The organism is Campylobacter coli LMG 9860 (assembly GCF_000254135.1).
GTDB lineage: Bacteria > Campylobacterota > Campylobacteria > Campylobacterales > Campylobacteraceae > Campylobacter_D > Campylobacter_D coli.
Genome location: NZ_AINS01000039.1, coordinates 56,536 through 114,206, shown reverse-complemented (window position 1 = coordinate 114,206; position 57,671 = coordinate 56,536). Strand labels below are relative to the sequence as shown.

At 31.2% G+C, this 57,671-nt stretch carries 60 protein-coding genes (2 of these 60 only partly in view); 27 read left to right on the top strand and 33 right to left on the bottom strand.

What is annotated here, in order from left to right; translation table 11 throughout:
• The 7 genes from CCO88_RS06075 to lgt form a co-directional block, all read right to left on the bottom strand.
• Positions 1 to 448, bottom strand: the 5' portion of a protein-coding gene (locus CCO88_RS06075) for a tetratricopeptide repeat protein (protein WP_002783114.1). 257 nt of this gene lie to the left of the window's left edge; the window shows 448 of its 705 coding nt (coding positions 1-448); the start codon lies at positions 446 to 448; the stop codon falls past the left edge of the window.
• Positions 445 to 2,277, bottom strand: a complete 1,833-nt coding sequence (locus tag CCO88_RS06070) for a dynamin family protein (protein ID WP_002783117.1) — start codon at positions 2,275 to 2,277, stop codon at positions 445 to 447. The genes CCO88_RS06075 and CCO88_RS06070 overlap by 4 nt, the downstream gene beginning before the upstream one ends.
• Positions 2,267 to 4,453, bottom strand: coding sequence for a dynamin family protein (locus CCO88_RS06065; protein ID WP_002812296.1), 2,187 nt, complete (start codon positions 4,451 to 4,453; stop codon positions 2,267 to 2,269). Before CCO88_RS06065 ends, CCO88_RS06070 begins: the two co-directional genes overlap by 11 nt.
• Before the next feature lie 27 nt (positions 4,454 to 4,480).
• On the bottom strand, positions 4,481 to 5,206 hold the full coding sequence (locus CCO88_RS06060; RefSeq protein WP_002778387.1) for a fumarate reductase iron-sulfur subunit: 726 nt from the start codon (positions 5,204 to 5,206) through the stop codon (positions 4,481 to 4,483).
• Complete coding sequence (locus tag CCO88_RS06055) at positions 5,199 to 7,190, bottom strand: fumarate reductase flavoprotein subunit (RefSeq protein WP_002783123.1); 1,992 nt, start codon at positions 7,188 to 7,190, stop codon at positions 5,199 to 5,201. Before CCO88_RS06055 ends, CCO88_RS06060 begins: the two co-directional genes overlap by 8 nt.
• On the bottom strand, positions 7,174 to 7,959 hold the full coding sequence (locus tag CCO88_RS06050) for a fumarate reductase cytochrome b subunit (protein ID WP_002778384.1): 786 nt from the start codon (positions 7,957 to 7,959) through the stop codon (positions 7,174 to 7,176). The genes CCO88_RS06055 and CCO88_RS06050 overlap by 17 nt, the downstream gene beginning before the upstream one ends.
• Before the next feature lie 67 nt (positions 7,960 to 8,026).
• Positions 8,027 to 8,842, bottom strand: a complete 816-nt coding sequence (gene lgt / locus CCO88_RS06045) for a prolipoprotein diacylglyceryl transferase (protein ID WP_002778382.1) — start codon at positions 8,840 to 8,842, stop codon at positions 8,027 to 8,029.
• A 90-nt stretch (positions 8,843 to 8,932) separates the two neighbouring features.
• Between lgt and CCO88_RS06040 the strand changes: the two genes are divergently transcribed.
• On the top strand, positions 8,933 to 9,838 hold the full coding sequence (locus CCO88_RS06040) for a YajG family lipoprotein (RefSeq protein ID WP_002778381.1): 906 nt from the start codon (positions 8,933 to 8,935) through the stop codon (positions 9,836 to 9,838).
• Positions 9,839 to 9,910: 72 nt separating this feature from the next.
• Here the strand turns inward: CCO88_RS06040 and CCO88_RS06035 are convergent, their stop codons facing one another.
• From CCO88_RS06035 to gatC, 8 genes are all read right to left on the bottom strand, one after another.
• Positions 9,911 to 10,702, bottom strand: a complete 792-nt coding sequence (locus CCO88_RS06035) for a shikimate dehydrogenase (protein ID WP_002839719.1) — start codon at positions 10,700 to 10,702, stop codon at positions 9,911 to 9,913.
• Positions 10,699 to 11,526 (bottom strand): SPOR domain-containing protein, encoded by an 828-nt coding sequence (locus tag CCO88_RS06030; protein WP_002783129.1) that lies wholly within the window; start codon positions 11,524 to 11,526, stop codon positions 10,699 to 10,701. The genes CCO88_RS06035 and CCO88_RS06030 overlap by 4 nt, the downstream gene beginning before the upstream one ends.
• Positions 11,527 to 11,538: 12 nt before the next feature.
• Positions 11,539 to 12,084, bottom strand: a complete 546-nt coding sequence (locus CCO88_RS06025; RefSeq protein WP_002778362.1) for a DUF1882 domain-containing protein — start codon at positions 12,082 to 12,084, stop codon at positions 11,539 to 11,541.
• A complete protein-coding gene (locus CCO88_RS06020; protein WP_002778360.1) occupies positions 12,081 to 13,325 on the bottom strand; it encodes a serine hydroxymethyltransferase in 1,245 nt (414 codons plus the stop codon). The genes CCO88_RS06025 and CCO88_RS06020 overlap by 4 nt, the downstream gene beginning before the upstream one ends.
• Positions 13,322 to 14,830, bottom strand: a complete 1,509-nt coding sequence (gene lysS, locus CCO88_RS06015; RefSeq protein WP_002778358.1) for a lysine--tRNA ligase — start codon at positions 14,828 to 14,830, stop codon at positions 13,322 to 13,324. The genes CCO88_RS06020 and lysS overlap by 4 nt, the downstream gene beginning before the upstream one ends.
• Positions 14,830 to 15,300, bottom strand: coding sequence for a Fur family transcriptional regulator (locus CCO88_RS06010; protein ID WP_002839716.1), 471 nt, complete (start codon positions 15,298 to 15,300; stop codon positions 14,830 to 14,832). Before CCO88_RS06010 ends, lysS begins: the two co-directional genes overlap by 1 nt.
• A 3-nt stretch (positions 15,301 to 15,303) precedes the next feature.
• Entirely contained in the window at positions 15,304 to 15,864 is a 561-nt protein-coding gene (locus tag CCO88_RS06005) for a CvpA family protein (RefSeq protein ID WP_002778351.1), read from the bottom strand.
• 80 nt (positions 15,865 to 15,944) lie between these two features.
• Positions 15,945 to 16,232 (bottom strand): Asp-tRNA(Asn)/Glu-tRNA(Gln) amidotransferase subunit GatC, encoded by a 288-nt coding sequence (gatC, locus tag CCO88_RS06000; protein ID WP_002778349.1) that lies wholly within the window; start codon positions 16,230 to 16,232, stop codon positions 15,945 to 15,947.
• A 131-nt stretch (positions 16,233 to 16,363) separates the two neighbouring features.
• On the opposite strand from gatC, the gene CCO88_RS05995 reads away from it, so the two are divergent.
• The 7 genes from CCO88_RS05995 to CCO88_RS05965 all read left to right on the top strand — a co-directional run bounded on the left by CCO88_RS05995 (position 16,364) and on the right by CCO88_RS05965 (position 22,522).
• On the top strand, positions 16,364 to 16,942 hold the full coding sequence (locus tag CCO88_RS05995; protein WP_002789656.1) for a hypothetical protein: 579 nt from the start codon (positions 16,364 to 16,366) through the stop codon (positions 16,940 to 16,942).
• Entirely contained in the window at positions 16,939 to 17,937 is a 999-nt protein-coding gene (locus CCO88_RS05990) for a hypothetical protein (protein ID WP_002839713.1), read from the top strand. The genes CCO88_RS05995 and CCO88_RS05990 overlap by 4 nt, the downstream gene beginning before the upstream one ends.
• Complete coding sequence (locus tag CCO88_RS05985; RefSeq protein WP_002778340.1) at positions 17,934 to 18,221, top strand: hypothetical protein; 288 nt, start codon at positions 17,934 to 17,936, stop codon at positions 18,219 to 18,221. Before CCO88_RS05990 ends, CCO88_RS05985 begins: the two co-directional genes overlap by 4 nt.
• Positions 18,208 to 18,837 carry a type III pantothenate kinase gene (locus tag CCO88_RS05980; protein ID WP_002778333.1) on the top strand — a complete coding sequence of 210 codons (630 nt, stop codon included), beginning with the start codon at positions 18,208 to 18,210 and terminating at the stop codon, positions 18,835 to 18,837. Before CCO88_RS05985 ends, CCO88_RS05980 begins: the two co-directional genes overlap by 14 nt.
• Before the next feature lie 126 nt (positions 18,838 to 18,963).
• The gene (locus CCO88_RS05975) at positions 18,964 to 20,310 is read left to right on the top strand and encodes an FAD-dependent oxidoreductase (protein ID WP_002783135.1); all 1,347 of its coding nucleotides are present in this window, start codon (positions 18,964 to 18,966) and stop codon (positions 20,308 to 20,310) included.
• A 51-nt stretch (positions 20,311 to 20,361) separates the two neighbouring features.
• Positions 20,362 to 21,804 (top strand): pyruvate kinase, encoded by a 1,443-nt coding sequence (gene pyk, locus CCO88_RS05970; protein WP_002780713.1) that lies wholly within the window; start codon positions 20,362 to 20,364, stop codon positions 21,802 to 21,804.
• Between the two features lie 91 nt (positions 21,805 to 21,895).
• Positions 21,896 to 22,522, top strand: coding sequence for a hypothetical protein (locus CCO88_RS05965; RefSeq protein ID WP_002780711.1), 627 nt, complete (start codon positions 21,896 to 21,898; stop codon positions 22,520 to 22,522).
• A 28-nt stretch (positions 22,523 to 22,550) separates the two neighbouring features.
• Here CCO88_RS05965 and pflB read toward each other — a convergent pair whose 3' ends face one another.
• From pflB to der, 5 genes are read right to left on the bottom strand one after another with little or no spacing between them, the layout of a single operon-like run.
• Complete coding sequence (gene pflB, locus CCO88_RS05960; protein WP_002778326.1) at positions 22,551 to 25,013, bottom strand: motility protein PflB; 2,463 nt, start codon at positions 25,011 to 25,013, stop codon at positions 22,551 to 22,553.
• A gap of 9 nt (positions 25,014 to 25,022) precedes the next feature.
• Complete coding sequence (gene serS, locus CCO88_RS05955; RefSeq protein WP_002778325.1) at positions 25,023 to 26,258, bottom strand: serine--tRNA ligase; 1,236 nt, start codon at positions 26,256 to 26,258, stop codon at positions 25,023 to 25,025.
• Positions 26,259 to 26,267: 9 nt separating this feature from the next.
• Positions 26,268 to 27,227 (bottom strand): tryptophan--tRNA ligase, encoded by a 960-nt coding sequence (gene trpS, locus CCO88_RS05950; RefSeq protein WP_002799627.1) that lies wholly within the window; start codon positions 27,225 to 27,227, stop codon positions 26,268 to 26,270.
• Positions 27,224 to 27,718, bottom strand: coding sequence for a shikimate kinase (locus tag CCO88_RS05945; protein WP_002778323.1), 495 nt, complete (start codon positions 27,716 to 27,718; stop codon positions 27,224 to 27,226). The genes trpS and CCO88_RS05945 overlap by 4 nt, the downstream gene beginning before the upstream one ends.
• On the bottom strand, positions 27,708 to 29,090 hold the full coding sequence (gene der / locus CCO88_RS05940; RefSeq protein ID WP_002778322.1) for a ribosome biogenesis GTPase Der: 1,383 nt from the start codon (positions 29,088 to 29,090) through the stop codon (positions 27,708 to 27,710). Before der ends, CCO88_RS05945 begins: the two co-directional genes overlap by 11 nt.
• Positions 29,091 to 29,205: 115 nt before the next feature.
• Here der and CCO88_RS05935 point away from each other — a divergent pair, with 115 nt between their 5' ends.
• The 8 genes from CCO88_RS05935 (at position 29,206) to CCO88_RS05900 (ending at position 34,926) form a co-directional block, all read left to right on the top strand.
• Entirely contained in the window at positions 29,206 to 30,138 is a 933-nt protein-coding gene (locus CCO88_RS05935) for a DMT family transporter (RefSeq protein WP_002778321.1), read from the top strand.
• Complete coding sequence (kdsA, locus tag CCO88_RS05930; protein ID WP_002778320.1) at positions 30,135 to 30,947, top strand: 3-deoxy-8-phosphooctulonate synthase; 813 nt, start codon at positions 30,135 to 30,137, stop codon at positions 30,945 to 30,947. The genes CCO88_RS05935 and kdsA overlap by 4 nt, the downstream gene beginning before the upstream one ends.
• Position 30,948: 1 nt before the next feature.
• Entirely contained in the window at positions 30,949 to 31,413 is a 465-nt protein-coding gene (gene ribH, locus CCO88_RS05925) for a 6,7-dimethyl-8-ribityllumazine synthase (protein ID WP_002778318.1), read from the top strand.
• Positions 31,413 to 31,811: a transcription antitermination factor NusB gene (nusB, locus tag CCO88_RS05920; RefSeq protein WP_002783142.1), complete on the top strand. Its 399-nt coding sequence runs from the start codon at positions 31,413 to 31,415 to the stop codon at positions 31,809 to 31,811. Before ribH ends, nusB begins: the two co-directional genes overlap by 1 nt.
• Positions 31,808 to 32,647 (top strand): orotidine-5'-phosphate decarboxylase, encoded by an 840-nt coding sequence (pyrF, locus tag CCO88_RS05915; protein ID WP_002783145.1) that lies wholly within the window; start codon positions 31,808 to 31,810, stop codon positions 32,645 to 32,647. The genes nusB and pyrF overlap by 4 nt, the downstream gene beginning before the upstream one ends.
• Positions 32,644 to 33,423, top strand: coding sequence for a hypothetical protein (locus CCO88_RS05910; RefSeq protein ID WP_002826819.1), 780 nt, complete (start codon positions 32,644 to 32,646; stop codon positions 33,421 to 33,423). Before pyrF ends, CCO88_RS05910 begins: the two co-directional genes overlap by 4 nt.
• 61 nt (positions 33,424 to 33,484) lie before the next feature.
• The gene (gene msrP / locus CCO88_RS05905) at positions 33,485 to 34,378 is read left to right on the top strand and encodes a protein-methionine-sulfoxide reductase catalytic subunit MsrP (protein ID WP_002778311.1); all 894 of its coding nucleotides are present in this window, start codon (positions 33,485 to 33,487) and stop codon (positions 34,376 to 34,378) included.
• The gene (locus tag CCO88_RS05900; RefSeq protein ID WP_002778309.1) at positions 34,378 to 34,926 is read left to right on the top strand and encodes a ferric reductase-like transmembrane domain-containing protein; all 549 of its coding nucleotides are present in this window, start codon (positions 34,378 to 34,380) and stop codon (positions 34,924 to 34,926) included. Before msrP ends, CCO88_RS05900 begins: the two co-directional genes overlap by 1 nt.
• Here CCO88_RS05900 and CCO88_RS05895 read toward each other — a convergent pair.
• The 8 genes from CCO88_RS05895 to rpsU all read right to left on the bottom strand — a co-directional run bounded on the left by CCO88_RS05895 (position 34,923) and on the right by rpsU (position 41,566).
• Positions 34,923 to 36,635: an ATP-binding protein gene (locus CCO88_RS05895; RefSeq protein WP_002805118.1), complete on the bottom strand. Its 1,713-nt coding sequence runs from the start codon at positions 36,633 to 36,635 to the stop codon at positions 34,923 to 34,925. The genes CCO88_RS05900 and CCO88_RS05895 overlap by 4 nt on opposite strands.
• 1 nt (position 36,636) lies before the next feature.
• A complete protein-coding gene (locus CCO88_RS05890; RefSeq protein WP_002787529.1) occupies positions 36,637 to 37,458 on the bottom strand; it encodes a hypothetical protein in 822 nt (273 codons plus the stop codon).
• A complete protein-coding gene (locus tag CCO88_RS05885; protein ID WP_002780699.1) occupies positions 37,455 to 37,937 on the bottom strand; it encodes a hypothetical protein in 483 nt (160 codons plus the stop codon). Before CCO88_RS05885 ends, CCO88_RS05890 begins: the two co-directional genes overlap by 4 nt.
• Before the next feature lie 10 nt (positions 37,938 to 37,947).
• Complete coding sequence (locus tag CCO88_RS05880) at positions 37,948 to 38,439, bottom strand: YajQ family cyclic di-GMP-binding protein (protein WP_002778301.1); 492 nt, start codon at positions 38,437 to 38,439, stop codon at positions 37,948 to 37,950.
• On the bottom strand, positions 38,429 to 39,364 hold the full coding sequence (locus CCO88_RS05875; RefSeq protein ID WP_002780698.1) for a D-2-hydroxyacid dehydrogenase: 936 nt from the start codon (positions 39,362 to 39,364) through the stop codon (positions 38,429 to 38,431). Before CCO88_RS05875 ends, CCO88_RS05880 begins: the two co-directional genes overlap by 11 nt.
• Positions 39,365 to 39,366: 2 nt before the next feature.
• Positions 39,367 to 40,536 carry a glutathionylspermidine synthase family protein gene (locus tag CCO88_RS05870; RefSeq protein WP_002778292.1) on the bottom strand — a complete coding sequence of 390 codons (1,170 nt, stop codon included), beginning with the start codon at positions 40,534 to 40,536 and terminating at the stop codon, positions 39,367 to 39,369.
• Positions 40,537 to 40,545: 9 nt separating this feature from the next.
• Positions 40,546 to 41,151, bottom strand: coding sequence for a UPF0323 family lipoprotein (locus CCO88_RS05865; RefSeq protein ID WP_002778291.1), 606 nt, complete (start codon positions 41,149 to 41,151; stop codon positions 40,546 to 40,548).
• 202 nt (positions 41,152 to 41,353) lie between these two features.
• Positions 41,354 to 41,566, bottom strand: coding sequence for a 30S ribosomal protein S21 (rpsU, locus tag CCO88_RS05860; protein ID WP_002780697.1), 213 nt, complete (start codon positions 41,564 to 41,566; stop codon positions 41,354 to 41,356).
• A 145-nt stretch (positions 41,567 to 41,711) separates the two neighbouring features.
• Between rpsU and ccoG the strand changes: the two genes are divergently transcribed.
• The 5 genes from ccoG (at position 41,712) to cmeC (ending at position 49,522) form a co-directional block, all read left to right on the top strand.
• Positions 41,712 to 43,088: a cytochrome c oxidase accessory protein CcoG gene (gene ccoG, locus CCO88_RS05855; RefSeq protein ID WP_002812311.1), complete on the top strand. Its 1,377-nt coding sequence runs from the start codon at positions 41,712 to 41,714 to the stop codon at positions 43,086 to 43,088.
• Entirely contained in the window at positions 43,075 to 43,710 is a 636-nt protein-coding gene (gene cmeR / locus CCO88_RS05850) for a multidrug efflux system transcriptional regulator CmeR (protein ID WP_002778289.1), read from the top strand. The genes ccoG and cmeR overlap by 14 nt, the downstream gene beginning before the upstream one ends.
• Positions 43,711 to 43,825: 115 nt before the next feature.
• Positions 43,826 to 44,929, top strand: a complete 1,104-nt coding sequence (locus tag CCO88_RS05845; RefSeq protein ID WP_002799624.1) for an efflux RND transporter periplasmic adaptor subunit — start codon at positions 43,826 to 43,828, stop codon at positions 44,927 to 44,929.
• On the top strand, positions 44,929 to 48,051 hold the full coding sequence (gene cmeB, locus CCO88_RS05840; protein WP_002839704.1) for a multidrug efflux RND transporter permease subunit CmeB: 3,123 nt from the start codon (positions 44,929 to 44,931) through the stop codon (positions 48,049 to 48,051). The genes CCO88_RS05845 and cmeB overlap by 1 nt, the downstream gene beginning before the upstream one ends.
• Positions 48,044 to 49,522, top strand: a complete 1,479-nt coding sequence (gene cmeC / locus CCO88_RS05835; RefSeq protein WP_002836641.1) for a multidrug efflux transporter outer membrane subunit CmeC — start codon at positions 48,044 to 48,046, stop codon at positions 49,520 to 49,522. The genes cmeB and cmeC overlap by 8 nt, the downstream gene beginning before the upstream one ends.
• Positions 49,523 to 49,550: 28 nt before the next feature.
• On the opposite strand, the gene cmeU is transcribed toward cmeC, so the two are convergent.
• The gene (gene cmeU / locus CCO88_RS05830) at positions 49,551 to 49,802 is read right to left on the bottom strand and encodes a CmeU family protein (protein WP_002778275.1); all 252 of its coding nucleotides are present in this window, start codon (positions 49,800 to 49,802) and stop codon (positions 49,551 to 49,553) included.
• Positions 49,803 to 49,926: 124 nt separating this feature from the next.
• Between cmeU and CCO88_RS05825 the strand changes: the two genes are divergently transcribed.
• Positions 49,927 to 51,237, top strand: coding sequence for a coproporphyrinogen III oxidase family protein (locus CCO88_RS05825; protein ID WP_002783173.1), 1,311 nt, complete (start codon positions 49,927 to 49,929; stop codon positions 51,235 to 51,237).
• Between the two features lie 33 nt (positions 51,238 to 51,270).
• Here the strand turns inward: CCO88_RS05825 and hemJ are convergent, their stop codons facing one another.
• The 4 genes from hemJ to CCO88_RS05805 form a co-directional block, all read right to left on the bottom strand.
• A complete protein-coding gene (gene hemJ, locus CCO88_RS05820) occupies positions 51,271 to 51,723 on the bottom strand; it encodes a protoporphyrinogen oxidase HemJ (protein ID WP_002780683.1) in 453 nt (150 codons plus the stop codon).
• Positions 51,707 to 52,177 (bottom strand): signal peptidase II, encoded by a 471-nt coding sequence (gene lspA / locus CCO88_RS05815; protein WP_002778269.1) that lies wholly within the window; start codon positions 52,175 to 52,177, stop codon positions 51,707 to 51,709. The genes hemJ and lspA overlap by 17 nt, the downstream gene beginning before the upstream one ends.
• Positions 52,170 to 53,507: a phosphoglucosamine mutase gene (gene glmM / locus CCO88_RS05810; RefSeq protein ID WP_002780681.1), complete on the bottom strand. Its 1,338-nt coding sequence runs from the start codon at positions 53,505 to 53,507 to the stop codon at positions 52,170 to 52,172. The genes lspA and glmM overlap by 8 nt, the downstream gene beginning before the upstream one ends.
• Before the next feature lie 95 nt (positions 53,508 to 53,602).
• Positions 53,603 to 54,628, bottom strand: coding sequence for a cytochrome-c peroxidase (locus CCO88_RS05805; RefSeq protein ID WP_002778252.1), 1,026 nt, complete (start codon positions 54,626 to 54,628; stop codon positions 53,603 to 53,605).
• A 178-nt stretch (positions 54,629 to 54,806) separates the two neighbouring features.
• Here CCO88_RS05805 and plsY point away from each other — a divergent pair, with 178 nt between their 5' ends.
• The 5 genes from plsY to CCO88_RS05780 all read left to right on the top strand — a co-directional run.
• Positions 54,807 to 55,418, top strand: coding sequence for a glycerol-3-phosphate 1-O-acyltransferase PlsY (plsY, locus tag CCO88_RS05800; RefSeq protein ID WP_002778250.1), 612 nt, complete (start codon positions 54,807 to 54,809; stop codon positions 55,416 to 55,418).
• Positions 55,403 to 55,720: a dihydroneopterin aldolase gene (locus CCO88_RS05795; protein WP_002789773.1), complete on the top strand. Its 318-nt coding sequence runs from the start codon at positions 55,403 to 55,405 to the stop codon at positions 55,718 to 55,720. Before plsY ends, CCO88_RS05795 begins: the two co-directional genes overlap by 16 nt.
• Before the next feature lie 78 nt (positions 55,721 to 55,798).
• Complete coding sequence (gene hsrA / locus CCO88_RS05790; RefSeq protein WP_002839703.1) at positions 55,799 to 56,470, top strand: homeostatic response regulator transcription factor HsrA; 672 nt, start codon at positions 55,799 to 55,801, stop codon at positions 56,468 to 56,470.
• A 114-nt stretch (positions 56,471 to 56,584) separates the two neighbouring features.
• Positions 56,585 to 56,830, top strand: coding sequence for a YfhL family 4Fe-4S dicluster ferredoxin (locus tag CCO88_RS05785; RefSeq protein WP_002778244.1), 246 nt, complete (start codon positions 56,585 to 56,587; stop codon positions 56,828 to 56,830).
• Positions 56,830 to 57,671, top strand: partial view of a Ppx/GppA phosphatase family protein gene (locus tag CCO88_RS05780; RefSeq protein WP_002839702.1) — the 5' portion only. Its footprint extends 619 nt past the window's final position; the window shows 842 of its 1,461 coding nt (coding positions 1-842); the start codon lies at positions 56,830 to 56,832; the stop codon falls past the right edge of the window. The genes CCO88_RS05785 and CCO88_RS05780 overlap by 1 nt, the downstream gene beginning before the upstream one ends.

Here is a 57,671-nt window from a genome sequence, read left to right as displayed (position 1 = left end):
CTCTAGCGTCTTTTAAATCGCAAGATCTTTTATAAAAATGCGTAGTCATTTGACCATCTTTTTCATCTTCATAAACCAAACCTATATGATTACAACTTGAAGATTCACCTAAATTACAAGCCTTGTTAAATGCCAAAAGGGATTCATTAACATAACCTAGATCTTGTAAGGTTAAGGCCATATTAGAACAAGCCTTAGCCAAACCGAGTTTGCAGGATTTATCATAAAATTTATACGCTTTATCAAAATCTCTTGCAACTCCTTGAGCATTTTCATTCATATAGGCTAAAGAAAAGCAAGCTCTAGCATTGTCTTTTTCGCAAAGTCTTTCAAAAATTTCATATGCTTTTACAAATTTATTTCCCTCATAAAGCCTTAAAGCATTATCTAAATCATCCACAGCAAAAAGAGTGTGAAAAAATAAAGATAAAATGAAAAATATCCTCATAAATTTTCCTTCAATACACTTCTGACTTCTAAAATTTGCTCTTTGCGTTTTTGTAATTCTACTTTTTTTAAGTCTAAAATTTTATTTTTTTCTTGAATTATATTTGTATTTTGTTCTAAAAAATGATTAGATATTTTTACTAAAATCGGTTTATTGATAAGCAAAGCTTCAAATTCATAAGCATTAAGCTCAGTTAAAACCCTTTCATAAATTTCACTCTTTTTAGGATAAAAAAGCGTAAATTCGGAACTATCTAGCTCATAAAGAACTCGACTTTCATTGATTTTTCTACTGAAAAATGCCAAGCTTAATTTTGTAGCGTTTGCATAATTTGCAAAAGCTTTGAGATTTAACTTTTCAAAAAATAAATCCAACTCTAGCAAACTTTTAAATAAAAGCTCTTTAAAGTCTTTTAAAAAGTACTCATCGCTTGCATTGCAAAAAGCCCTAAGTTCGCTAAAATTTTTATCGCTTTGCAAGATATTATCTTTTTGTATATTTGAAAATTCAGCTTTAAAAAGCAAAATGTCTTTTTCTAAATTGTCTATAAAATCTTTCAATTTTTGTTTTATTTTTTCAAATGATTCGTAAATTTCATTTTTGATTTTTTTAAATTCTTTATTCATTATATCGCTGTTGTAAAACATTGCCAAAAAAGCATCATCGCTCGAAATAAAAGGAGCTTTATAATCGTATTTTACATACAAATCTTTTTTCAAAAATCCCTTGGCTTCTTTATAAAAATGAGCCTCTTTTTCTTTAATGCAATTAAAAATTTCACTCGCAATTCTTTCGCCAATGCTTTTAAGCTTATTTAAAATTTGATGATTTAAAATTTGAACTTCTTTTATAAAATCATCAAAAGAAGAATTTAATTTCTCTTGATAAATTTGAAATTGATTTGCAAGCTTATCAAAAATATCCACAAAAAGCCTATTTTCATCCTCTAAAACTTGACATAAATGAAGCATTTTTCTCTTTGTAAATTTTTGTTTTAAGGCTTTCTCATCTAAGTTATCTAAAAAATCTAACAAAAGATTAAAATTAGATTCTTCATATTTTGTTTCATCTTTTGCTTCCTTGCAAGAAATGGCAATTAATTCTTTAAAATATTTAGAAAAAACTGTTTTGGCATAATTTAACACATTTTCTAATTCTTGAGCGCTAAGCTTATCTTTTTGATTTAACACACAAATGCTATTTTCACCCAAAAGCTCCAAATTTGCCTTTATAGCATCTTCTTCGCTCTTTTTTCCTGCATTATCGATCAAACTTAACCAAATTGCCGCGTGGATATTTTGGAGCTCCTTTAGGGTGGTTAAAGTATCATCTTCATTAGCATTAAGCCCTGGAGTGTCCACTAGGGTGATTTTTTTAAGCAAAGGTATGGGTGCAAAAATATGCAAACTTTTTGTTTCTTTTACATTATTTCTTTGATCTGTGTATTTTGCCAACTCCTCTATATGAGTGATTTCATCACTTCCATCTTGAAATTCAACTCTTAAAAAATACTCATCCGCATAACGCAAAAAAGTGGGTTTAAAAGTAACAGGCACTACTCCAGTAGGCAAGCATTCTTTTTTTAGGATTAAATTCAAAAGGGTTGATTTTCCACTTGAAAATTGTCCTATGATAGCAATATTAATATTTTTATCTAAAGAAAAACTCAATTCTTCAAGCTCTTGAATAAGATTATAGCTTGGGTGCATGAAAGGCTCATTTAGTTTTTTACACAACATTTTAATTTGCCCTTCAAAACTTTTATCAAAATCTATATTATAGGCATCTTCATAAGCCTTTATAAAATGATTTAAAATATTAATTTGCATTCATAAGCTCCACTTCAAGCTGTTGTAATTTTGCAATTTTTTCCAAATTTCCCTCATAAGAAAATAAAATGTCAGCATTTTGATTTTTAAGATTATTGATTAAATGTTCAATACTCGCTAACTTTTCTTTTTGCAATACTTCATAATTTTTCATTCTTTCATTCAAGAAAGCAAAAAAGGCACCATTGATATCCAAATCCTTTAATATAGCACCTATATTAAAACTTTCAAAAGTGCTAAAAATCACTTCTGTTAATTTTGTTTCAAGCTCAAATAAATCGACTTTGGTAGAGATAATTTGCTCGATTTGCAGTCTTAACAATGCAAATTTTTCATCACTAAAAATATTTTCTATCTTTTTAGAAATTTTATCTTTAAAGCCTTCAAATCCATTGTCAAAATCATCTTTTAAGAAATCATATTTTAAAGCCAAACTTGTTTTTAATTCCTCTATTTTTTTAATATTTTCAAATTTAACTTCTCTTAAAATATCATTAATACCATCTTTAACCGTGATATCTATCATATTTAAAATACGATTAATGTTAATTTTTTGGGCTTTATCTTTTAGATATTTAATCTCATCAATCAAACGCTCTTTGAGCTTTTTAGCCAATAATAAAACAAGATTATCCACCCCATTTTCAAAATTTTCAAGATTTAAAATCGAATTTGAAATCTCTTCTTTTGCCTCCTTAAGCGCTTCTTCTTTAGCCTTAAATTCCAATAAAAGTTTATCATTTTCTTCGCTTAAGCCTTGCCCGTCTTCTTTTATAAGCTTGTTTTGCATTTCATATTCATTTAAAATATTTCTAAGCTCTAAAAGCAATTCTTTTTTATAGGCTTGTAAAATAATTTTACTTTTTTCTCCAGAATAAAGCTCATTAAAAAGATATTCCTCAAATTCTTTCATGCCACTTTTCTTAAAGCTTTCTTCAGAAGATAAACCCTTGTAAAAATCACTTGCCATTTTTGCGCTTACACATAAAAAATCTATCTTTTCTATCAAATGCGTGTCAAAATTTTCAAGTCTAGCCTTAAGACTTTCTTTGGTGTAATTTATCACTTCATCTAAATCTTTTTGGCTTAACAAATCCGCCTTGGTAAGGACAATTAAAAATTTGCCAAGCCGAGAATTCAATAAACAATGGATTAAAAATTCAGCATCTTTTTGTGTTAAAGCTTGAGAAGCATTCATAAGATGGATTAAAAAATCGCTTTCTTTAAGATACTCATTAGTTAGAATTTCTCTTTGCACGACTATATCATCAAGTCCTGGAGTATCCACTATAGAGATATTGTTTTTTAAAAATTCCAAATTGCTTTTGATTTCTATCTTCTTAATAAGAGCAGAAATTTGGTTTTTAGCAGAACTAAACTCTTTAAGCTCCTTTAGATTGATTTTTTGTGTTAAAGCCTTATCTTGAACATATTCTTTAATATCGATTTTTAAAGCAAGCTCATCGATGAATTCTTTAAGCTCCTTGCTAAATTTGGAACTTTTTAATATATTATCCCATTCTTGAGTATCCCAAAAATAAATCACGGCCTCTTGAGTATTGCCATAGCTTAATAAAGTCAAATTCGCGGTTTCAGGGATATTAGAAACCCCCAAAAAATCCTCTTTTAAAAGCGCATTAAGCAAGCTTGATTTTCCTGAATTCATAACACCTGTTATAGCTATATTAAATTCTAATTTTTGAAATTTCTCTAAAGTCTTTTGAAGTCTTATTTTGCTATTTTCATCAAAACTCAATTGACTAAGTTCCATATTGATATGATTAAGCTCATTAAAACCACTTTGAAACAAAGCTTTTTTATCGATACTTTGAACTTGAATATTTTGTATATATTCTAAAATTTCAGCATTGTTTGAAATTTTTTGCAAAATTCGCAAGGCTTTTAATAAATCTTGTTTAGGTATAAAACCCTCCCTAAACATATTTAAAACACAAATTTGAGCTTTTTGAATGCTAAAAATATCTACTCTTAAATCAATTTTTTTACAAATATTGCTAAATTCTTTTAAGAGAAAATATCTTTCATAATTATCCTTATTAACACTCAATATAATAGCAAGTTCGGAAACATCAAGAATATTTTTATCTTTAAAGCTTGCATTAAAATCTAAAAGCTGGAGTTCATTTTGCCAGAGTTTTTGGAGTAATTCTTTCATAATTTTCCCCTTTTTAAGGGGAAAATATTATTTATTTCTTTGAGCAACAAGTTGTCTTCTCATATAAGCAATTTTGCTTTGTAAAGGTAAATTTTTAGGACAATTATCTTCGCAAGCTAATAAAGACATACATCCAAAAACACCATCATCATCACCCACTAATTCATAGAAATCTTCAACTGTTCTATGATCGTGCGGATCTTGTAAATATCTAGCTGTTCTTAAAAGCCCTGTTGCTGCGATAAAATTCGGGCGCATAAGCTTAGTTGCACACGAAGCCACACAAATTCCGCACTCAATACAACGATCAAGCTCAAAAGTTTCCTCTGCTACTTCAGGTTCTATGCGTTCTTCAATTTTTGAAATATCGGTTTCTTTTTCATTATGTACCCAACTTTCAACGCGCTTACACATATCCTCAAACCACTCGCCTGTATTGACACTCAAATCCTTAATATGTCTAAATGCAGGCATAGGCATAAGCTCGATAACTCCATCAGAATAATCTTTTGTTAAAGTCTTACAAGCAAGCTTTGGCACACCATTAATCATCATTGCACAAGATCCACAAATCCCTGCACGACAAACAAAGTCAAAACTCAAATCCGCATCCATTTTTTCGCGGATTAAAGTCAAGCACACAAAAACTGTCATAAAAGGAGTTTCTTCAAGCTCGTAAGTTACAAAATGAGGTTTTGAAATTTTGCTTAAAGGATTATATTTAAACGCCTTTATCGTTAATTTTCTACTCATAATCCACTCCTATTCTTTGATTTAGCGCTTTATATTTTGGTTGTAATTCATAAGGCATTAAAGCGTGCTGAATTTCGTGACGATTTTTACCTTCAGCTTCCATTTTTTCGCGGATTGCATCAACTTCAGCTTGACGCTTTTCACTTAAAGGATTTTCTATGATATTACCTTTAGCACCATACCCACGGAATGCAGGTGGCATTTCCATTTTCATAATATCAAGTTCATCGTATTCAACACGAGGCAAGCTTTCGCCCTCTACCCAGTAAGTTAAAGTTCTCTTCATCCAGTTCAAATCATCTCTTTTTGGATAATCCTCTCTATAGTGCGCCCCACGACTTTCAGTTCTTAATAACGCTCCATAAGCTACGCAAAGTGCAACTTTAAGCATTCTTGGAACTCTATAAGCTTCTTCTAGCTCAGGGTTTGCACAATCAAGCTCTTTACAATGTACTTTTACATTTTGAGATTCTTTATAAAGTTTTTCAAGCTCATCAACAGCTTCTTTTAAGCCTTCACCTGTTCTAAAGATTGCTACTTTATCCCACATGATTTCTTTCATTCTATTTTTGATTTCAAAAACAGAATATTTACCTTCTTTATCTACTAAAGATTTTAAATATTGGTATTCTTTTGTTAAAAAGTCTTTTACTATATTTGTATCGATAACTTCACCATTATTTTTACAATAATCTGCAAAATAATCCCCTATAATCATACCTGCAACAACGGTTTCAGCACAGCTATTTCCTCCCAAGCGGTTAAATCCGTGCATATCCCAACACGCTGCCTCGCCACAAGCAAAAAGACCATCTAACCATTGACTCTCGCCTGTAGGTTTTGTTCTAATGCCACCCATAGAATAATGCTGCATAGGTAAAACTGGAGCCCAACCTTTTGGACCTTCATCAGCAGGATCAATACCATTGAAAGTTTTGCAAATATCTTGCACATCACGAAGATTTTTTTCTACATGTGCACGGCCAAGTATGGAAATATCAAGCCACAAATGATCGCCATAAGGACTTTTTACACCCTTACCTTTTCTAATATGCTCCATCATTCTACGACTTACCACATCACGGCTTGCAAGTTCTTTTTTCTCTGGTTCATAATCAGGCATGAAACGATATCCATCCACATCACGTAAAATTCCACCATCTCCACGACACCCTTCAGTAAGTAAAATTCCACTTGGGACAATAGGCGTTGGGTGAAATTGCACAGCTTCCATATTTGAAAGTCTACAAAGTCCTGTTTCAAGAGCTATAGCTGCACCTGTTCCTTCGCAGATAACCGCATTTGTGGTTTGCTTATAAATTCTACCATAACCACCCGTTGCTATCATTGTTCCTCTTGCAATATAAGCAATCAGTTGCCCATTAGTTAAATCTCTTGCAATTACACCTAAGCATTTTTTGCCATCATGGATAACTCTAACCGCTTCCATTCTATCGATAATTTTTACCTGATGTTTGATAGCTTCATTAGCTACGCCATAAAGCATACAGTGGCCTGTAGCATCAGCTATATAACAAGTTCTCCATTTTTTAGTTCCACCAAAGTCACGAGCATTGATGAGTCCATGAGCCTCTTCTCTTTCTTCGATTACAGTTTTTTGTGCGTTAATAACAACTGTTCTTGGTCCTTTAGTTACCCTAGTCCAAGGAACCCCCCAAGAAGCAAGTTCGCGAACGGCTTTTGGAGCAGTTTGTGCAAACATTCTTGCTACTTCTTGATCACAACCCCAGTCGCTTCCTTTTACTGTATCTGCAAAGTGTAAATCTTCGTTATCACCTTCACCTTTAGCACCATTTCCTAAAGAAGCTTGCATACCTCCTTGCACCGCAGCAGAGTGCGAACGCTTTACCGGACAAATACTTAAAAGTGTTACACTTTGACCACTTTTTGCCACCTCTATTGCAGCTCTAAGGCCTGCCAAACCTCCGCCTATTACTAAAGCATCACTATATTGAATATTCATAATTTGCTCCATTATAAGTTTTTACCATTGCAGTTGTTTGACTTTGATAGTTTTCAAATCCAATTTTCGCAAATGCTGCAAGACTTAAAACTCCTAAAACCAAGAAGAAAATGCTGATTATCCATTTTGCCATCTTGAGTTTTTTACGACTTTTGCGAATATCTTTAACATCTTTTGCTTCAAACCAGCCCCATTTTACACAAAGTCTATAAAGCCCTATACTACCATGCAATTCCACACAGATTAAAAGTGCGATATAAAAAAGCCACATAAAATGATTGATCACCCTATCACCTGACATATCAGCAGAAATTTTATCTCCATTTGTGATAACAAAAATCAAGTGCGCAGAGCCTAAGAAAAACATTACAAAACCTGTAAATGCTTGAACAAGCCATAATGAAGTATCACCATGATTCATTTTTTTAGCATGAGTTCTAAGAATTTGGTATTGGCGAAAATTAATAGGAAATTTTCTCATAGCCAATAAAGCATGCACAAAAAACACCACCAAAACACAGGCAGCTAAAAACGAGGTAATATAACTCATCATTGGATCGTTATAAATGAATTTTAATTCCAAAAAATGGACAACGGAATTAAAAAAATCCTTACTCACCAAGATAGTAGATACAAAAACCATATGTACCCACATGAAAAGACCTAGAAAAAGCCCAGAAGCACTTTGGATAAAATCTAACTTTGCAGGCATTTTACTTTTTTTGCCATCAATGCTCTTACCCAAATACCCTTCGATAAGCTCACTCATCTTCACTCCTTTATAGAAAGAAATTTAAAAAATCTCTTCATTATAGTACAATAGCCTTTAATACACATTAAATATTTACTTTTTTAAACTTTATGCAAATATAAAATAACAAGGCTGCTACAAACATAAGCAAACTCAAAATTTGTCCCATGCTCATACCCCAAAAAATAAAGCCTAAACCAAAATCTGGTTCACGATAAAATTCACATACAAAACGCGCCAAAGAATAAACACAAGCATAAACAAGAATAAGTTCACCTTGAAATTTTTGTTTCATTTTTACCAGATAAATAACAATAAAAACCACAACTCCCTCTAAAAAGGCTTCATAAAGTTGTGATGGATGTCTTAAAACTCCCTCCACATAAATACCCCAAGATACATCGGTAATGCGTCCAAAAAGCTCTTGGTTTAAAAAATTTCCTATACGACCAAAAACATAAGCTAAAGGTACACTCAAAGCCACCAAATCAAGAAATTTCCAAGGATTTTCTTTGTATTTTTTACAAAATAAAAAAGTAGCTATCAAAAATCCTATAATCGCACCATGATAACTCATACCACGAATGCCTACAAATTCACCATTTGCATAAGGATTGAAAATTTGCCAAGGATGAGTAATATAATACATAGTGTGTGCATCATAAATTAAAATATATCCAAGTCTTGCTCCTAAAATCACGCCAATTTCCACCCAAATAAAATAACTATCTAAGCGTTTTTCATCGATATCTAGCTTAAATTTTCTTACAAAAAATTTCGCTAAAAGTAAGGCTAAAAGTAAGGCTAAAACATACATAATTCCATACCAATGTACTTTAAACCCTAAAACACTAAAAGCCACAACATCAAAATTTGAATAAATATTTTGCCAAAATTCCATACTTTTTCCATTATTTATTTTGTAAAAATATAGCAAAAAAACTTTAACTTGCTATAATTAAACATAATTTCTTATCTTAAAGGTTAAAAAATGAAAAAATATTTCTTATTTATTATTGCTTTATTTTTAGCTGCTTGCAGTGGTGCTAGCAATAATTTTGTGCATGTTTCAATGCCTAATTTCAAACCTCAAACTCCTACAAAAGTAGAGCCTATAGATTCTGGGGTTTCAATCATGCTAGAACCTATAAATATAGAACAAAATAATAATTATTCAGATTATTTTGAAAACTCTGTACTTAAAATTCGCATTGACAAGGAAGTGGCTCTTTTAAAAGAAAATTTAGAAGAACAATTTAAAACCATAGCACAGCTTAAGGGCTATAAAATAGTAACTTCAAATCCTGATTACACTCTTAAAAGTTTGATAAATGTTCTTATAGAAGAAAAAAATATACAAAAATCAAATAATTTTATGAGTGGAGAGTCTGTTAAATCTAATTTAGGAATTAAATTTCAAGGAAAAATTGATTTTATTGATCAGCACAACCCTCAAAATTCGACCAATCTAACAAGCCATACCAAACTTGACTCCTTGGTGGATTTAAATTACCCTATTAAAACCAAAGATGGAATAAATATGTTTAAAACTACTATTTCAACAGTACCCACACAACTCAATAAAGGTCTAGAAAAACCAGCTTTTGAAATAGATAAAAGTTTTTTACATTTTTATAAAAATACTTTAAATACACTCTATAATAATCTTCCAAAAGCCACAGATATAGGAAAAACTGTACCAAATAGCAATACTGATTCTAGCGGCTTTAATCATTTTGATACCAACACAATATTTGAAGAAAATTTACCTCAAGAACAAAATTTGGATAATAGCTCGCAAGATATTTCTTTTCAAGAGCAAACATCTTCAAATTCAAATATACAATATGAAAATAACACAAACAAAAATCAAGATGGGGTTATCATTTTTGAATGATTAGCCTAAATAGTAAATAATACTTTGATTTCTCTTATTATATTTGATATTTTCTAAGAGAAATCAAAAAAATCAAAACTCTAACTTCAGAGCTTCTTGCATGGCATTTTTAATCTTTTCTCTTTTATCTTTGACATCAAAAAAAAGCTCAAAGGCAAAAACAGCTTGCCATAAAAGCATATCAAACCCATCTTTTACTTTTAAGTTATGCTCTTTGCATAATTTTAAAAAAGAGGTTTCTTTGCCATAAATGACATCAAAGGCAAATTTTGCTCTGTTTAAAATTTTATCTAAAAGTATTTTATCGCAAGGTAGATCATCATCTTTTAAGCCTGCCGAAGTTGAATTAACCACCAAATCAAAATCAAAATCATCCAAGGCATTATAAAGACTGGTTTTATATAAAGTAAAATCCTTAAATCTTTTTTCGCTACGATTTGCCACACAAACCTCTACTCCTTTTTGCTTTAAAGCAAATGCTAGAGCAAGCGCAGTCCCTCCAGCTCCTAAAATCAAAGCTTTATTAATACTTTCAAATTCTTTAATAGCTTCTAAAAAACCTAAGGCATCAGTATTGTAAGCATAAATTTTTCCATCTTTTAAACATAAGGTATTTGCAGAGCCAATATTACTAGCAAGCTCATCTTTAACATCAGCCATTTCCAAAGCTGCTTCTTTAAATGGCAAAGTGATATTTGCTCCTTGAAGTTTTAATTTAAAAAAATCCTGTCTTAATTGATGATAATCTTGTAGATGATAGCGTGTATAAATACCATCAAGCTTGAGAACTTGAATGGCATTGTTATGAATTCTAGGCGACTTAGAATGCGAAATGGGATCGCCGATCACAGCTAAAAATTTCATTTTAAAGTGAAAGAAAATGCGTCTTTAGCTACTTCTTTTCTAATTTTAGCTAATTCTGCTGCAACATTTGCTTTCTCAAAAGGTCCTATTAAAACCTTAGTGATTTCTTTTCCACCTACTGTAGTTTTATAAAGCTTATATTCATAGCCTTTTTGTTTTACAGCTGCTAGCTCTCTTGATTTTTGATCTAAATTGCTCACTGAAAATATCTGAACATAAATCCCAGAAGCTAGACCATTTGGATGAACAGGTTTAGCATCTATATTTTTAAACAAATCATTAGCATTGGCTTTTGACTCTTGTTTAGGTGTTTGTTTTGCAGGTTCTTTTTTTACGACAGTCTGTTTTGCTTCTTCTTTTGGCTTACTTTCTTGTTTTACTTCCTGCTTAGGAGGTGTAGTATTTAAAGGTGCCACTTTTTCAGAATTTGTCGCATTTGGCTCAGCAGGCACTTCTTGATCAGGCATAGTTAAATTGATATTATCATTTGCATTAGGAGCTGGTGCTAAAGAATTATCATTTTGCTCCCCTTGAATCTGTCTTCTTAAAGCTTCAAATTGATCTTCAGCTGAAGTATTTTCAGTAATTGGCATACTCTCAAAAGAATCAGTATTATTATCTTGCGTTATATTTAAGGGTTCACTTGGTAAAATACTTTGATTTTCAGTATTTTCTTCACCACTATTAATGAGTTTCATAACTATCATAATCACTAGAAATAAAATTATCAAAGCAATGACGCGTAAGAGAATTTTTTTCATTTTTTCACTTTTATTACTTTTTTCCAAAATAATATCATCAAATTCATTTTTATTATTTTCCATAATATTCCTTTCTTACATATGTTTAGACCAAGAACTGCCTCGTTCTTTTTGATAAACTTCATAGGGTAGTATTAATATATTAAACTCTCTAGGAATATCCATACTTGGAAACACCTTCCATTCAACTGGCATTTTACTTGCAAACATCATTGAAAGTTTAGACGCTAAAGAATAACCTTCGTTTAACGCAGTGTGACCTTTGTGAATATAAAGATGTAAATGACCTGGAGTCTTTGTTTTGTAAGCTGTAAAATTTATAAAACCTTCTTCACGCAAAATAAGCTGTGCACGATGATAAAATCTTTCAGCATTAAAACCATTATAATCAAAAACAATATTTTCTACTTTATTGTCTTTGGTGATCAAATCATGAGCAACAACGATTTTCTTCGCTGCATGTTCTCTCATGATATTTAAATTTAAAGGAGCATCAATCCTTTCAAATTTATCAAAAAATAAACGACCTCGATGTGTTATTTTTTTCATAATCTTATCGCGTCGTATATAATAATGGTCGCTAATTATTTTAATCAGCGACAGATCCATAGGTGAAATCAAAACATTGCCTTTTCATAGATTATAAAATTACTTGCAAGGGTTTTGAGTTTTTCCTTAATTTCTTTTTGCAAATGAGTATTTTGAATATCATCTAAAATATCAGCTATATAGTTAGCAACTATTTGAATTTCATTTTCTTTAAAACCTCTAGCCGTAAGGGCAGGCGTTCCTAATCTTAATCCACTTGTTACAAATGGGCTTCTAGTTTCGCCAGGCACGGTATTTTTATTTGCTGTAATTCCTGCATTACCCAAAGCCAAATCCGCATCTTTTCCGCTAAATTCACGCTCTAAAAAGCTCATCAATACAAGATGATTATCTGTTCCATCACTTACAAGCTTATACTTTCTATCCATTAAAACTTTAGCTAAAGCTTGCGCATTGCTTCTTACTTGCTTAGCATAAATTTTCCATTCTTCACTAAGATTAAATTTAAATCCCACGGCTTTAGCTGCAATAACATGCATCAATGGTCCACCTTGGATACCTGGAAAAATAGCTGAATTAATTTTTTTAGCAAGCTCTTCATCATTAGTCATGATGATACCGCCTCTTGGACCACGTAAGGTTTTGTGGGTTGTAGAGCTTACTACATGAGCATGAGGAAATGGACTTGGATGCTCACCTGCTACAACAAGTCCAGCAATGTGTGCAATGTCTGCAAAAAGATAAGCTCCAACTTCATCCGCAATCTCTCTAAATTTTGAAAAGTCAATAATACGAGCATAAGCACTCGCACCGCACACGATAAGCTTTGGTTTTACAATATGAGCAATTTCCCTAACTTTTTCATAGTTTATCCTTCCATCAAGCTCTACACCATAAAAAAAGCTCTCATACATTTTTCCCGATGAGCTTACTTTTGCACCATGTGTTAAATGTCCACCATGACTTAAATCCATTCCTAAAATTTTATCACCTGGATTTAAAAGTGCAGCATAAACGCCTTGATTAGCTTGAGAACCTGAATTAGGTTGCACATTTGCAAAACTACAATTAAAAAGTTTTTTACATCTTTCTATAGCTAAATTTTCGATTTCATCTACAAATTCACAGCCTCCATAATATCTCTTACCTGGATAACCTTCTGCATATTTGTTAGTTAAAACACTTCCCATTACTTCCATTACTTCAGGCAAAGTGAAATTCTCACTTGCTATCATTTCAAGACCTTCGCACTGGCGCACTAACTCTTGGTTAGTTAAATCAAAAATTTCCTTATCAAACTGCTCTAAACTCATTCTTTATCCTCCTTTAATTCTGATTTCAATGGCCTCATAGCTGGAAACAATATCACATCTCGAATAGATTTTTTATTTGTTAAAAGCATCACCAATCTATCTATTCCTATACCTTGTCCTGCTGTTGGTGGCATACCATATCCTAGAGCATTTACAAAATCTTCATCCATTTCACACGCTTCTTCATCACCTGCATTTTTAGCCTCAATTTGTTTTAAAAATCTTTCATATTGATCTAAAGGATCATTTAATTCGTTAAAACCATTGGCTAATTCTCTACCACACACAAAAAGCTCAAAGCGCTCTGCTATCTCAGAATTTTTGTCACTACGACGAGAAAGTGGGCTAATAGATATTGGAAAATCTGTGATAAAAGTAGGATCAATAAGTTTACTTTCTACATAATTATCGAAAAGCTCGGCTTGCAAATGCCCTAAGTCAAGCTTATCATTTGCTTCAAAGCCATCTTTTTTTAATTTCTCTAAAATCTTATCTTTATTTTCAATAATTTCATCGCTTAAAGCACCATACTTTTTAAGCGCATCTTTATAAGTAATTCTCTCAAAAGGTTTGGAAAAATCGATTTTTTGTCCATCAAATTCTATGATTTTTCCTAATTGCAATTTTTCTAAAAGCAAGGCAAAAAGTTCTTCAGTAAGATCCATTAAATCTTTATAATTATGATAAGCCCAATAAAACTCAATTGTAGTAAATTCAGGGTTATGAGTAAGATCCATTCCTTCATTTCTAAAACAACGATTGATTTCAAAAACTGCCTCAAAACCACCCACTACAAGTCTTTTTAAATAAAGCTCAGGTGCAATTCTTAAAAATCTCTCAACCCCTAAAGAATTATGAAAAGTTACAAAAGGTTTAGCATTTGCACCACCTGCAATGGGGTGCATCATAGGAGTTTCAACCTCTAAAAAGCCTTTTTCTTCAAAAAAATGACGAATCAAACTTACAACTTTAGAACGAGTCAGAAAATCTTTTCTAACCTCTGCATTCATAATCATATCTACATAACGCTTACGATATCTTTGTTCTATATCTGTAAGTCCATGGTATTTTTCAGGCAAAGGTACTATTGATTTAGTTGCTAAAGTGATCTCACTTGCGTGCAAGCTAAACTCTCCCGTTTTAGTAACAAAAGGGAAGCCTTTTGCAAGGATGATATCACCCACTTCAAGATTTTTTTTGAATAAATTAAATTTTTCCTCACCTAAAGAATCTTTACTAAAATAAATTTGCAAATTCTCATTCTCATCTTCTATATTAGCAAATATAGATTTACCAGCAATTCTAAGAAGCTTTAAGCGTCCAGAAATGACAGAAGAGATACTTTCATCGCGTTTATTTTCAGTATCAAAAATATAGCTAAATTTCTTTTTAAAATCTGCTAGAGAAAGTTCTTTAACTAAAAAATGTGGATAAGGATTTACTCCTGCGTTTTTAAGCTCATTAGCCTTTTGAATTCTTTGTTGTTCTAAAATATTGTCAAACATTAAATTTTTACCTTAGCTTTTTGATTACAATTATTACACACACCATAAAGTTGCATTAAATGTCCCGTAAGTTTAAATCCATGCTCTTTAGCAATCAAGGCTTGCTGTCTTTCAATGATAGGATTTTCAAATTCTATAATTTTTCCACAATTTTTACAAATCATATGATCATGGTGTGGTTTATTGGCAAGCTCGTATTTTTTTCCAGCCGAACCAAATGATATAGAAGTAACCATTTCTGCTTCTTCAAGCAAATTTAAAGTCCTATAAACCGTAGCAATACCTACATTCAAATCCGGTTCTACTTGTTTAATCTCCATATATAAACTTTCAGGAGTATAATGTGTATCACTATGATATAAGGTTTTGAGTAAGATTTCTCTTTGTTTGGTATATTTAAGACCACCTTGTCGTAAAATTTTCTTAAATCTTTCTAGTAATACATCGTATTCTACATTCTCAATCAACATATTTTATTCTCCTTGAGTAGTACTTAAATCATCTCTAATATCTTGCAAATTTTGATCAATTTGACCCAAACTACTTGTTGTTAGAGACTGATTCATTATAAATGATCCTATATTTTTAAGAGGAGTTAAAGTAAAACTATTTTGGGCAAATTGATTTAATTTATCATTTAAAAAATCAATACGCGCCACACAAAAAACTAAAATTGCAAAAATTAAAAATACTTTTGCACCTCCAAAAATAAACCCTCCCAAACGATCTAAAAATCCCAAACCGCTTAATTTAACCAATTTAGAAATAAAATTGCCAAGCACGAGACAAATTATCCAAAAAATAATTAAAATTGCTAAAAATCCTGCAAAATTAGCCAAACTTTGATTTTCTATCTTATAGAAAGTATTTTGAATAAATTCTGCAGCTTGCGAAGCGTATTTTGAAGCAATAAAAACACCACCGATAATCCCGAGCAAACCAAATACTTCTTTAATCAAACCACTTACAATACCCTTAAGACCTAAAAGTAGAGTAAAACCTAAAATAAAAGCATCAAACCAGTAAAATTCCATATTTTAATTCACCTTACCAAAGCATTTAAAAATCACTTAAAATTATAAATTATACAAACAAGAACCAAACACTAGATTAATCACTCAATGATTTTAGGAACAATGAAAAAATGATCATTGCTTTTTGGGGCATGATTTAAAACCGTTTCTACTACATTGCTACTATTAACACTATCACTTCTAAAAGGTGCTCCACCTTTAATGGTGCTGATTGTAACTTCTGAAGAACTTAAATCTAATTCATTTAACTTCTCAACAAAATTCACAATCTCACTAAGTTCGCAAATCACTTCACTTCTTTTTTCTTCTTCAATTTGTAAAGCACTTAGTTTTTCAAGCTTGCTAAGCAATTTTTCATCTATTTGCATCTTAAACCTTACTAAAATAAAGTCAATTTTTAAAATTATATCATAAAAAGCTTTAAATTGTTTAGGATATTTTGTAATTTATATGATACAATACTGCAGTTTTTTAAAATTAAAAATTACAAGGATAAATTTTGGGATTAAAAGATAATTTAAAAGCCGTAAAAGCAGAAATCAATACCGAAGAACAATTCATTGAAAATTTTATCAAAGGTGAGAGATTTATAAAAAAATATAAATTATATATATTTGCACTTATAGCAATTTTGATTATTTGGTTTGCTATAAGCTTTATCAGTGGTAAAATCGAACAATACAATATCGAAGAAAGCAATAAAATTTACACAAGTTTATTAAACAACCCAAACGATCAAGCACTTCTTGAACAACTTAAAAATAAAAATGCTAATCTTTATGCAATTTTTCTAATGAAAGAATTAGCAAAAGATATCAACAATACCGAGATTAAAAGTCAGTTGCAAAGCTTAAGTAGCAATTCTGATGCAAATCATTTGCTTAAAAATATTATTTCTCTTCCTCTAGGAGAAAAATCGATATTTTTAAAAAATTACGATAAAATTTTACAAGCTTATAGACTTTTAGGAGAGGGAAAAATCGAACAAGCTAATATTTTACTTTCTCAAATTAAAGATGACTCAGCCCTAAGCCAGATTGCTAAAAATCTAAAACACTATCAAGGCATTTCCCGATGAGACAGTTTTTTTTAATCTCATTTTGTCTTATTTTTCTTTGCGCTTGTGGAACTAAAAGACAATACTTTGAACCTTCACAAACCGATGGAAAGCTAAGTTCTAACGATAGCTTAAAATCTAGTATTGTGGATTGGAATACAATTTCGGCAAAACTCAAAAACAATCAAGTAATTTTAAAAAATGATGCAACAATTGAAGATTTTAAACTAGATAAGGGCTATATACTTTTAGCATATCAAGAGGGTGAATTTATCGAAGCAGATGATAATGGAAATTTAAAAATTTACAATAGTTCTCATGATGAAGTTTATTCTTACAAATTTGATGCTGCAGTTCTTGGAGTAGCTTTACATGGAGATGATTTAGCACTTGTTTTAGCAAACAATAGCATTGTTTTAGCCAATCGCTCCCTAGGTATAAAATTCAGCCAAAACCTAACACCTGCACCCGCACAAGATAGTCGCGTTGCAAATCCTATCTTTTTAGACAATATCATTATTTATCCAACTTTAGATGGGAAAATTACAATCGTATCAAAAAATACTTTTGAAGTTGTCAAAGATGTTGTGATTTCAGCAGAAAGTTTTTTTAACAATGTCATTCACCTTGATATAAATGATGATAAAATGATAGCTGCAACAGCTAAAAAAGTTATAGTAGTAAGCCCTGCTAGAACTCTTTACTTGGATGCTGATATTAAAGATATTGCACTAGATAGCAATGCGCTATTTATATTAGAAAAAAATGGCAACATCATAAAAACAGACTATAATCTAAGAAAAATCACAGAGAAAAAATTTGATTTTGCTATCTTTACAAAAGTTAGCATACACAATGACCATCTTTACGCTTTTGAGAAAACAGGCTATTTAATCAAATGTGATCTCAATCTTGAAAATATTCAAATCTTTGAACTTCCAAACGCAGTTGAAAAAATATCTTTTATGGGCAATGGAAAGTTTTATTATGGAGATAAAATTTTAGATTTATTATGAATATTTTAAATGAAGCAATGAAGGTTTTAAAGCTGAATTTAAAACCTTTTGATTTAACAAATTTAACAAAAAAGAAAACTTATCTTTGTGCTTTGAATGATGAAAATTTACTTTTAATATACACAGGAAAAGCAAGATTTATCAACAAAGATGCTATATTTATAAACAACTTAGCCAATGATTTTGATCTAAAATACAAATATTTTTTTACTAAAAGCCCTCTGTGCTCAAAGGCAAAACATTACCTTGAAGAAAAAGGATTTCATATTCATGCTATTTTGTGATATTGGCAATTCCAATGCTAGTTTTTTAGATGATAATAAATTTTTTACCCTTAATATAGAACAATTTTTAGAATTTAAAAGTGAACAAAAAATTTTTTATATCAATGTTAATGAGCACATTAAAGAACATTTAAAAGCACGCAAAAACTTTATAAATCTTGAGCCTTATTTTGTATTTGATACCATTTATCAAGGCTTGGGTGTAGATCGAATCGCAGCTTGTTACACTATAGAAGATGGAGTTGTGGTAGATGCTGGCAGTGCAATTACGGTAGATATAGTATCAAATTCCATACATTTAGGAGGTTTCATCTTACCGGGTATTGCTAATTATAGAAAAATTTATGCTCATATTTCTCCTAGATTAAAACATGAGTTTAATACCCAAATCAGTCTTGATGCCTTCCCGCAAAAAACAAGCGATGCTCTAAGTTATGGAGTGTTTAAAAGTATTTATTTGCTTATAAAAGATGCTGCGCAAAATAAAAAACTTTATTTTACAGGTGGAGATGGGCAGTTTTTAGCAAATTATTTTGATTATGCTATTTACGATAAACTTCTCATCTTTAGAGGAATGAAGAAGATTATACAAGAAAATCCGAATCTACTTTTTTAATTTGTAATGTTACAAAAATTCTCATTCTGTATATTCTTCAATCAAATTTAACTTTTTATAAAATAAATTGGATTACACTTTTATTTAGAAAAATTAACTTTACTAGAAGCAAAAAAAGGAAAAAAAATGACTCAACAAGAATTCGATGTAATTGTCATCGGAGCAGGAATTTCTGGAGCAGCTCTATTTTACGAGCTTGCAAGATATACTGATATTAAAAATATTGCTTTAATAGAAAAATATCATGCTCCTGCAACATTAAATTCTAAAGGAACAAGCAATTCTCAAACTATTCATTGTGGAGATATCGAAACAAACTATACTCTAGAAAAAGCTAAAAAAGTTAAAAGAACTGCTGATATGATAGTAAAATACGGGCTTTTGCAAAATGCTCAAAATCAATTTATGTTTTCTCATCAAAAAATGGCCTTGGCTGTTGGTGATTCAGAATGCGAATACATGAAAAAACGCCATGAAGAATTTGGCGAACTTTATCCTTATATGAAATTTTTTAATAAAGATAAAATTAAACAAATTGAGCCTAAAGTAGCTCTTGGAGAAAATGGCAGAGATGATAGACCTGAAAATATCTGTGCTATGGGAGTCGAAGCTGGAGAAGTTTTTACTACAGTAGATTTTGGAAAAATGAGTGCAAGTTTGGTTGAACAAGGACAAAAACAAGGCAAAAATACCTTTGTAGCTTTCAATCAAGAAATTGTTCATATAGAGAAAAAAGATGATATTTTTATCTTGAAAACAAACACTTATCAAGAATACTGTTCTAAGGCTGTAGTTGTAAATGCTGGTGCACATTCTTTGTATCTAGCACATAAAATGAATTTGGGTATGGATAAATCTTGTTGGCCTGTAGCGGGAAGCTTTTATTTAACCAAACAAAAACTACTCAATGGTAAAGTCTATATGGTGCAAAATCCAAAACTACCTTTTGCAGCTCTTCATGGAGATCCTGACTTGCTTGCAGATATGAATACTCGTTTTGGCCCTACTGCCCTAGTTATTCCAAAACTTGAACGCTACCATGGTTTAAAATCTGTCCCTGAATTCTTTGAAGCCTTAAAACTTGACAAAACCGTCTTAAAGGTTACTTTTAGTATGTTTAAAGATCCAACGATTAGAAATTATATACTTTATAACTATCTTTTTGAATTACCTTTTATTGATAAAGGTTTATTTGTAAAAGATGCCAAAAAAATAGTCCCTAGCTTAAAAACAAGTGATATTTATTATGCAAAAGGCTTTGGGGGAGTGCGTCCTCAAGTCATTGATAAAACTAGAGGAGAATTAATGCTAGGTGAAGCAAGCATTACCGAAACTCCCGGAATTATTTTTAATATGACTCCAAGTCCTGGAGCAACAAGCTGTTTAGGCAATGCTGAAAGAGATGCTAAGCTTATGTGCGAGTATTTAGGAGCTAAATTTGATGAGGATAAATTTGCTTCAGAATTATTGTAGTCTTTTTGTTTCCAAAGTTTGATTATAATTAAACAAAAAAAGGAGAACAGCGTGCTAAAAAAAACTAAAATTGTAGCTACAGTTGGGCCAGCAAGCGAAAAGGAAGATGTTTTACGCCAGATGATAATCAATGGCGTAAATGTTTTTCGTTTAAATTTCTCTCATGGAACACATGAATACCACAAAAACAATCTTGAAACCATACGCAAAGTTTCAAGAGAACTTAACACTCGCGTAGGAATTTTACAAGATATAAGCGGGCCAAAAATTCGCACAGGAGAGCTGAAAACTCCTTTTGAGCTTAAAAAAGGTGATAGACTTGATTTTTATTATGAAAAAATCATAGGCGAACAAATTGCTCCAAATCATTATAAACTTAGCATCAATCAAAGCGAAATTTTAAATATGCTAAAATTAGACGAATATGTCTATTTATATGATGGTTCAATCAGGGCAAAAGTGACTGCTAAAGATAGTGAAAAAATTGAAACTCTCATAGAAAATGATGGTTTTTTAAATTCAAACAAGGGTATTAATTTTCCAAATACTAAAATCAATATTGATGTTATCACACAAAAAGATAAAAAAGACTTACTTTGGGGTATAGAAAATGAAGTAGATTTCCTAGCTATTTCTTTTGTTCAAAATGCTCATGATATTGATGAAGTTCGTGAAATTTTAGCTCAAAATAATGCTAAAATTTCTATATTTGCAAAAATAGAAAAATTTGACGCAGTTGAAAATATAGATGAAATTATAGCATCTAGTGATGGTATAATGGTCGCGCGTGGAGATCTTGGTATAGAAGTTCCTTACTATAAAGTACCTAATATACAAAAAGCAATTATTCACAAAGCCAATAATGCTTCAAAACCTGTTATAACAGCTACACAAATGCTTTTTTCTCTTGCAAAAAGCAAAACTGCTACAAGAGCCGAAATTTCAGATGTTGCTAATGCTGTTTTAGATGGGACAGATGCTGTAATGCTTAGCGAAGAAAGTGCAGTAGGTATAGATCCAGCCAATGCAGTTGATGTCATGTGTCAAACCATCATAGAAACTGAAAAGCGCTATCCTTATAACAAATTTAATGAATTTGAAAATCTTGACAATACAGATAAAATCATGCGCTCTTCAGCCCATCTTGCAACAGATCTTAATGCTGATGCTATTTTTTCCTTGACTAGTAGTGGAAAATCCGCTATTAAAATTTCAAGATATCGTCCAGATATGGAGATTATAGCAGTGGCTCATTCTGAAAAAACATTGAATTCTTTAAGTATAGTTTGGGGTGTCAATCCTGCCATTTTGGTTAACAAAAGCGAGGATTTAACGGATTTACTTAGAGATTCTGTAAAATCTAGCGTTGAAAAAGGTTTTATGAATAAAGAGAAGTGTTATTTGCTCACTGCAGGCTTTCCAACTGGAGTAGAAGGCACAAGCAATCTTATACGCATACTTGCAAAAGAGCAAATTGCTTACTATCTTAAATAGACTTAAATTTTTAAGTCTATTTAAATCCACTTCTAAAATTTAATTAAAAATAGTCGATATACAATTAGCCTCATTATAAAAAGGAGCAGAAATGCAAATCAATACTTTTTCAAATGTCGCTAGTATGGCACAAGCTCAAGTTAGCAATAAGAAGGCAGATGGTAACGCTACAGAGAATACAAAAGACACAAATGTTCAAAGTGCCAATTCAAATCAAGATATCCTAGACAAACTCAATGCACTTGGCGGTAAGGGTATTAGTCAAATTTATCTTGTGCAATTTCAGCAACAAACCATGAGTACTGTTTTAAACACAAGCAATGCTCAAGCTGGAATTAATGATCTTTTGGGAGGCAATGATTTAAATTCTGTAAAGTCTATGCTTTCAGATATTGACTTTGCGTCTTTAGGTTATAATGGAAAAAATCCACTTACAATGAATACTGATGAACTCAATCAGCTCATCAGTGAAGAGGGATTTTTTGGTATTGACAATACAGCAAATCGCATTGCTGATTTTGTCATCAAAGGTGCTGGAAACGATGTTGAAAAGCTTAAAAAGGGACTAGAAGGTATAAAACAAGGGTTTGAGCAAGCAGAAAAAATTTGGGGCGGAGAGCTTCCTCAAATCAGCCAAGATACAATCGAAGCTACAATAAAAAAAGTTAGCGATCGTATCGATGAACTTGGTGGAAAAACTTTAGACCTTAAAGCATGACAAAGGTGTTTGGACTATACCAAGCACCTTATTGATTTTTAATATCAAAAGTAAAAAATTCACTCTTAAAATCATTAGGCAAAGTTCTATACTGCGTCATTGCCGCTTCGTAATTACCTACTTCTTGATAAAGCAAACCTAAAGCTACCTTACTTTCTTTATTATTCTTATCTGTGAGTTTTGAAAGTTGCAAAAGAGCAATGGCTGAGTTTGGATTATTCGCACCCACAGCAGCTACAGAAGCTAAAAACAAAGTCCTAGAATCCTTTGCTCCATATTCATCGATTAGAGTATTATACAAAGCATAAGATTCCTCATACTGCTGCGCAAAAATATCCAAATAAGCTAAAGTTTGTATCATACCCTCATCTTTAACCTTAGAGGTATTAATCAAGGTTTTAAATTTTTGTCTTTCTAAATTTAACAATCCTGCAATATGCATTAAATTAACATACAATTCCCTAGCAATATTTGAACCTCCAAAAACACTGCGGTAATCAACTTGCAAATTCTTAAAATGAATTTGGGCATTTTGAGCATATTCTTTAATATTCAAATTCGAATTTAAAGAATTAAAATACAAAATATTTGCCACAATATCTTGCGGAAGTTCTGATCTTAATTTGGCAATTCTTACATCTACTTGATTGTTAAGATTATTATTTTTTGCAATAATAGTTTCAAAAATAAGATTTAAGGGTGTTTTTTGTCCATTCTCATCCAAATAAGGCAACATAGAAATATAATCACCATTAGCTAAAAATAGCATATTTTTTTGCATATTGGCTTTAAAATTTGAATCTGCTGCAATATTATCAAGAATTTCATGATAAAGTTTGGTTGTATCATTATCACTTAATTTTCCGCAAAACATCGCAAAAGCACCGGCTAAATAATTTTTAGGATTTAAATGATAAGAGCTAGAAAAATGCTTATAAGCAAGTTCATAATTTTGCATTTGTGCATAAGTTAAAGCAAGATTGTATTGTAAAATACTATGTTCAGGATAATCTTCCAATAAAGCTTGGAATTCTTTATTTGCAAGTCTTAATTTTTGATTTAATGCATCATTGATAATGTTAGAAATTTTTACATTAGTTGAAGATAAGGCTTGACTCCTAGCCAAATAGCTTTGACCATCTGAACTATCATCTACAAAATTTGTAATATTGGCTTTTTTTATATAAAGTGATGCTTGTTTTGAGTCAAAAACTTGATAAGGCGCAAAATAAAAAAGTAAATCAAACTGATCTTTTTGTTTTTTTAGGATGTCATTGGAAAAATTTCTCTGCGCTATGGCTATATTGAAGAGTTCTTTATTTAAACGAACTTTGATCTTATATCTATCTAAAATTTTATACTTATCTTCATCATTTCTATATGTATCCTGCAAACGCAATAACATATCTTGAAAATCTCCTGTTTTAATATCAACTAAAGTTAAAGCTGAAAGACTTTGATTGAAATCTCTTTCGATCTTCATTGCAGTATTTAAGGCTATTTTAGCCTTATCGTATTCTCCCATTCTTGCATATAAAAGTCCCAAAGAAAGGCTAGGTTCAAAACTTCCTTGAGTATTTAATTGTTGAACAGATTTTGCATCAAAATCCATCTTTGCATAAATTTTAGCGGATAAATATTTAGCTACATCTGTGTAAGGTTCCGAATTTACGCGTTGAAGCATTTGCAAAGCTTCGGGATAATAACCCTTATAATAATTAATTAAAGCCAAATAATAATCATACAATTTAGATTTTCCTTCTTTAGGAAGATAAACTTGCGCTAAATCTATATAATATTTAAATTTTTCCTTATCATTAAGCTTTAAAGCGCAAACAGCAGCATTAATAGCTGCCACACTTTGATTTTCTCCATTAGCTATTGCCTTTTTAAAACTATCAAAGGCTTCATCAAATTTACCCTCATTCATTTGAGAAACCCCTAGGTTATAATTAGACAAAGATTCATTATAAACGGCAATTTGCTCATAAACCTTCAAAGCTTGCTCCACTTCACCCTTTAAATAAAGCGCATTTGCCTTTTGTATCATCCCATCAACTCTTGTCATATCATTATAATTATAGGATTCATCAGGCATAACCACAGGCTGTTCAATAGGCTTTGATGCGATAATATCGGGCTTAACCTTCCCTTCATTAAAAGTTAAATAAAATAAAGTAAATACCAAAATACAAATGATTCCCAAAGACAAGCCCACAAGAGACATAAATTTACGATCTTTATACCACGGAGTAGGCTCATCTTCTTTCACCTCTTCAAAAGTCGATGATTCCTCCGGTGCGCTTTCTCTTGTAAATTTAAAACCGCCATCACTATTTTCCCTAGGCAATTCCTCTGGTAAAGATGCAAATTCTTCATCCTCAGGAGCCTGACCTTCCTGCCCTTTAAATTCACCCAAACTTTCATCAAGTCTTGGTTCATTTAAAGTATCTTCGGGTTTTTCAAGAACTATATCTTCTTTATCTGCCATTTATACTCTTTAAAAATATTTTTTCAATACATCAGGAATTTGAATTCTACCCTCTTTATCTTGATAATTTTCCATAATAGCAACCAAAGTTCTACCTACTGCTAAAGAAGAGCCATTTAAAGTATGAACTAATTCATTTTTCCCTTTTTCATTTTTATAGCGAATTTTTGCACGCCTTGCTTGAAAATCACGACAATTAGAAACAGAACTGATTTCGCGATATTTATTTTGCGATGGTATCCATACCTCAAGATCTATAGTCTTTGCCGCGCTAAAACCTAGATCTCCGGTACAAAGCATCAAATGTCTATGAGCTAAACCTAAAGAGCTGAGTAAATCACTTGCACATTCTACCATTTCATTAAAAATACTGTCACTTTGTTCAGGTTTGGTAATGCTCACAAGCTCTACTTTTTCAAATTGATGCTGACGGATAATGCCTCTTGTGTCACGCCCTGCACTTCCTGCTTCTTTTCTAAAACAAGCACTATAGCAAGTCATTTTAATAGGCAAACTTTCACTCGTTAAAATTTCTCCACTATAAAGATTTGTCACAGGAATTTCAGAAGTTGAGATTAAATACAAATCCTCATCCTCTATCTTATACATATCATCTTTAAATTTAGGAAGCTGTCCTGTGCCAAACATCGTAGGACTATTTACCAAAAAAGGCACATTTACAAATTCAAACCCACGACTTCGGTTAAAATCTATCATATAATTTACCAAAGCACGGCTTAGCAAAGCTCCTTCATTTTTAAGCACACAAAAACGGCTTTGTGAAATTTTTACCCCTCGCACAAAATCAAGCCAGTTTAAACTCTCTCCTAAATCATGGTGTTCTTTTGGAGTAAAATCAAATTGAGGGGGTGTTAAAACTTTTTTTATTTCAACATTTTCTTCCTCATCTTCACCCACAGGAACGCATTCATCAGGGATATTTGGAATAGCATGAGCAATGGTTTCTAACTCATTTTCCAAAGCATTTACTTTTGCATTTTGCTCATTGATTTTAATTTTATTTTCACTGAGTTTTGCCTTCAAACTTTCCTTATCTTCTACAGTGGCTAGTTCTTTACTGAATTTATTCTGAAAAGCTTGAAATTCTTCCAAACTCGCTTTTTCTTTTTTCAAATTTGTAAAAAGCTCGGCAAGATTTTTTAATATATTTTCATCTACTTTTTTATTTTGTAGCTTTTTAGCCACCTCATCGAAATTATTTTGTAAATTTTTCAAATCAAGCATTTTTACTCCTTAAAGTCCTATTTTTTCATAAATTTTTTGCATTTTTTCTTGAGCAATTTTCCTAGCCTTGCTTGCACCCAATTCTAAAATTTCTTTTAAATGCGAAGGCTTTTCTAAAAGCTCATTGTATTTTTCTCTTGCTTCTTTAAAATAAGCATTTACAAGCTCGTTTAAATACATTTTAAAATGTCCATAACCCTCACCACCTTTTTCATAGCGTATTTGCAATTCTTTTTGCCCTGATTCATCTAAAAAAAGCTTTGCGATTTTAAAAACATTGCAGCTTTTAAAATCTTTTGGATCTTCTAAAGCGGTACTATCGGTTACTATGGAAGAAATTTGTTTTTTTAAGGTTTTTTCACTGCTAAAAATATCTATAGTATTTTGATAAGATTTACTCATTTTTGCTCCATCGGTACCCACAACTACAGCTACTTCTTCATTTATCTTGGCTTCGGGCAAGGTAAAAATTTCACCCCATTCATTATTTACTTTTAAGGCAATATCGCGAGCTATTTCAACATGCTGAATTTGATCCTTACCTACTGGCACAAGTTGAGTATCGAAAAGCAAAATATCTGCTGCCATTAAAACAGGGTAAGAAAAAAGTCCGTGTGAAGCACTAAGCCCCTTAGCAACTTTATCCTTGTAACTATGCGCACGCTCTAATAAACCCATAGGAGTAAATTGCGATAAAATCCAATAAAGCTCCATAACTTCCTTAACATCACTTTGCAACCAAAAAACGCTTTTTTGAGGATCTATACCAAGGCTTAAAAAAGCCGCAGCAGCTTTGAGTGAATTTTGCTCTAATTTCTTTCCATCTTGACTTGAAGTCATAGCATGATAATTTGCTATAAACATAAACATTTCACTTTTTTCTTGAGCCTCCACCATTTGCCTTATAGCACCAAAATAATTACCTATGTGCAAATCTCCACTTGGCTGAAGTCCTGTTAATACTCTCATTTTATCACCTTTTTTATTTCTATCACAAGCTCATCAATGCTTTTATTTTCAACATCTAAAATCAAATTCGCTTTTTGCTCGTATTTATTTAGACGCTCATTATATAATCTTTTTGCTTGAACTTCATCATAAAATAAAGGTCTTTTAGCAATTTCATTCTCGCTTAAACGCTTTTTTAGATATTCAAAACTTGCTTTTAAATAAATACAAAAACCTATTTTATCAAAATCCAAAACATGTATAAAACCTCCGCCACTAGCTATAGAAGCTCCATTACAAGAGCAAAGAAAATTTGCTACTTTTTGCTCTTCTTGTCTAAAAAAAGCCTCGCCCTTTTCTTTAAAAATTTCACTGATTTTTTGATCAAATTTCATCTCAATCAAACCATCACTATCTAAAAAAACAAGATCTAAATCCTTAGCCAAAGCTCTAGCTATAGTACTTTTTCCACTACCCATAAAACCAATAAAAATAATATTTTTAACTTTCATCATTTTCCTTGCTTCCTTTTTTGCGCGAAGCAATGACTAAAGGAACACCTTCAAAGTTAAATTCTTTTCTGATTTGATTTTGTAAATAACGCTTATAACTAAAATGCAAAGCCTTAGGTCTATTCATAATAAGTGCGATTTTAGGAGGTGCTAAATCATACTGCACTGCATAATAAATTTTTACCAATTTTCCATAATCATGCGGTAAAGGATGAGCCTTAGTCGCACTTGCGATTAAATCATTAAGTTTTGAGGTTGGAATTTTTTGTGTAAAATTAGTAAAGACTTCTAAAATTTTTTCTAATAAAACATGTACTCTTTTTCCACTCAAAGCAGAAACACTGACAACGGGCGCATAAGCTAAAAATTTAAAGCGATCAAGTTTTAATTCCTTTACCACTTTATCAAATTCAAATTCAGTTTTATCCCATTTATTTAATACAATAATCACGCCCAAATAATGCTTTGCTGCAAGTCCAGCTATCCTTTCATCAAGCTCGTTAAAACCTTCATTGGCATCTAAAACCAAAAGTGCGATTTGAGAATTAGATAAAATCTTTTCTGTGCGGTTTAATGCAAAACGCTCAAGCCCTTGAATTTTACCTCGCTTTCTAATACCTGCAGTATCAACAAATTCTATCACTTTATCCTTATAAACTATGCTTTCATTAACAGGATCAATTGTCGTTCCCGCAATAGAACTCACCACACTGCGCTCTTGTTTTACCAAAGCATTTAAAAGGCTTGACTTTCCGACATTAACACGCCCTACTATACCCACTCTGATATAATTTTGATCGAGTTCTTTAAACTGAAATTCTTTTCCCTCTTCATAATGTTCTAAAAAATCTTCTAAATTTTCTTCCTCATCAGGGATTAAAAATTGTTCATCTAAAAAGTTCTCAAGCCAATTATAAAGCTCATCTAGCCCTATATTATGAGTAACAGAAAGATTAAAAACCTCTTTTACACCAAAATTAGCAAATTCCCACGATCTTTCTTCATCTTTTTTATTATCCACTTTGTTGATTACTAGAGCAATAGGCTTTCCTAATTTTTTTAAAGAATGAAAAAATTGCCTATCTTCATCATCGGGACTTAGTTTTCCATCAACCAAATAAAGGATAATATCACTTTGTTTTGCAATTTTTAGAGTGTTTTTTTTAACATTTTTAAAAAGCTCATTGCTTTCATCAAGACCACCACTATCAATCAATAGGGCTTTTTTCGAATTTATAAAAACTTCTGTTTTATTGGTATCTCTTGTAGTACCTGAAATTTCACTTGTAATAGCTATTCTTTGCCTTGCCATTCTGTTAAATAAACTTGATTTTCCAACATTTGGCTTACCTATAAGTATGATGCTTTGCATTTGTTTACCTAATAAAAATTTTTAATGTATATTTTTTTAAAAAATTATATAAAATTTGCCTTAATATTAAGCAAAAAAAGACTAGAATTAACCATAATTTAATCAAGGAAAAAAGATGCTAAAAGTCATCAAACATAATTTAGGAATTTATTTTATGATTTTAGCGTGCTTAGATTTTGCACTTATGGGAGCTTGTGCGAAAATTCTTAGCAAAGAAATGAGTTCGATTGAAATTATGTTTTTTAGAAATATCATCGGCGTATTGTTTATAGTTTATCTACTAAAACGCTCAAAAGTTCACAAAGAAGGAGGACATTTTTGGCTTTTAGTCTTTCGCGGGGTAACAGGAACACTTTCGCTTTATATGTTTTTTTACAATGTTTCAAATATTACCCTAGGGGGTGCTTTTGCTTTTCAAAAAACTGCTCCAATTTTCATCACTTTAATAGCTTTTATTATTTTTAAAGAAAATATCGGAGCCAAGGGATGGCTGGGGATTTTAATCGCATTTAGCGGGGTGCTTTTAATTGCGCAACCTTGGGCGGATAGTTCAACTCATTCGGGTTTTGATTTAAAAAATTCTATCATAGGTGTTATGAGTGGATTTTTAGCAGCCTTGGCTCTTACAAGTGTAAGAGAGCTTAGAAAATTTTACACTACAGAACAAATTGCATTTTCTTTTATCCTTTTGGGGGCTTTAATGCCTTTAATCTCTATGATAGGTGCTGAATTTTTTGAGCCAAAACATCTTGATTCTTTGCATTTGGATTTTATTTTAGCACCTTTTGTCATGCCTAGCCTTACAGCTTGGCTTATCATTGCTGTCATGGGAGCCTTGGGCACTATTTATCAAATTCATGTAACCAAAGCTTATGGCATAGCCAAACAAGCAGGTGTTGTAGCAGGTGTAAGCTATCTTGATGTAGTCTTTAGTATGGTAGTGGGTATAATTTTGGGTGATGATTTACCAAGTGCTATGGTTTTTTTAGGTATAATAGGCATTATTTTTGGTGGAATAATTTTGGTTAAAAACAAAGGAAAAAAATGAAAAAAATGATACTCATTGCCGGTCCTTGCGTCATTGAAAATAAGGATTTGGTTTTTAAAGTAGCACAGAATTTACAAGAATTTAATGAAAATGAAAATATAGAATTTTATTTTAAATCAAGCTTTGACAAAGCAAATCGTACAAGTATTAATTCTTTTAGAGGCCCTGGTCTTGAAGAAGGATTGAAAGTTTTACAAAGTGTAAAAAATGAATTCGGTATGAAAATCTTAACTGACATACACGAAAGCACGCAAGCAGCACCCGTAAGCGAGGTGGTTGATGTTTTACAAATTCCTGCTTTTTTATGCAGACAAACTGATCTGCTAGTCGCAGCAGCCAAAACAAAGGCGAAAGTAAATATTAAAAAAGGGCAATTTCTTAACCCAAGCGATATTAAATACAGTGTCAAAAAAGTACTTCAAACACGCGGTATAGAAGAAGAAGGCTATGAAGTAGCTGATAAAAATGGTATTTTTGTAGCTGAAAGAGGAGCTAGCTTTGGCTATGGAAATTTAGTCGTGGATATGAGATCTTTGGTTATCATGCGTGAATTTGCTCCTGTTATATTTGACGCTACTCATAGTGTGCAAATGCCAGGGGCTGCAGGGGGAAGTAGTGGAGGAAAAAGCGAATTTGTAGAGCCTTTAGCAAGAGCAGCAGCAGCTGTAGGAGTAGATGGCTTTTTCTTTGAAACACATACTAATCCTTGCGAAGCTTTATGCGATGGGCCTAATATGCTTGATCTTAATCGTCTTAAAGCTTGTGTAAAAACACTTTTAGAAATTCAAAATATCATTGAAGGAAAATAATATGACTATCATTGAAGGAAAATTAAATTTAGACTCAAATACCAAAATTGCTATCATCAATGCAAGATTTAATCACATCATCACCGATCGCCTTGTAGAAGGTGCAAGAGATGCTTTTTTAAGACATGGTGGCAAAGAAGAAAATCTTAGCCTTATACTTGTTCCAGGCGCTTTTGAACTTCCTTTTGCTTTAAAAAAAGCTATAGAAAGTAAAAAATTTGATGCGATTTGTTGTGTGGGTGCGGTCATTCGTGGCTCAACTCCGCATTTTGATTATGTTTCGGCAGAAACCACTAAGGGCATTGCCAATGTAAGTTTAAACCACAATATCCCTGTAAGCTTTGGAGTTTTAACAACTGATACTATAGAACAAGCCATAGAAAGAGCGGGAAGCAAAGCAGGAAATAAAGGCTTTGAAGCAATGACAACTGTTATTGAAATGCTAAATTTAAGCAAGGAATTTTAATGGCAACGCGTCACCAAGTAAGACAAAGTGTGATTTCTTTGCTTTATGCCCTAGAAATGAATGAAAAAAATGAAAATTTTATTGATGAATTTCTCAATGAAAAAAAAATCCGCAACGAGCAAAAAAATTTCACACTGAGTTTATACGAAGGAATTATAAAAAATCTTGATGATATAGATAAGAATTTAAACCCCTGCCTTAACGAAAATGAAATTGAAAAATTAGGACATATCGAAAGAGCCATACTGCGACTTGGTGCCTATGAATTGCTTTTTACAGACACGCCTAATGCCATAGTGATTAATGAAGCTATAGAACTTGCTAAAGAACTTGCTAATGACAATTCTCCAAAATTTATCAATGGGGTTTTAGATACTCTTGTTAAGGCAAAACAATGAAACTCTGCGTAGCTCTTGATCTTGCCACCAAAGAAGAGTGCTTAAGGCTTGCTAAAGAATTAAAAGGTTTAGATCTTTGGCTAAAAGTGGGTTTAAGAGCCTATTTAAGAGATGGCTTTAAATTCATAGAAGAACTTAAAAAAATCGATGAATATAAAATTTTTCTCGATCTTAAAATTCATGATATTCCTAATACCATGGCAGATGCTTGCGAGGAAATTTCAAAACTTGGCGTTGATATGATTAATATCCATGCAAGTGCTGGAAAAGTCGCTATGCAAGAAGTGATGTCTAGACTCAATCGCTTCAATAAAAGACCCTTGGTGTTAGCAGTTTCAGCACTTACTAGCTTTGATGAAGAAAATTTTTACAGCATTTACAAGCAAAACATCGATGAAGCTGTGATTCATTTTTCAAAAATGTCTTATCAAAATGGACTTGATGGTATAGTATGTTCGGTTTTTGAAAGTAAAAAAATTAAAGAACATACAAATTCAAATTTCTTAACCCTCACTCCTGGAATTCGTCCTTTTGGGGAAGCAAGTGATGATCAAAAACGCGTTGCTAATCTTACAATGGCTAGAGAAAATTTAAGTGATTATATCGTTGTGGGAAGACCTATATATAAAAATGAAAATCCTAGAGCTGTATGTGAAAAAATTTTAGACAAAATACACAGAAAAAATATAAGCGAAAATGATATAGAGCAAAATTATGAAGCAATGCAGCAAAAAGAATGGGATATGTGCAATCATTTTGAAGAATGGATCAAAACTCAGCCTGATAAAGAACAAGCTTTGAAAGAATTTTATACTAAGTGTGGGATAAAATATTGAATTATCAGCAATTAGAATGTGATTATTTTAATCTTTATAATCAATTTATTAGCGTAGATTTTCAAATTTCATTATTTGAAAAAAATCATAAAAGCTTGATTAAAGATTTTATATTTTTTTATCATCAAATTTTAAAACAAAAAGACTTAAATTTTTTACTCGGAGTGAGAAACAAAATTGCTCTTAAAGTTCATAATTATATGCAAGAATACTCCACTTCTCCAAAAGATTTGAGTCTTATTTGCTTAAGAGAACACAAACATATTGAATTTTTTCAGAGATTTTATAAAGCCTTGGCTTATTTTGTAGCCTTTAGAAAAAAACTTGATGAAGAGCAAAAAATTAAAAATTTGATTTCAAATATCAATGACTGTTTTGGCTGTCATTTTATCAATTCTGACTTTAACAATTTACAAAATTTTCAAAAAAATGATTTCTTTACACTGCCTGAAAAATGTCTTCAATATTTTCATCTTGCTATGATTCATCTTTGTTTTATGGTTTTAAATCCTTTAAATTTTAAGGATTCTAATCGACACCTTGATAAAGCAATTAACTATCTTATCGATGGAACTTTTGAAATTTATGAGCTCATCTTTAAAGAATATTTTCTATTATTTCCAAAGGATGAAGAGCTTAAAGATGAACTTAAAAAAATAAAAAATTTAGAATTTAAAATTCTAATGCAAGAAGTTTCAAGAGTTAAACTACTCAATCATTATAAAGAATTTTGTGAAGAAATATTTTACAATATAGAGCTTGAAAAAATCATATAAAATTAATCCTATATTAACATTGTTATAGTTTAATAATAAAAATTTTTAATAAGGAAAAATTATGATTGTAACGCCTGAGAAACTTTATAAACAAAGAAGAGATTTTTTTAAACTTGGAGCAGGAGCTTTAATCGGCTCTTCTTTAATTGTTTCCAAACTTTCTGCTTTAAATTTTATAAATGATACAAATGCAAATAAACTTGAAATTAGCAATGAAGAACTTGCAACAAACTATATCAATTTTTATGAATTTTCAACGGATAAAAGAAAGGCAGTATCTTTAGCGCAAAATTTTAATACTCAAAATTGGAAAATCGATATAAGCGGGGAAATAGAAAAGCCTTTCACTCTTAGCATGGAGGATATTTTAAAATTTCCTTTAGAAGAAAGAATTTATCGTTTTCGCTGTGTTGAAACTTGGTCTATGGTAGTGCCTTGGGTGGGTTTTGAACTACGCCGTTTAATCGATATGGCAAAACCAACTAGCGAGGCAAAATTCATTAAATTTACCACTCTTTTGGATAAAAACCAATTCCCCGATCAAGATGCTTTGTTTCCAACTGTTGAGTATCCTTATGTGGAAGGCTTACGTATGGATGAGGCTATGCATCCACTCACTCTACTTGCAGTGGGTATGTATAAAAAGGCTTTAAAACCACAAAATGGAGCACCAATCCGCCTTGTTGTACCTTGGAAATATGGATTTAAAAGTATTAAATCCATAGTTAAAATCGAATTTGTAAAAGAGCAGCCTATTGGCACTTGGGAAAAATATGCTCCAAATGAATATGGCTTTTATGCCAATGTCAACCCTAATGTATCCCATCCTAGATGGTCGCAAGCTAACGAAAGGGCTTTAGGAGACTTTTTTACCAAACCTACTTTAATGTTTAATGGCTATGAAAAAGAAGTAGCAAGTCTTTATGCGGGCATGGATTTAAAGGCAAATTATTAATGCGCACTAAATACTTTAAATTTCTTGCCTATTTTGCTTTTTTAGCAAGCTTGATTTATGGCTTTTATCATATATTAAAAGCCTTTGATTTTGTCAAAGAGGCTTATATTTATACAGGAGTTTTTGCTTTATTTTTTTTAAATTTAAGCCTTTTGTTTTCTTTATGCAAATTTAAAAAAACCAAAAGCTATCCTAAGCTACTAGGAATATTTGCTGCATTTTGGGCATTTTTACATTTTTTAAATTATTTTATCTTTGATAGAAATGCAAATTTTTTAAGACTTTTTGATGATATCTCTCATCGTTTATTGGAAGCGAGTGGTTTTTTTGCTTTTATCATCATCTTTTTTATGTTTTTAAGCTCTTTTAGATTTTTTAAAAGAATTGAAAAGATAAGAAAGTTAGGTTATGTATGCTTGGTTTTAGCAAGTTATCATTATTTTTTAAGCCCTAAAGTTCCTATGTTTTGGGAATGGAGTGCTTTGATGCTTAGCCTTGTTTATTTTATGATACGCTATTTAAAATTTTTCAAATTTAAAAAAGCTTAAAAACCGACAATTTTGCTTTTATCAAAACTAGAATTTAATTCTTTTTGTATACTCTCTATAAAATCTTGCATTTTAAATACTCCATCTTCAGTCACAGCTACCTTCAAAGCAGTATTTTTAACAACCATTAAAATTTGCGCTCCACTTAATTCGTAATTTGCTAAAAGATTAACATCAAATGCTTTTTCAAAGGATGCTTTTCTAGGTAAAAATTTCTCCCACATTTTAAGCCTATCTTTAAAATCAGGCTTTTTAAATTCGATCTTATAATCAAATCTTCTCGAAAAAGCACTGTCTAAACTTTCTAAAAAGTTAGTTGTAGCAATGATAACACCATTAAAACGCTCAATTTGCTCTAAAAAAATATTTTGCATTTGATTATGCATCTTATCACTTCCGCTACTGCTTTCAACCCTTGTGCTTAAAAACTGATCAGCTTCATTTAAAAGCAATATAGGACTTTGTTTGCAAGTTTGAACTATGTTTTTGTAAGTATCAAAAATTTTCCTTACATTTTGTTCGCTCTCACCCACCCATTTACTTAAAATTTTAGAACAATCAAAGCTAAGCACTGTTTTTTTCATCGATTTTGCCATAGCTAGGGCTGACATCGTTTTCCCCGTTCCAGCAGGTCCATAAAAAATAATCTTTGCTTCTATATTTTTATTGCTCTTTATCCCCCAAGAATTTAGCCTTTCAAGTACTTTTTTATCTTGTTGTTTTAAGATATTTTCCAAAAGCTCTTTAGTATTTTGAGGCATGATAATATCATTTATATCTATACTTGGCTCTATAAGCTCAAAAATATCTTGCTCTTTTAAAACATTTTCGATTTTAATTTTTTTATTTTGTTTTGGCTCGAAATTTATAATTCTTTGTAAAATTTCATCTGTAATAAAAAAACTCTTAGAAATATCACCAAAGACATTTAAGTATTCATCATATTCTATTAAATTAAGAAGAGGAGCATTTTCTTGCAATAAACTTTTATTTTTATGCTTTTCTAAATCATTTTCACTGACTAAAGAAAGTAAAGAATTCATCTCTCTAGATACTGAGTTTTCATTGCTTAGTGTATATTCTTCTTTAAGAAGAGCTAGAAAAATAATCTGCTCTTTATACTCAAGACTATACTCTTTAAAAATATCTGCTAAAATATTATAAAATTTACTTTTCTTAAGTCTTTCTTTAATATGTTTTTCATAAAGCTTGATTTGTGCTTTAAGTTCGTCACTATATGTGCTTGAACGTATAAAACTCAATCTCTCATACAGTTCAACTCGCATAAATTCATCTTTTAAATATTCTAAATACTCTCCATAAGCTTCTTTTTTATCCAAATTTAAACGAGGCTTGGCTTCTAAAAATTCTAAAAAATACTCACTTAAACTCAACTCGCTTTGCAATAAACTAAGAATTAAATTTTGGCTTTTATTGCTTTCTATATTTTTAAAAAAGCCAGAATTTTGATTTACAAAACCTCTTTCAATAAGCCTTTTTAAATCCTCTAAAGTATCTAAATACGAATATTTTTCACTACCAAAAATTCCTGTCAATAAAGTAAAAGCATTGATAGAAGATATGGAAATGACATAATTTTTACAAAGTTCTCTCAAAATCAAAGCTTCATTCTTTGAACACTTTAATTCTTTATAAATTTGACTTTCTTCTATATTTTTAAGACTTAAAAATTCCTTTAGCCTGACCATTTTATTTTCTAAATTCCTTTATCTCATTCTCGTTAAAATCAACACAAATATTTTCATTCAAATAATGATTTTCATAAGGAAGATAGCACAATCTTAAACCCAAATTTGTAATTAAAAAGTTATTATTAAAAAAAACTTGCTCCATATCATCAAAACATTCATCGCAAACAAGATTCAGTTTTTGATGCAAGAGTTCTTTAAATTTCAAATTATCCACATCATAAAGCTCATTTAAACTTAAAAAAACTTTTTTATCCATATCGAAAACAAAATTATTAAGCTCTAAAATTGCGCGATTATCCTCTTCATAAAAATAATACCATTCTTCAAAACTAAGCTTTCCATCTTTTAGTACGATAGGCTTTTGGCGAATTTGTTCAAAACTAACAATGTCGTTATACATAGGACGAAATTGTCTGATCTCATCTTGATGGGCTAAAAAATCAAGACTGCGTTTGATTCTTATATTGTTTTGCTCTTTGATAAGTTCAAGAGTTGTTGTTCCTAGTTTATTTCCTTGAATTTTTTTATTATCAAATACCAGTTCTTTAGAAGAAGAAATTTTATATTTTTTTTCTCCATCCTCCCATGAATTTGCTGTTTGAAACAAAGCTATCTCGATATTTGTATCAAGATCGCTCAGTATTAAAAAACTAGAACTAGTTTGATTAACATCCCTATCAAAAATGGGTACAAAAGGAGCATTATCATAAACTATAGCAAAAACCTGCTTATCTTTTAAGTCATAAAAATAAATTTCACCCTTATAAATTTGCGCACAAACCAAACTCACAAAAAAGCATAACAACAGCCCTATTTTCAAATTTTATCCTTAAAATTCATTAAAACAATTTTTATACGCGAAATTCTATCAACAAAACTGATTTTATTATCACAAACTTCATAGAAAATTTCATAATTTGCGCTGTTTAAATTCTGATTGAATCCGCATTGAGTTTTTTGCATATTCTTACCATTCCACAAAGGCTTTGCTTCCAAAATATCTTTTAATATATCTTCATAATAGGCATTTTTAAAAAATTTTTGATTAAATACCATTTTGCTATAGCACACCGAATTTAAACAAATATCCTCTCTGATTTTAAGTTTAAAAAAAGCTTGTCCAAGTTTATAAACTTCTAAATTTAAAGCCTTATTTTCTTTTTTTAAAAAGCCAAAATCGTTGATTTTAATAGTTGGTGTGCTAAATACAACCTTCATTTTTTGGCTAGAATAATCTTGATTTTTTAAAGCACAAGCACTAAAAAACAAAATTAAAAAGAAGATAAAAATTTTTCTCAACACTCTTAACCTATTTTAAATTTTTAAAACTAAGATTTAATTCTAAATTAAGCTCTTTAACCATTTTCATCACAGCTTGCAAATCATCAATTTGCTTTGCAACTACACGAATTTCATCTCCTCGTATAGAAGAGCTTACTTTTAGCTTACTATCTTTAATAGCCTTATTGATTTTCTTAGCATTTTCACTATCAATGCTATCATTGGCTTTTAAATTTAAACGAAACATCGCTCCACTTTCGCGCGAAAGCTCTTTAATAGCACTTGAATTAATACCTCTTTTGATAAGTTTTGAAATCACAATATCTTTTAGAACATCAAGCTTTGCCTCACTTGAAGAATGAAGTTTAAAAACACCATCTTTCTCGCTAAATTCAATTTCACACTTAATACCTTTTAAATCATAGCGAGAATCAAGCTCTTTTTTTGCTTGCTCAAAAGCATTTTTAAGCTCTTGTTTATCCAAAGCCGCTGAAATATCAAAACTATGTTCACTTGCCATTTTCTATCCATTCTTTTAAATTATCATAAACCATAGACATCAATTTTTCCACCGCTTCTTTGCTTGCCCAAGCCACATGTGGAGTAATGATGAGATTTTCTTTATTTTTGATATTTAAGAGAGGATGATTTTTTATCATAGGTTCACTCTCTAAAACATCAAGTCCTACGCGTATATTTTTTTCATCCATTATTTTTGCCAAATCATTCTCATTAATGATTCCGCCCCTGCCTACATTGACCAAAATCGCATTATCTTTTAAAAGTTTTAACTTCTCATAAGTAAGCAAATTTTTCGTTTTTTCATTTAAAGGAGCGTGAATGCTAACAATATCGCAAGTTCTTAAAAGCTCTTCCAAATTTAAGCATTCAAATTCGGCATTTTGATTGAGTCCGCTTGTTGAATAATAACAAATTTTAGCCCCAAAAGCACTAGAAATTTTAGCCACTTCTTTACCTATACTGCCCAGTCCTATAATACCGTGCTTTTTTCCTTCCATTGAATTTAAAATTCTACCAAAATCTGTAAAGATAGGGCTATCGCACCATTTGCCCTCTTTGCTCCATTTATCATAGTAAGGAATATGATTTAAAAAAGCAAAAATAAATGCAAAAGTATGCTGAACTACGCTCATAGTAGAATATCCAGCAGCATTTTTAACGATAATGCCCTTTTCTTTAGCATATTCAACATCGATATTATTTACACCCGTAGCTGTTTCTAAAATAAGCTTTAAATTAGGGCAAGCATCCATAACTTCTTTATCAATAACAACTTTATTTGTCATAACCACATCCGCATCTTTTAAACGCTCTATGGTTTCTTTTCTATCTGTTAAAGCATAACTTTGAAATTCTCCAAAATTCTTAAAAATACTTAAATCATAATCCCCTAAAGTTGCCGCATCTAAACAAACAATTTTCATTTCTAATCCTTTATAATATGTCCTACAAATTTAGAATAATTATCAAGCACAAGTCCTCCTTTTCTAAATCCTAAGCCACACCCTTCATAAGCAAAGAAAACACCTGCTTGATAGTATTCGTTTTCACATGAATTAAACTCTACATATTCTTGATAAATAGCCTTATTATTCCCATAAGGACCTACATTCTCATGTAAAATTTTACCTTCTTTGATTATACTAATATTTGCCCCTTCTCTACCAAAAACAGGTTTTTTCACATAATCTTTTCCCTCTAAAGGAACATCTCGTGTTTCTAAAAGTAATGGATGATTTGGGAAAAGTTCCCATAAAATTTTTAAAATTCCCTTAGATTGAAATAAAAGCGTATAAGCAGGATTTAAAATAATAGCTTTTTGATTTCTCATGATTTGCGTTAAAAGCATGGCTAGTTCGCCCTCTTCTATGGCTATATCTTCCCAAGGAACGAGCTTAAACCAATATTCATAATTTACACCCTCTTTAAAAATTCCCTCTTCGCTAAATTCTACCTCATCTACAAAAGAAAAATCTGTTTCAAATCCTGCTTCATTTGCAATATGAGCAAGTAATTTTGTAGTGATTTCTTCCTCTTTACTTCCTGCCACACTTGAAAAAAGAATTTTCCATCCTTGATAATATTCTTCAAAGCCTTGAGTATCCTCTTCAAGGGTAATCAATCTTTTAAAATTATCCATCAAGCTTTCATAAATGCTATTAAATTGCTTACTTTCATCCATGCCATTTTGCTTTAAAATCGCCCATTGTAAAATCGCACTTTCAAAAAGAGCAGTGGGGGTATCTGCATTAAATTCTATAAGCTTTATAGGCTTGCCATCAAGTCCACCCGCTAAATCAAAACGGCCATATAAATGCCAATGAACCTCATTTTCCCAACTCATTTTAATAGCATCAACAAGATTAAAAGGGATTCCAAGCTCATCAAAACGATTATTATCTATAACATTTTGTGCTGCAGCTACAAACATATCATAAAGCTCATTGACTGCCTCATAATAAGCATTGGCTTCATTTTCACTTACACATACTAATTTATCACTTATATAATCACTTCCATCTTCATCTGTATGCCAAGAAAAACCTATATTTTCTAAATAATCTTTTTGAAGTTTGTCTACTTGTAGTAATTGCATTATTTATCCTTAAGAGCCAAAAGAAGAACTAGAACTTGTGGCTTTAGAGCCTCCACCAAAAAAACCTGATTTTGAAGCACTTGAGGCAGAGCCTGCTGTGCCTGCCTTGTTAAAACTATTAACACTTCTTTGATAAGCACTTTGATTTGAAAAAGCGCCTCGTTGTTGATTGGCAAAATTTTGATTATTAAAGAGCTTAGAGCCTATCCAGCTACCCAAAATTGCACCCGCAGCACTTGCAAGTAAGGTCTCTCCTAAGCTTAATCCTCCACTGCTGATTTGACCGCCCTCTTTAGTCAAATTTGAAGTTCCATTATCAATCTTAGCTGCTTCTTCTTTGATGAGCGCATCCATTTCCTCTTTGCTTAGCACTCTTTCCGTGCCATTGATATCTTTTAAAACAACTCTAGTTTCATCACTTGGAAATTGATCTTTGATTTTATATTGACCTGGGGCGATTTCTTCAATGATAACAAAGGCTCCTTGAGTGTTTGCTGCTTGATTTAAAGTATCACTATTATCATTGCTACTTCCACATCCTACCAAAGCTCCACCTGCAACAGCTGCAAGGCCGCTTATCATACCGATTTGAATAATTTTTTTAATTTTTTTCATAGTCTTGATCCTCAAATGAGATTTAGAATTTATTTTTTGATAAAATTCTAACAAAAAATAATCAATTAAATCTTACAAAAATGAAAATATTTTAAAGAAATAAAATGCAATCTTAATATATATAAAATAAAACTAGGATTTTAAAAAAGGTAATTTTGCAAAGAAATCTTAAATTAAGAAAAAAGCCCTTTCGGGCTTTGGGTTAAAGTCTTGACTCGTAGCGTCTAAGCATATAAAGTCTTTTAAGCATTTTTTTGCGAGCTGAAATTTTTTGTTTTTTACGAATTTCAGTCATAGGCTCAAAAAATCTTCTCGCTCTTACTTCAGTAACAACTAGATTTCTATCTACTTGTTTTTTGAACTTACGATACGCTTCGTCAAAAGACTCGTTAGGATGTACCTTAATTCCTGGCACTATCCTCACCACCTTTCTGTGTAAATTTTTGTTGTGAATTATGATTATAGAATATTTCTTATTAATCCAAACTTAGAAAGCATTTAAAAATTGTTTTAGTTTTTTGGGCTATAATCGTAATTACTAATTTTTTACGAGGTTTTTCATGGAAAATCACATCACCAACTATACTAAAAAGCGTTATTTTGTATATCTAATTGCAACAATTGTAATATTTTGTTTACCTTTTATTACAATTAATGGCAACCATTTCTTTTTATTGAGCTTTGATCATTCTAAGTTGAATCTATTTTTTATTTCATTTTCAACTCAAGAATTATATCTTATGCCTTTTTTGCTTATTTTTCTTTTTTTATTTATATTTTTTATAACCACTTTAGGAGGAAGAGTTTGGTGTGCTTGGAGCTGTCCTCAAACTATTTTTAGAGTGATTTATAGAGATATTATCCAGACTAAACTTTTAAAAATTCGTAAAAATATTAACAATAAACAAAAAGAATATGAAGGATATTATTTTAAAAAAATCATAGGGGTGATTTTATTTTATTTCATATCTTTAGTCGCTGTAAGTAATTTGCTTTGGTATTTTGTTCCGCCTGAAGATTTTTTTGCTTATATACAAAATCCAGGAGAACACTTACTTTTATTGGGTGTTTTATTTTGCGCAAGTTTGTTTTTAACTTTAGATATTACCTATTTAGCAGAAAAATTTTGTATTTATGTATGTCCTTACGCAAGAGTTCAATCTGTAATGTTTGACCGCGATACCATGCAAGTTATTTATGATGAAAAACGCGGGGGAGTGATTTATGATGGACATACCAAACTTTACAAAAAACCGCCTGAGGGTGAATGTATAGGTTGTGAAGCCTGTGTAAGCATTTGTCCTACTCATATAGATATACGCAAGGGTATGCAACTTGAATGTATCAATTGTTTAGAATGTGCTGATGCCTGTTCTAAAGTGCAAAGCAAATTTAATAGACCAAGTTTGATTAATTGGACCAGTGTAAAGGCCATAGAAACACGCAAAAAAGTAAATTATCTCCGCTTTAGAACCATTGCTTATTTTATTGTTCTTGTGATTGCTTTAATTGCTTTAATGATTATGGGTAGTAAAAAAGAAAATATGCTTTTAAATATCAATCGTAGCAGTGAACTTTATCAAATTTCGCATACTAATAATGGTTTAGAAATTTCAAATGCTTATACTTTTTTGTTTCAAAATACTGATTCTAAAGCTCATGAATATTATTTTGAAGCTAGCCTAGAAGGCATTGATAATGGCATAGAAATCATTCGTCCAAGTAAAGCTTTTACATTAAAAGCAGGAGAGCAAGCTAAGAAAATTGTTGTAATAAAAGCTACTAAAAAGCTAGCAGATAATGATCAAAAAGATGTGATTTTTCCACTTCACATCAAGGCCTATGCCAAAGATAATGATGAGATTGTCATTTTTAGAGAAAGTATTTTTGTTTATCCTAAAAGCACAATTTTAAAGGGGTATAATGAATCCAAATAAAACACCTTCTAAAAAAGTTTTAGCAAGAAGAGAAAAGATTAAAAATGTTGCTTTTGATCTATTTTTAACCAAGGGCTTTCAAGAAACCAGTTTAAGCGATATTATCAAACTATCGGGCGGTTCGTATTCTAATATTTATGATAGTTTTAATAGTAAAGAAGGTTTATTTTTTGAAATTTTAGATGATGTTTGCAAAAAACATTTTGACCTAATAGCCTCTCAAACTCAAACTATTAAAGATAAAAATTTAAAAGAATTTTTAACCTCTTTTGGACTTACTTTTGTTGATATTTTCAATCAAGTCCAAACCGTCGCCTTTGGCAAAATTATTTTCTCTCAAGTTTATGATAAACATAAGCATGTTGAAAATTGGATTGAAAACAATCAGAAAATTTTCTCCTATAACATACTTATAGAACTTTTTAAAAAGCAAGATAGCAGCTATATTTCAAATAATGCCCAAAAACTTGCCATGCTTTTTTGCGCCATGTTAAGAGAACCTTATCATAGTTTAAATGTTTTAGCCGATACTCCTTTAATGAACAAACAAGAACAAAAAGAACATGTGGAATTTATTGTCAATATATTTTTAAAAGGAATTGAAAATAAAACCTCAATTTAATTAAGTAAATATAAAAATTATTAACCAAATTTGAGCTATAATATATCTTAATATCTTAAAAATTGTGTAATAAATATTACAATATATTTAAATTAAAAATTTTAAGGCAAAAATCATGAATTTGTTTCAAAAAAATACCCTTTTACTCTTAAGTGCTTTATTTTTATTTTCTGCTTGTAGCAAAGAAGAAGCACCTCAAAAACAAACACCCCCTCAATCCGTTAGTACAATGAGCGCTAAAGCCGAAAATTTACCGCTTAACTTTACTTATCCTGCAAAACTTGTTAGTGATTATGATGTTATCATCAAACCTCAAGTAAGCGGTGTTATCGTGGAGAAACTTTTCAAAGCGGGTGATTTAATTAAAAAAGGACAAACACTTTTCATTATCGAACAAGATAAATTTAAAGCAAGTGTAAATTCAGCTTATGGAAAAGCTTTAATGGCTAGAGCAAATTTTGACAATGCCAGCAAAGATTATAACCGTTCAAAAACTCTTTATAATAAAGGAGCAATCTCTCAAAAAGAATATGATAGCGCCTTAGCAAATTTTAACAACACAAAAGCAAATCTCACCAGTGCTAGAGCAGACTTAGAAAATGCACGCATTGATTTAGCTTATACTGAAATTAAAGCTCCTTTTGATGGTATTGTAGGAGATGCTTTGATTAATATAGGAGATTATGTTAGCTCCTCTTCAACTGAACTCGTAAGAATTACAAACCTCAATCCAATCTATGCTGATTTTTACATTTCAGATACGGATAAACTCAATATCGTTCGCAATACTCAAGATGGAAAATGGGATTTAAGCAATATCTATGCAGATTTAAATCTTAATGGAGAAGTAGTTAAAGGCAAGCTTTATTTTATAGATTCAGTCATTGATGCAAATAGCGGGACAGTAAAAGCTAAAGCAATTTTTGACAATAATGACTCTACTCTTTTACCAGGTGCTTTTGCAACGATTACTTCAAATGGTTTTATTCAAAAGAATGGATTTAAAATTCCTCAAATTGCAATCAAGCAAGACCAAAATGAGGTTTATGTTTTTCTCTTAAAAGAAGGCAAGGTTGCTAAAGCTCCTGTGCATATAAGCTATCAAGATAATGAATATGCTATTATTGATAAAGGACTACAAAATGGAGATAAAATCATTTTGGATAACTTTAAAAAAATTAGACTAGGTAGCGAAGTTAAAGAAGTTGGAGCACAATAATGTTTTCTAAATTTTTTATCGAAAGACCTGTTTTTGCTTCCGTTGTAGCCATTATCATCTCTTTGGCTGGAGCTATCGGACTTGTAAATTTACCTATAGAACAATACCCCTCTTTAACATCACCTACAGTTAAAGTGAGTGCGACCTACACAGGAGCAGATGCTCAAACCATTGCTTCAACTGTTGCTTCCCCTATAGAAGATGCTATTAATGGTACTGATAATATGATCTATATGGATTCGACTTCGAGTTCTTCAGGTATAATGAATTTAACTGTTTATTTTGATATAGGCACAGATCCGAATCAAGCTACCATTGATGTTAATAATAGAATTTCAGCAGCTACAGCAAAAATGCCCGATGCAGTAAAAAAACTTGGTGTAACTGTAAGAAAAACCTCTTCAACTACACTTGCTGCGATTTCTATGTACTCAAGCAATGGCTCTATGAACGCTGTAGATGTTTATAATTACATAACACTTAATATCATTGATGAACTAAAAAGAGTTCCAGGTGTTGGAGACGCTAATGCTATAGGAAATCGTAATTATTCTTTAAGAATTTGGCTAAAACCTGACTTATTAAACAAATTTGGTGCAACAGCTACCGATGTTATCGCAGCCGTCAATGATCAAAATGCTCAATACGCCACAGGTAAAATCGGTGAAGAACCTGTAACTCAAAAATCACCCTATGTTTATTCTATCACCATGCAAGGAAGATTACAAAGTCCTAGTGAATTTGAAAATATCATTTTAAGAGCAAACAATGATGGATCTTTTTTAAGACTTAAAGATGTAGCAGATGTTGAAATAGGATCTCAACAGTACAGTTCGCAAGGACGCTTAAACGGTAATGATGCAGTTCCTATAATAATCAACCTCCAATCAGGAGCAAACGCACTCAATACAGCAAAACTTGTAGAAGCTAAAATGCAAGAACTATCAAAGAGCTTTCCTGAGGGTTTAGAATATAAGATTCCTTATGATACGACTAAATTTGTTATCGAGTCTATTAAAGAAGTTATAAAAACCTTTGTTGAAGCGTTGATTTTGGTTATTATTGTTATGTATATGTTCTTAAAGAACTTCCGCTCGACACTCATACCTATGATCGCTGTTCCTGTTTCATTGCTAGGAACTTTTGCAGGACTTTATTTGTTAGGATTTAGTATAAATCTTTTGACATTATTTGCCCTAATACTAGCCATAGGTATAGTCGTAGATGATGCTATTATTGTGGTTGAGAATATAGATAGACTTTTACATGAAAATGAAAAAATCACTGTGAAAGATGCAGCCGTTCAAGCCATGCAAGAAGTAAGCTCACCGATAATTTCTATTGTACTTGTGCTCTGTGCAGTTTTTATACCCGTATCTTTTATTTCGGGATTTGTTGGAGAAATTCAAAGACAATTTGCGCTCACTTTGGCTATATCTGTAACCATATCAGGTTTTGTAGCTCTTACTTTAACACCTTCTTTATGTGCACTCTTTTTAAGACGCAATGAAAGCAAGCCTTTTTATATCGTTCAAAAATTTAATGATTTCTTTGACTGGAGCACTTCTATATTTAGTGCAGGCGTTGCTTATATGCTTAAAAGAACCATTCGTTTTGTTTTGATTTTCTGTATCATGCTCGGAGCAATTTTTTATCTTTATAAACAAGTTCCTGGCTCTTTGGTTCCTGAAGAAGATCAAGGTTTAATGATAGGTATTATCAACCTTCCTTCGGCTTCAGCTCTACATAGAACAATCTCAGAAGTGGATCATATGAGTCAAGAAATTTTAAAAACCAATGGTGTAAAAGACGCCATGGCTATGATAGGTTTTGATCTTTTCACTAGTTCTCTTAAAGAAAACGCTGCGGCTATGTTTATAAGTTTAAAAGACTGGAAAGATAGAAATATAAGTGCTGATAAAGTTACAAGCGAACTGAATAAAAAATTTGCCTTTGACCAAAACAGCTCAAGTGTATTTATAGGGTTACCTCCTATACCTGGATTAAGTATTACAGGTGGGTTTGAAATGTATGCACAAAATAAAAGTGGTAAAACTTATGACCAAATTCAAGAAGATGTTAATAAACTTGTAACTGCAGCAAATCAAAGAAAAGAATTAACCAGGGTTCGTACTACTCTCGATACGACTTTTCCACAATATAAACTTATTATTGATAGGGATAAACTAAAATACCTTAATCTAAATATGCAAGATGTCTTTAATACAATGAATGCAACCATAGGAACATACTATGTAAATGACTTTTCTATGCTGGGGAAAAATTTCCAAGTAAACATCCGTGCAAAGGGTGATTTTAGGAATACTCAAGATGCTTTAAAAAATATTTTCGTACGTTCAAACGATAATAAAATGATACCACTAGATTCTTTTTTAACTTTACAAAGAAGCTCAGGTCCTGATGATGTAAAACGCTTTAATCTTTTTCCCGCAGCTCAAATACAAGGTCAGCCAGCTCCAGGTTATACTTCAGGACAAGCTATAGAAACAATTTCTCAAGTAGCAAAAGAAATATTAGGAGATGATTATTCTATAGCCTGGAGTGGTTCAGCCTATCAAGAAGTATCGAGCAAAGGAACAGCAAACTATGCCTTTATCTTAGGTATGGTTTTTGTATTTTTAATTCTAGCAGCACAATATGAAAGATGGCTTATTCCTTTAGCTGTTGTTACTGCGGTACCTTTTGCTGTGTTTGGCTCTTTTTTATTTGTATATTTAAGAGGATTTACTAATGATATATATTTTCAAACAGGACTTCTACTACTTATAGGTCTTTCAGCTAAAAATGCAATATTAATCGTAGAATTCGCTATGGAAGAACGCTTTAAAAAAGGCAAAGAGATATTTGAAGCAACCGTAGAAGCAGCAAAACTTCGTTTCCGCCCTATAATCATGACTTCTTTAGCTTTTACTTTTGGGGTTTTACCAATGATTTTTGCAACTGGAGCAGGAAGTGCTTCAAGACATTCTTTAGGGACAGGGCTTATTGGTGGAATGATAGCTGCTTCTACTTTAGCTATATTCTTTGTACCTTTATTTTTCTATCTTTTAGAAAATTTCAACGAATGGCTAGATAAAAAAAGGGGTAAAGTTCATGAATAAAATAATTTCAATAAGTGTTATAGCAAGCTTAAGCCTTTTTATTTCAGCTTGTTCTTTAAGTCCAAATTTAAATATCCCAGAAGCAAATTATAGTCTTGATAATAAACTGGGCGCCCTATCTTGGGAAAAAGAAAACAATCATACTCTTTCTAAAGAATGGTGGAAAGAATTTGATGATGAGAAATTAAATCACGTAGTTGATTTAGCTCTTCAGAACAATAATGATTTAAAACTTGCTTTTATTCATATGGAACAAGCTGCTGCCCAATTAGGCATAGATTTTAGTGATTTATTACCAAAATTAGATGGTAGCGCTAGTGCAAATCGTACAAAAACACCTACAAATGCTCCAAGCAACCGCACTGGGGGAGTAAGCTATGGCAATGATTTTAAAATGGGACTGGATTTAAGCTATGAAATTGATCTTTGGGGAAGATACCGCGATACTTATCGCGCTTCAAGATCAGGCTTTAAAGCCAGTCAGTATGATTATGAAGCTGCGAGACTTTCTATAGTTTCAAGCGTGGTTCAGACTTATTTTAATTTTGTAAATGCAAATGAAAATGAAAAAGCTTTAAAAGATGCTTATGAATCTGCACAAGAAATTTATCAAATTAATTATGAAAAATTTCAAGTAGGAGCAGTAGGAGAATACGAAATCGCGCAATCAAGAGCAAATTTAGAAAGTACTGCTTTACAATACAATGAAGCAAAATTAAATAAAGAAAACTATCTTAAAGCTTTAAAAATTCTAACTTCAAATGATTTAAACGATATTCTTTATCAAGATCAAGCTTATCAGGTTTTTAAACTCAAAGATTTTGATATACCGAGCGGAATTTCAAGCACTATACTCTTGCAGCGTCCTGATATTGGATCTTCTTTAGAAAAACTTACTCAACAAAATTATCTAGTAGGAGTAGCTCGCACAGCTTTCTTGCCTAATCTTTCTTTAACAGGCTTATTAGGATTTGAAAGCGGGGATTTAAATACACTTGTGGAAGCGGGCTCTAGGACTTGGAGTATAGGTGGGAATTTCGTAATGCCAATTTTCCACTGGGGAGAAATTTATCAAAATGTGAATTTAGCAAAACTCAACAAAGATGAAGCTTTTGTAAATTATCAAAATACCTTAGTTGCAGCTTTTGGAGAAATTCGCTATGCTTTAATTGCAAGAAAGACTATTCGCTTGCAATACAATAACGCACAAGCAAGCGAATTATCCTACAAAAGAATTTATGAAATAAGCAAAGAGCGTTATGATGTGGGCGAAATGTCTTTGCAAGACTATCTACAAGCGCGTCAAGACTGGTTAAATGCTACAGTTGCTTTTAATAATACCAAATATTCTTATGCTAATTCTATAGTCAATGTTATCAAAGCTTTTGGTGGCGGATTTGAACAAGGTGAAAATATCAGCAAAAATATAGAAGAAGAATCAAAAACTTTAGATATGTCCTTTAGAGAGTAAAACTTACTCTCTAAATTAGAGCTTATTTTTAAAAATCTCTATTTAAATCAGAATCACTAACCTCATATGCTTTATAAATAGCTGGTAATAATTTTCTCATCGCATAATCTAAATGATAAAATTGCTTATAAACTTCCTCTGCATTTAAGTCCTTAGCATTGCTAAAGTCAAATACTTCAGTATTGCCAACTTTTGAAATATTCTTATCAAAATAAGAATAAAATTCCGCCCTTTGTTTAAACAATGCGTTTAAATTTTCTACTACTTTTGTTTTATCCATAAGCCATCCTTTCTAATTATTTTGAAAGTTATAGCATTTTTTTGCTAAAAATAAAAAAAATTTACACTTGATTTAATAAAAAATTGATAAAGTTATATTATATTTTCTACTTTAAGGTGGGTTAATGAATTTATTTCAAAATTTGGCTTTAAAATATTCTCATGCTATGATGGAAAAATCCCTACATAAAAGTTTCAATGTCGAACTTTTGAAAAATCCTCAAGAAAAACAAGCCAAAAAAGATAAAACTTATATGCTTTATGCTCACATACCCTTTTGTCATACCTTTTGTCCTTATTGTAGTTTTCATAAATACTATTATGATGAGGAATTGGCTAAAATTTATTTTGAAAATTTAAGAAAAGAGCTTATGCTTATAAAAGATAAAGGTTTTGATTTTAGCTCAATGTATGTAGGGGGCGGAACAACATTGATTAATGAAAATGAATTACTAAAAACTCTAGAACTTTGTAAAAAACTTTTCAATATCAAAGAAATTTCTTGCGAAAGCGATCCTAATCATATAATTCCTGAAAAACTCTCTATGTTTAAAGGTATAATCGATCGTTTAAGCTGTGGAATTCAAAGTTTTGATGATGAAATTTTAAAAAAAATAGCAAGATATAATAAATTTGGTTCTTCTAAACAATTACAAGAAAAAATTTCAAAAGCTTTGGGAATTTTGCCAATTTTTAGCCTTGATTTAATTTTTAATTTCCCCTCACAAACAGAAGAACAGCTTTTAAATGATTTAAAAATCGCTAAAAATTTAGCTCCTCAACAAATCACAACCTATCCTTTAATGAAATCCAATCTAACCAAAGACAATATAGCCAAAAGTCTTGGTGTTGAAACTAAAGATAATGAATTTAAATACTATCAAATAATACGAAATTTTTTCAAGGATTATCAGCAAAATAATGGCTGGAGTTTTTCTTTAGAAAAAAATCAACTCAATGATGAATATGTAAGCTCTCACCATGAATATTTAGGCGTTGGAAGTGGAGCTTTTAGCTTTTTAGATGGGGAGTTGCTTATCAATGCTTTTGATTTAAATGATTATGCAAAGATGATACAAGAAAAACAAAATGCCAATATAGCAAAAGCGAGTTTTACACGAAAAGAGATTATCAAATACATATTTTTAACTGAAATGTTTGCAGGGAAAATACAAATTGATAAATTCAATCAAACCCTTAATTGTGATCTTGAAAAAGAACTCTTCAAAGAACTTTTAGGACTTAAAATAAGCAATGCTATCAAAAAAGAAAATGGCGCCTTAATCACAAGTGAATTTGGACAGTATCTCTTTGTGGTCTTAATGAAGGATTTTTACACAGGAATGGATCTTGTGCGCGCGGTATTTAGAGATAGTAAGCGCTTAAAAAATAAAGATTTTATCAATATAATGAAAGAAAATATAAGTTCTATTTAATTTCTTTTTTTTGAAATTAAATAGAAATGAAAATTAAAACGGACGAATCACCATCATTAAAGCAATGATAATAAACATTAAAGTAGGAAATTCATTATAAATTCTAAAATATCTTCCGCTTTTTGTAGAAGTATCATTCGCCAAAGCTTTTAAGCAAAAATAATTATGTATATGAAAAATGATTAAAAGCGTAGCACAGGTAAGTTTTGCATGCATAAAGCCAGAACCCACCATCAAAACTTCTTTATGAGCATGTAACATTAAACTCCCACTAATAACCGTTGCTATCATCGCTGGATTTTGTATACCAAAATAAAGTCTTCTTTCTTGTATCTTTACAACATCAACAAAACCTTTATTGTTTTTATTTTCTGCATGATATACAAACAAACGAGGCAAATAAAAAAGTCCTGCCATCCAAGAAACAAATGCTAAATAATGCACCCATTTAATCCAAAAATAATACTCATTAATCCATTCTGTCATTTTTTTCCTTTTTTATAAAAATTTCTTTTATTAAGATTAAGGCAACGCTTATGTTTATCATCACATCTGCTACATTAAAAATAGCAAAATGAAACCATTTATGCCAAAAAAACATATCCACTACTCCCCCGTGTATAAAACGGTCAAGCAAATTCGAACACCCCGCCCCTAGCATCATACCAAAAGCCACTAAATGTTCTCTTAAGAATTGTTTTTGCCACAAAAGGTATATAACAAGCGCCAATATCAAGGCTAAATGTAAATATTTTAAATAATGCTCTAAAAAACTAAACATAGAAAAAGCAACTCCTGTGTTTAGAGCATAAGTTAAATCCAAATACTCACTTTGCCAACGCAAACCCGATAAAGTTAAAGATTTTACCCACTGATCAAAAGCAAAAACTGCAATAAAAACTAAAATGAAGATCAAGATAGTTTTATATCTTTTAACCATTTAATGCTTTCTTGAAAAATTCAACTACATTTTTCATTTCTTTTTCTAAAATTTTAGCATCTTTAGCTTCTAGTAAAAGTCTGATCAAATTTTCTGTTCCAGAATAGCGAAATAACACATTAATATTTTTATTTTCCAAATCTTGTTTTAATTCCTTCAAACCTTTAATTTTATCCAAATCTTTTTTTTCTGAAATTTTAAGATTGGTTAAAAGTTGAGGATAAGGTTTGATTTGTCCTAAAATAGTACTTGCGGACTTTTTCTTGCAAAGCATCAAAGCACTAAATTGCAAAGCTGCTATAAGACCATCGCCTGTTTTTGCATAATCGCTAAAAATAATATGCCCACTTTGCTCTCCGCCAAAGTTTCCACCCCTAACTTTTAATTTCTCAAGTACATATTTATCGCCTACATTACAAGTGTCGAGCTCTATGCCATGTCCATTTAAAAATTCTTTCAAAGCCCCATTGCTCATGATAGTAGCTACCACACTGGATTTTAATTTGCCCTGTTCTTTTAAGAAAAGAGCTAAAACTCCAAGCAGGCTATCTCCATTTGCTACTTCACCCTTTTCATCTACCACTACCAAACGATCCGCATCTCCATCAAAAGCAAAACCAACATCTGCACGCAAACGCTTTACTTCAGCGGCTAAATTTGAAGGATACAAGGCTCCACAATTTTCATTGATATTAAGCCCATTAGGTTTATCACTCATCACTATAACTTCAGCTCCCAGTTCTTTAAAAACAGTCGGAGCTACCTTATAAGCCGCTCCATGAGCTACATCTAAAACTACACGCAATGATTTTAGAGTTAAATCCTTAGGGAAGGAATTCTTAATAGAAACAATATATCTTCCTATAACATCATCAATTCTTTTAGCTTGGCCAATTTTCTCCATATCAACTTTAGAGCTTTGGATAAGCTTATCATCATAATAAATTTCTTCAATCTTTTTTTCTATATCTTCGCTAAGCTTATTCCCATGTGCATCAAAAAATTTAATCCCGTTATCATAATAAGGATTGTGTGAAGCTGAAATCATAATACCCGCATCACAACGCATATCTTCAGTTAAAAATGCAATTGCAGGTGTTGGCATAGGGCCTATTTGTATCACATTATATCCTATAGAAGTAAGACCTGAAACAATAGCATTTTCTATCATATAACCACTTCTTCTTGTATCTTTACCTACTAAAATATTATTTGTAACACTCTTATCTTTAAAATAAATTCCAGCGGCCATAGCAAGACGCATAGCTAAAAAACTATCTAAAAATTCGCCCGCTTTTCCACGAACGCCATCTGTCCCAAAAAGTTTCATCATTAAACCTTTCTCAATGAAATTCTAGAAATTATAGCAAAGCTAGGATAAAGAAATTTAAACAAACCCTAAAAAGATTTAGGGTTTGATAAGCCTTATAGTTCAGGCTTTGGAGTTTTTTCTGTAGAAACAGGGAGTTGAGGATAAACCACTGCTGGTTTAGTTCCAGTTAAAGATTTTAAGAAAGTTTCTATACTTTTTGCCTCTTTATCAGAAATTTGAATGCCAAGTTGCACACTACCCATTTCTTTAATTGCATCGGTTAATTTCCATATCGCACCATTGTGGAAATATGGAGCTGTCTCAACTACATTTCTTAAAGTTGGAGTTTTAACCATACCATTTTCATCTCCTTTAAAATCACCCAAATTTGCAAATTTATACTTACCTGCAACCTCAAATGCTTGCATATTTCCACCTAAATTCACACCATTATGACAAGCTACACAACCTTTGTCAATGAAAAGTTTTAAACCTTTTTGCTCCTCTTTAGTTAAAGCTTTTTCATCTCCATTTAAGAAATTATCAAAGCGAGATGGAGTGATTAAAGTTCTTTCAAAATTTGCTATCGCATCAGCAATATTGTCAAAATTCACACCGCTTTTGCCATAAATTTTCTTAAATTCTTTAACATATTCAGGTAAAGAAGCGATTTTTTCTACAGCTAATTTTGCTGGAGTTGCCATTTCAGCTTCAGATTCAATAGGTCCTTTGGCCTGATCCGCTAAAGTTCCTGCACGCCCATCCCAAAATTGAGTCGTGTTTAAAACAGCATTATATACAGTTGGGGAATTTAAATGATGAGGGTTTGCAGTCCATTTATGTCCCACTGCCGCACTAATACCATCAGCTCCACCAAGTCCTAGATTGTGACAGGTATTACATGAAATAATTCCACTTTTTGAAAGGCGAGGCTCAAAATAAAGTTTTTTACCAAGCTCAACTTTATCAAGAGTAAATTCAGTAGCCTTTACTCCATTTGCTTTCAAAATCTCATCCACGCCTTTTTGATCTTTTGGTAAGGCAACTAAACCTGAATTTTTAGCCTCTTCTATAAGACTTTGAGCATTTAAACTTGAAAAAGCAACTAATGATGCAATCAATAACGATTTGACTTTCATTTACAAACTCCTTTACTTTTAGATATAAACTTAAACTAAATAATATAGCTTTATTACTTAAATATTTATAAAAATTATTAAATAATATTAATAATTAATTAATACAAAATATATCCTATTTTTTTGATTTATTTATTTTTTTTGCATATAATGCTTCAATTATTTCTTAAGGTTAATAATGGAAAATTTAATCATTTATGCAATTGCTTATCTTTTAGGCTCTATTCCTTTTGGTTTAATTTTAGCCAAGCAATTTGCTCAAATCAATATACAAAATCAAGGCTCAAAAAGTATAGGCGCAACCAATGTATTAAGGGTTGTTAAAGAAAAAGATCCAGCTTTAGCTAAAAAACTTGCAATCGCTACTATTGTTTTAGACTTTGCAAAAGCAACTATACCCTTACTCGTACTTAAATTTTTAAATTATGATTTAAATTTACTTTGGACTGTCGCAGTTTTAACGGTATTTGGACATTGCTTTTCCATCTATCTTTTATTTGAAGGCGGCAAAGGGGTTGCAACTGGAGCGGGTGCTATGATAGTACTTTTACCTTTGGAACTCATAACAGCATTTATAGTTTGGTTTATCGTGGGTAAAATTTTTAAAATTTCATCCTTAGCGTCTTTATTGGCTTTATTAGTTTTTATAGGAAGTTCTTTTATCTTTAATTATGATATGCAAACTATAAAAACGCATGCACCTGTATTTATTATAGCTTTTATAATCATTTATAAACACTTACCCAATATCAAAAGATTGGTTTTTAAAGAAGAATGCAAAGTCATATAAATATCAAAATGCAGTTTAAATGCATTATAGGAATATTAAAATTTGAACGCAAGAAAAAACAAAAGGTTTGTATTTATCTTACAGCTAAAGCAAATGATTTTTTAGATTATGCCAAGGTATCAAAAAAAATCAAAAAATACTATAAAAAAGAACAATTTCTTGCCCTAGAAGAATCTTTAGAATTTGTTTGTGCAAAATTACATAGAAAATTTCCGCAAATTTACTATATTAAAATCAAAACTTATAAACCTGAAATAATCAAAAATGCAAGAGTTGGTGTAAAATTAAAAAAATTTTATTAAATTTTGTTTAAAGATATCTAAACATTTACTTAAACTATGTTATACTTTTTTAAAAATTTCTTAATGAAGGATATAATGATGAGGATTTTAGTTATAGAGGATGAGATTAGCCTTAATAAAACTATTATAGATAATCTTAATGAATTTGGTTATCAAACTGACTCTTCAGAAAATTTCAAAGACGGTGAATATTTTATCGGTATAAGACACTACGACTTAGTACTTGCAAGCTGGAATTTGCCTGATGGCGATGGTGCAGAACTTGTCAATACAATTAAGCATAAGTCTCCAAGAACTTCTGTGATGATCATGTCTGCAAAAGCAGATAAAGATACAGAAATTAAAGCACTCAAAGCTGGAGCAGATGATTTTGTAAAAAAACCTTTAGATTTTGATATTTTATTGGCCAGAATAGAAGCAAGACTTAGACTTGGTGGTACAAATGTAATCAAAATAGAAGATTTAGTTATTGACCCTGATGAAGAGAAAATAACCTATAAAGGCCAAGATATAGAACTTAAAGGAAAGCCTTTTGAAGTTTTAACTCATTTAGCAAGACATTCAGATCAAATTGTATCTAAAGAACAACTTTTAGATGCTATTTGGGAAGAACCTGAACTTGTTACGCCTAATGTAATTGAAGTAGCGATCAATCAAATACGCCAAAAAATGGACAAACCTTTAAATATCTCTACTATAGAAACTATTAGACGCAGAGGATATCGCTTCTGTTTTCCTAAAAAATCCTAAGCATTTTGCACCCTTTGGTGCAAAATTTTTATCTTTATATTTATTTTTTATATTTTATTTAAGTTTTGTTATTGTATAAACTAAAAATTATTTTTAAAATTTTGAAAGGTGATAATGGCTCTTTTGATTACTAAAGATTGCGTATGTTGTGATGCTTGTAGAGAAGAGTGTCCGGATGAGGCTATTTATGAACATAGTCCTATCTATGTGATTGATGCTGATCTTTGTTCAGAGTGTGTTAATGATTTTTCAGAACCTGCTTGTATAGTGGCATGTCCTTATGAATGTATCATACCTGATCCTGATAATGTTGAAAGCATAGAAGAGTTAAAATTAAAAAATCGTAATAGAGAATTTTAATGGCAAAAAAAACCGCTGTTGTAGACTTAGGATCAAATTCCATTAGAATGGTGGTTTTTGAAAAAACTTCGAGATATAGTTTTTATACTACTTGTGAATACAAACGCAAAGTTAGACTTGGAGAAAATGCTTATAACAATGGCAAAATTCTTCAAGAAGACTCTATGCAAAGGGCTGAAAATGCTCTAGCTTTTTTTAAACAATGTGCGCTCAAACACAAATGTAAAAAAATATTCATTATAGGTACTTCAGCTTTAAGAGATGCTCCAAATTCTAAAGATTTTATTAAAAGAATTAAAGATAAGCTAAACTTAAATATTCGATGTATTGATGGAAAAAACGAAAGTTATCTTGGCGGTCTTGCAACCTTAAATTTATTAAGTCCTTTTAAAGATGGCACCACACTTGACATAGGTGGAGGTTCAAGCGAACTTTGTCTTATAAAAAACAATAAAATCATCTCTTGTATTTCATTAGACTTAGGAACGGTTAGATTAAAAGAATTGTTCTATGATAAAGGTAAAGCAGATGCTTTAGATGATTTTATCAAACCCATTTTAGAACAAATCCCTTCTGAATTTTGCAATCAAAATCTCATTGCAATAGGTGGAAGTTTAAGAGCCATTTCAAATTCCATTATGCAAAAAAACTCTTATCCCTTAAAAAATATACATGATTTTAGATATATGCTCGAAGATGAAAAAGAGCATATCTTGAAGATTTTTAACTCTAAAGCAGATACATTGATTAATTTTGGTATCAAAAAAGATCGTTTTGATACTATTAAAGAGGGTATTTTTATCTTTCTAAAAATAGCAGAAAAACTCAAAGCCAAACAAAT

Excerpts from the sequence above, each read along its gene's own strand:
- CCO88_RS06070 (WP_002783117.1), bottom strand. The coding sequence starts at position 2,277 with ATGCAAATTAATATTTTAAATCATTTTATAAAGGCTTATGAAGATGCC.
- hemJ (WP_002780683.1), bottom strand. The coding sequence starts at position 51,723 with ATGACAGAATGGATTAATGAGTATTATTTTTGGATTAAATGGGTGCAT.
- CCO88_RS05980 (WP_002778333.1), top strand. The coding sequence starts at position 18,208 with ATGCTATTTTGTGATATTGGCAATTCCAATGCTAGTTTTTTAGATGAT.
- CCO88_RS05825 (WP_002783173.1), top strand. The coding sequence starts at position 49,927 with ATGAATTTATTTCAAAATTTGGCTTTAAAATATTCTCATGCTATGATG.
- CCO88_RS06020 (WP_002778360.1), bottom strand. The coding sequence starts at position 13,325 with ATGAGTTTAGAGCAGTTTGATAAGGAAATTTTTGATTTAACTAACCAA.
- pyrF (WP_002783145.1), top strand. The coding sequence starts at position 31,808 with ATGAAACTCTGCGTAGCTCTTGATCTTGCCACCAAAGAAGAGTGCTTA.
- kdsA (WP_002778320.1), top strand. The coding sequence starts at position 30,135 with ATGAAAAAAATGATACTCATTGCCGGTCCTTGCGTCATTGAAAATAAG.
- CCO88_RS05870 (WP_002778292.1), bottom strand. The coding sequence starts at position 40,536 with ATGCAATTACTACAAGTAGACAAACTTCAAAAAGATTATTTAGAAAAT.
- CCO88_RS05900 (WP_002778309.1), top strand. The coding sequence starts at position 34,378 with ATGCGCACTAAATACTTTAAATTTCTTGCCTATTTTGCTTTTTTAGCA.
- CCO88_RS06005 (WP_002778351.1), bottom strand. The coding sequence starts at position 15,864 with ATGGAATTTTACTGGTTTGATGCTTTTATTTTAGGTTTTACTCTACTT.
- gatC (WP_002778349.1), bottom strand. The coding sequence starts at position 16,232 with ATGCAAATAGATGAAAAATTGCTTAGCAAGCTTGAAAAACTAAGTGCT.
- CCO88_RS05895 (WP_002805118.1), bottom strand. The coding sequence starts at position 36,635 with ATGGTCAGGCTAAAGGAATTTTTAAGTCTTAAAAATATAGAAGAAAGT.
- cmeB (WP_002839704.1), top strand. The coding sequence starts at position 44,929 with ATGTTTTCTAAATTTTTTATCGAAAGACCTGTTTTTGCTTCCGTTGTA.
- CCO88_RS06065 (WP_002812296.1), bottom strand. The coding sequence starts at position 4,453 with ATGAAAGAATTACTCCAAAAACTCTGGCAAAATGAACTCCAGCTTTTA.
- cmeU (WP_002778275.1), bottom strand. The coding sequence starts at position 49,802 with ATGGATAAAACAAAAGTAGTAGAAAATTTAAACGCATTGTTTAAACAA.
- CCO88_RS06050 (WP_002778384.1), bottom strand. The coding sequence starts at position 7,959 with ATGAGTGAGCTTATCGAAGGGTATTTGGGTAAGAGCATTGATGGCAAA.
- CCO88_RS05965 (WP_002780711.1), top strand. The coding sequence starts at position 21,896 with ATGCAAATCAATACTTTTTCAAATGTCGCTAGTATGGCACAAGCTCAA.
- lysS (WP_002778358.1), bottom strand. The coding sequence starts at position 14,830 with ATGTTTGACAATATTTTAGAACAACAAAGAATTCAAAAGGCTAATGAG.
- CCO88_RS05985 (WP_002778340.1), top strand. The coding sequence starts at position 17,934 with ATGAATATTTTAAATGAAGCAATGAAGGTTTTAAAGCTGAATTTAAAA.
- CCO88_RS05880 (WP_002778301.1), bottom strand. The coding sequence starts at position 38,439 with ATGGCAAGTGAACATAGTTTTGATATTTCAGCGGCTTTGGATAAACAA.
- CCO88_RS05875 (WP_002780698.1), bottom strand. The coding sequence starts at position 39,364 with ATGAAAATTGTTTGTTTAGATGCGGCAACTTTAGGGGATTATGATTTA.
- CCO88_RS06055 (WP_002783123.1), bottom strand. The coding sequence starts at position 7,190 with ATGAATATTCAATATAGTGATGCTTTAGTAATAGGCGGAGGTTTGGCA.
- cmeC (WP_002836641.1), top strand. The coding sequence starts at position 48,044 with ATGAATAAAATAATTTCAATAAGTGTTATAGCAAGCTTAAGCCTTTTT.
- ccoG (WP_002812311.1), top strand. The coding sequence starts at position 41,712 with ATGGAAAATCACATCACCAACTATACTAAAAAGCGTTATTTTGTATAT.
- CCO88_RS06035 (WP_002839719.1), bottom strand. The coding sequence starts at position 10,702 with ATGAAATTTTTAGCTGTGATCGGCGATCCCATTTCGCATTCTAAGTCG.
- CCO88_RS05805 (WP_002778252.1), bottom strand. The coding sequence starts at position 54,628 with ATGAAAGTCAAATCGTTATTGATTGCATCATTAGTTGCTTTTTCAAGT.
- CCO88_RS06010 (WP_002839716.1), bottom strand. The coding sequence starts at position 15,300 with ATGTTGATTGAGAATGTAGAATACGATGTATTACTAGAAAGATTTAAG.
- plsY (WP_002778250.1), top strand. The coding sequence starts at position 54,807 with ATGGAAAATTTAATCATTTATGCAATTGCTTATCTTTTAGGCTCTATT.
- CCO88_RS05975 (WP_002783135.1), top strand. The coding sequence starts at position 18,964 with ATGACTCAACAAGAATTCGATGTAATTGTCATCGGAGCAGGAATTTCT.
- msrP (WP_002778311.1), top strand. The coding sequence starts at position 33,485 with ATGATTGTAACGCCTGAGAAACTTTATAAACAAAGAAGAGATTTTTTT.
- CCO88_RS06040 (WP_002778381.1), top strand. The coding sequence starts at position 8,933 with ATGAAAAAATATTTCTTATTTATTATTGCTTTATTTTTAGCTGCTTGC.
- lspA (WP_002778269.1), bottom strand. The coding sequence starts at position 52,177 with ATGGTTAAAAGATATAAAACTATCTTGATCTTCATTTTAGTTTTTATT.
- nusB (WP_002783142.1), top strand. The coding sequence starts at position 31,413 with ATGGCAACGCGTCACCAAGTAAGACAAAGTGTGATTTCTTTGCTTTAT.
- cmeR (WP_002778289.1), top strand. The coding sequence starts at position 43,075 with ATGAATCCAAATAAAACACCTTCTAAAAAAGTTTTAGCAAGAAGAGAA.
- CCO88_RS05845 (WP_002799624.1), top strand. The coding sequence starts at position 43,826 with ATGAATTTGTTTCAAAAAAATACCCTTTTACTCTTAAGTGCTTTATTT.
- CCO88_RS05945 (WP_002778323.1), bottom strand. The coding sequence starts at position 27,718 with ATGAAAGTTAAAAATATTATTTTTATTGGTTTTATGGGTAGTGGAAAA.
- ribH (WP_002778318.1), top strand. The coding sequence starts at position 30,949 with ATGACTATCATTGAAGGAAAATTAAATTTAGACTCAAATACCAAAATT.
- trpS (WP_002799627.1), bottom strand. The coding sequence starts at position 27,227 with ATGAGAGTATTAACAGGACTTCAGCCAAGTGGAGATTTGCACATAGGT.
- CCO88_RS05785 (WP_002778244.1), top strand. The coding sequence starts at position 56,585 with ATGGCTCTTTTGATTACTAAAGATTGCGTATGTTGTGATGCTTGTAGA.
- CCO88_RS05935 (WP_002778321.1), top strand. The coding sequence starts at position 29,206 with ATGCTAAAAGTCATCAAACATAATTTAGGAATTTATTTTATGATTTTA.
- CCO88_RS05990 (WP_002839713.1), top strand. The coding sequence starts at position 16,939 with ATGAGACAGTTTTTTTTAATCTCATTTTGTCTTATTTTTCTTTGCGCT.
- der (WP_002778322.1), bottom strand. The coding sequence starts at position 29,090 with ATGCAAAGCATCATACTTATAGGTAAGCCAAATGTTGGAAAATCAAGT.
- lgt (WP_002778382.1), bottom strand. The coding sequence starts at position 8,842 with ATGGAATTTTGGCAAAATATTTATTCAAATTTTGATGTTGTGGCTTTT.
- CCO88_RS05795 (WP_002789773.1), top strand. The coding sequence starts at position 55,403 with ATGCAAAGTCATATAAATATCAAAATGCAGTTTAAATGCATTATAGGA.
- CCO88_RS05865 (WP_002778291.1), bottom strand. The coding sequence starts at position 41,151 with ATGAAAAAAATTAAAAAAATTATTCAAATCGGTATGATAAGCGGCCTT.
- pflB (WP_002778326.1), bottom strand. The coding sequence starts at position 25,013 with ATGGCAGATAAAGAAGATATAGTTCTTGAAAAACCCGAAGATACTTTA.
- serS (WP_002778325.1), bottom strand. The coding sequence starts at position 26,258 with ATGCTTGATTTGAAAAATTTACAAAATAATTTCGATGAGGTGGCTAAA.
- glmM (WP_002780681.1), bottom strand. The coding sequence starts at position 53,507 with ATGAAACTTTTTGGGACAGATGGCGTTCGTGGAAAAGCGGGCGAATTT.
- CCO88_RS06030 (WP_002783129.1), bottom strand. The coding sequence starts at position 11,526 with ATGGAAAATAATAAAAATGAATTTGATGATATTATTTTGGAAAAAAGT.
- hsrA (WP_002839703.1), top strand. The coding sequence starts at position 55,799 with ATGAGGATTTTAGTTATAGAGGATGAGATTAGCCTTAATAAAACTATT.
- CCO88_RS06060 (WP_002778387.1), bottom strand. The coding sequence starts at position 5,206 with ATGAGTAGAAAATTAACGATAAAGGCGTTTAAATATAATCCTTTAAGC.